The organism is Dethiothermospora halolimnae, from assembly GCF_037577855.1.
GTDB lineage: Bacteria > Bacillota > Clostridia > Tissierellales > VENL01 > Dethiothermospora > Dethiothermospora halolimnae.
The window spans coordinates 1-57,671 of the sequence record NZ_JBAKFX010000014.1; the positions used below are offsets into that span (position 1 = coordinate 1).

57 protein-coding genes (1 of these 57 running past the window's edge) are annotated in these 57,671 nt (G+C 30.1%); 45 read left to right on the forward strand and 12 right to left on the reverse strand.

The window, feature by feature from the left end:
* Positions 1 to 137 precede the first annotated feature (137 nt).
* Positions 138 to 1,598, reverse strand: a complete 1,461-nt coding sequence (locus V6137_RS07600) for a PH domain-containing protein (protein ID WP_425447305.1) — start codon at positions 1,596 to 1,598, stop codon at positions 138 to 140.
* A complete protein-coding gene (locus V6137_RS07605) occupies positions 1,582 to 2,055 on the reverse strand; it encodes a PH domain-containing protein (protein WP_425447306.1) in 474 nt (157 codons plus the stop codon). The genes V6137_RS07600 and V6137_RS07605 overlap by 17 nt, the downstream gene beginning before the upstream one ends.
* 425 nt (positions 2,056 to 2,480) lie before the next feature.
* On the opposite strand from V6137_RS07605, the gene frlB reads away from it, so the two are divergent.
* The 7 genes from frlB (at position 2,481) to rlmD (ending at position 10,625) form a co-directional block, all read left to right on the forward strand.
* Entirely contained in the window at positions 2,481 to 3,506 is a 1,026-nt protein-coding gene (gene frlB / locus V6137_RS07610) for a fructoselysine 6-phosphate deglycase (protein ID WP_425447307.1), read from the forward strand.
* A gap of 26 nt (positions 3,507 to 3,532) precedes the next feature.
* A complete protein-coding gene (frlC, locus tag V6137_RS07615) occupies positions 3,533 to 4,354 on the forward strand; it encodes a fructoselysine 3-epimerase (protein WP_425447308.1) in 822 nt (273 codons plus the stop codon).
* A gap of 62 nt (positions 4,355 to 4,416) precedes the next feature.
* Complete coding sequence (locus V6137_RS07620) at positions 4,417 to 5,778, forward strand: amino acid permease (protein ID WP_425447309.1); 1,362 nt, start codon at positions 4,417 to 4,419, stop codon at positions 5,776 to 5,778.
* A gap of 138 nt (positions 5,779 to 5,916) precedes the next feature.
* Complete coding sequence (locus V6137_RS07625; protein ID WP_425447310.1) at positions 5,917 to 6,642, forward strand: GntR family transcriptional regulator; 726 nt, start codon at positions 5,917 to 5,919, stop codon at positions 6,640 to 6,642.
* Between the two features lie 6 nt (positions 6,643 to 6,648).
* Positions 6,649 to 7,440, forward strand: a complete 792-nt coding sequence (gene frlD / locus V6137_RS07630; RefSeq protein ID WP_425447311.1) for a fructoselysine 6-kinase — start codon at positions 6,649 to 6,651, stop codon at positions 7,438 to 7,440.
* A gap of 37 nt (positions 7,441 to 7,477) precedes the next feature.
* Positions 7,478 to 8,209: a GntR family transcriptional regulator gene (locus tag V6137_RS07635; RefSeq protein ID WP_425447312.1), complete on the forward strand. Its 732-nt coding sequence runs from the start codon at positions 7,478 to 7,480 to the stop codon at positions 8,207 to 8,209.
* A gap of 1,015 nt (positions 8,210 to 9,224) precedes the next feature.
* Positions 9,225 to 10,625, forward strand: coding sequence for a 23S rRNA (uracil(1939)-C(5))-methyltransferase RlmD (gene rlmD, locus V6137_RS07640; RefSeq protein ID WP_425447313.1), 1,401 nt, complete (start codon positions 9,225 to 9,227; stop codon positions 10,623 to 10,625).
* Positions 10,626 to 10,696: 71 nt separating this feature from the next.
* On the opposite strand, the gene V6137_RS07645 is transcribed toward rlmD, so the two are convergent.
* Positions 10,697 to 11,572: a B12-binding domain-containing radical SAM protein gene (locus V6137_RS07645; protein ID WP_425447314.1), complete on the reverse strand. Its 876-nt coding sequence runs from the start codon at positions 11,570 to 11,572 to the stop codon at positions 10,697 to 10,699.
* Positions 11,573 to 11,587: 15 nt separating this feature from the next.
* Positions 11,588 to 12,589 carry a YhdH/YhfP family quinone oxidoreductase gene (locus V6137_RS07650; RefSeq protein WP_425447315.1) on the reverse strand — a complete coding sequence of 334 codons (1,002 nt, stop codon included), beginning with the start codon at positions 12,587 to 12,589 and terminating at the stop codon, positions 11,588 to 11,590.
* A gap of 158 nt (positions 12,590 to 12,747) precedes the next feature.
* Here V6137_RS07650 and V6137_RS07655 point away from each other — a divergent pair, with 158 nt between their 5' ends.
* The 25 genes from V6137_RS07655 (at position 12,748) to V6137_RS07775 (ending at position 36,998) form a co-directional block, all read left to right on the forward strand.
* Positions 12,748 to 13,182, forward strand: a complete 435-nt coding sequence (locus tag V6137_RS07655; RefSeq protein ID WP_425447316.1) for a MarR family winged helix-turn-helix transcriptional regulator — start codon at positions 12,748 to 12,750, stop codon at positions 13,180 to 13,182.
* 256 nt (positions 13,183 to 13,438) lie between these two features.
* Complete coding sequence (locus tag V6137_RS07660) at positions 13,439 to 13,714, forward strand: CD3324 family protein (RefSeq protein ID WP_425447317.1); 276 nt, start codon at positions 13,439 to 13,441, stop codon at positions 13,712 to 13,714.
* Entirely contained in the window at positions 13,695 to 13,820 is a 126-nt protein-coding gene (locus V6137_RS07665; protein WP_425447318.1) for a hypothetical protein, read from the forward strand. The genes V6137_RS07660 and V6137_RS07665 overlap by 20 nt, the downstream gene beginning before the upstream one ends.
* Positions 13,821 to 14,176: 356 nt before the next feature.
* Entirely contained in the window at positions 14,177 to 14,398 is a 222-nt protein-coding gene (locus tag V6137_RS07670; RefSeq protein ID WP_425447319.1) for a hypothetical protein, read from the forward strand.
* Between the two features lie 225 nt (positions 14,399 to 14,623).
* On the forward strand, positions 14,624 to 15,466 hold the full coding sequence (locus V6137_RS07675) for a hypothetical protein (RefSeq protein WP_425447320.1): 843 nt from the start codon (positions 14,624 to 14,626) through the stop codon (positions 15,464 to 15,466).
* Positions 15,467 to 16,178: 712 nt separating this feature from the next.
* Positions 16,179 to 16,304, forward strand: a complete 126-nt coding sequence (locus tag V6137_RS07680; protein ID WP_425447321.1) for a hypothetical protein — start codon at positions 16,179 to 16,181, stop codon at positions 16,302 to 16,304.
* A gap of 220 nt (positions 16,305 to 16,524) precedes the next feature.
* Positions 16,525 to 18,960: a PEP/pyruvate-binding domain-containing protein gene (locus V6137_RS07685; protein ID WP_425447322.1), complete on the forward strand. Its 2,436-nt coding sequence runs from the start codon at positions 16,525 to 16,527 to the stop codon at positions 18,958 to 18,960.
* A gap of 443 nt (positions 18,961 to 19,403) precedes the next feature.
* The gene (locus V6137_RS07690) at positions 19,404 to 20,258 is read left to right on the forward strand and encodes a hypothetical protein (protein ID WP_425447323.1); all 855 of its coding nucleotides are present in this window, start codon (positions 19,404 to 19,406) and stop codon (positions 20,256 to 20,258) included.
* 120 nt (positions 20,259 to 20,378) lie between these two features.
* Complete coding sequence (locus V6137_RS07695; RefSeq protein WP_425447324.1) at positions 20,379 to 20,882, forward strand: VanZ family protein; 504 nt, start codon at positions 20,379 to 20,381, stop codon at positions 20,880 to 20,882.
* Between the two features lie 97 nt (positions 20,883 to 20,979).
* Positions 20,980 to 21,165 (forward strand): hypothetical protein, encoded by a 186-nt coding sequence (locus V6137_RS07700; protein WP_425447325.1) that lies wholly within the window; start codon positions 20,980 to 20,982, stop codon positions 21,163 to 21,165.
* A 29-nt stretch (positions 21,166 to 21,194) separates the two neighbouring features.
* A complete protein-coding gene (locus V6137_RS07705) occupies positions 21,195 to 21,338 on the forward strand; it encodes a hypothetical protein (RefSeq protein WP_425447326.1) in 144 nt (47 codons plus the stop codon).
* A gap of 507 nt (positions 21,339 to 21,845) precedes the next feature.
* Positions 21,846 to 23,948 (forward strand): hypothetical protein, encoded by a 2,103-nt coding sequence (locus tag V6137_RS07710; protein WP_425447327.1) that lies wholly within the window; start codon positions 21,846 to 21,848, stop codon positions 23,946 to 23,948.
* Positions 23,949 to 24,063: 115 nt separating this feature from the next.
* A complete protein-coding gene (locus tag V6137_RS07715) occupies positions 24,064 to 24,930 on the forward strand; it encodes an AraC family transcriptional regulator (protein ID WP_425447328.1) in 867 nt (288 codons plus the stop codon).
* A 139-nt stretch (positions 24,931 to 25,069) separates the two neighbouring features.
* Positions 25,070 to 25,978 carry an alpha/beta fold hydrolase gene (locus V6137_RS07720; protein ID WP_425447329.1) on the forward strand — a complete coding sequence of 303 codons (909 nt, stop codon included), beginning with the start codon at positions 25,070 to 25,072 and terminating at the stop codon, positions 25,976 to 25,978.
* A 95-nt stretch (positions 25,979 to 26,073) separates the two neighbouring features.
* Complete coding sequence (locus V6137_RS07725; RefSeq protein ID WP_425447330.1) at positions 26,074 to 26,805, forward strand: aminoglycoside phosphotransferase family protein; 732 nt, start codon at positions 26,074 to 26,076, stop codon at positions 26,803 to 26,805.
* 11 nt (positions 26,806 to 26,816) lie between these two features.
* Positions 26,817 to 26,975, forward strand: a complete 159-nt coding sequence (locus tag V6137_RS07730; RefSeq protein ID WP_425447331.1) for a hypothetical protein — start codon at positions 26,817 to 26,819, stop codon at positions 26,973 to 26,975.
* A 77-nt stretch (positions 26,976 to 27,052) separates the two neighbouring features.
* Entirely contained in the window at positions 27,053 to 27,913 is an 861-nt protein-coding gene (locus V6137_RS07735; RefSeq protein WP_425447332.1) for a hypothetical protein, read from the forward strand.
* 88 nt (positions 27,914 to 28,001) lie between these two features.
* Positions 28,002 to 28,862, forward strand: a complete 861-nt coding sequence (locus V6137_RS07740; RefSeq protein WP_425447333.1) for an AraC family transcriptional regulator — start codon at positions 28,002 to 28,004, stop codon at positions 28,860 to 28,862.
* Positions 28,863 to 29,070: 208 nt separating this feature from the next.
* Positions 29,071 to 29,964, forward strand: a complete 894-nt coding sequence (locus tag V6137_RS07745; RefSeq protein ID WP_425447334.1) for an ABC transporter ATP-binding protein — start codon at positions 29,071 to 29,073, stop codon at positions 29,962 to 29,964.
* Positions 29,942 to 32,080 carry a M1 family aminopeptidase gene (locus tag V6137_RS07750; RefSeq protein WP_425447335.1) on the forward strand — a complete coding sequence of 713 codons (2,139 nt, stop codon included), beginning with the start codon at positions 29,942 to 29,944 and terminating at the stop codon, positions 32,078 to 32,080. Before V6137_RS07745 ends, V6137_RS07750 begins: the two co-directional genes overlap by 23 nt.
* Positions 32,073 to 32,807, forward strand: a complete 735-nt coding sequence (locus tag V6137_RS07755) for a hypothetical protein (RefSeq protein WP_425447336.1) — start codon at positions 32,073 to 32,075, stop codon at positions 32,805 to 32,807. The genes V6137_RS07750 and V6137_RS07755 overlap by 8 nt, the downstream gene beginning before the upstream one ends.
* A gap of 212 nt (positions 32,808 to 33,019) precedes the next feature.
* Entirely contained in the window at positions 33,020 to 33,616 is a 597-nt protein-coding gene (locus V6137_RS07760) for an ECF transporter S component (protein ID WP_425447337.1), read from the forward strand.
* A gap of 295 nt (positions 33,617 to 33,911) precedes the next feature.
* A complete protein-coding gene (locus V6137_RS07765; protein ID WP_425447338.1) occupies positions 33,912 to 35,417 on the forward strand; it encodes a sodium-dependent transporter in 1,506 nt (501 codons plus the stop codon).
* Complete coding sequence (locus V6137_RS07770; RefSeq protein WP_425447339.1) at positions 35,418 to 35,516, forward strand: MetS family NSS transporter small subunit; 99 nt, start codon at positions 35,418 to 35,420, stop codon at positions 35,514 to 35,516.
* Between the two features lie 276 nt (positions 35,517 to 35,792).
* The gene (locus tag V6137_RS07775) at positions 35,793 to 36,998 is read left to right on the forward strand and encodes an iron-containing alcohol dehydrogenase (RefSeq protein ID WP_425447340.1); all 1,206 of its coding nucleotides are present in this window, start codon (positions 35,793 to 35,795) and stop codon (positions 36,996 to 36,998) included.
* Positions 36,999 to 37,054: 56 nt separating this feature from the next.
* Here V6137_RS07775 and V6137_RS07780 read toward each other — a convergent pair whose 3' ends face one another.
* The 5 genes from V6137_RS07780 to V6137_RS07800 all read right to left on the reverse strand — a co-directional run bounded on the left by V6137_RS07780 (position 37,055) and on the right by V6137_RS07800 (position 43,177).
* Positions 37,055 to 37,987: a DUF5700 domain-containing putative Zn-dependent protease gene (locus V6137_RS07780; protein WP_425447341.1), complete on the reverse strand. Its 933-nt coding sequence runs from the start codon at positions 37,985 to 37,987 to the stop codon at positions 37,055 to 37,057.
* 162 nt (positions 37,988 to 38,149) lie between these two features.
* A complete protein-coding gene (locus V6137_RS07785; RefSeq protein WP_425447342.1) occupies positions 38,150 to 38,923 on the reverse strand; it encodes a hypothetical protein in 774 nt (257 codons plus the stop codon).
* 201 nt (positions 38,924 to 39,124) lie between these two features.
* Positions 39,125 to 39,808 (reverse strand): SAM-dependent methyltransferase, encoded by a 684-nt coding sequence (locus V6137_RS07790; RefSeq protein WP_425447343.1) that lies wholly within the window; start codon positions 39,806 to 39,808, stop codon positions 39,125 to 39,127.
* A 271-nt stretch (positions 39,809 to 40,079) separates the two neighbouring features.
* Entirely contained in the window at positions 40,080 to 42,377 is a 2,298-nt protein-coding gene (helD, locus tag V6137_RS07795; protein ID WP_425447344.1) for an RNA polymerase recycling motor HelD, read from the reverse strand.
* A gap of 350 nt (positions 42,378 to 42,727) precedes the next feature.
* A complete protein-coding gene (locus V6137_RS07800) occupies positions 42,728 to 43,177 on the reverse strand; it encodes a GNAT family N-acetyltransferase (RefSeq protein WP_425447345.1) in 450 nt (149 codons plus the stop codon).
* Positions 43,178 to 43,402: 225 nt separating this feature from the next.
* Between V6137_RS07800 and V6137_RS07805 the strand changes: the two genes are divergently transcribed.
* From V6137_RS07805 to V6137_RS07815, 3 genes are read left to right on the forward strand one after another with little or no spacing between them, the layout of a single operon-like run.
* Positions 43,403 to 43,630 (forward strand): double zinc ribbon domain-containing protein, encoded by a 228-nt coding sequence (locus V6137_RS07805; RefSeq protein WP_425447346.1) that lies wholly within the window; start codon positions 43,403 to 43,405, stop codon positions 43,628 to 43,630.
* A gap of 19 nt (positions 43,631 to 43,649) precedes the next feature.
* Positions 43,650 to 44,207 (forward strand): hypothetical protein, encoded by a 558-nt coding sequence (locus tag V6137_RS07810; protein WP_425447347.1) that lies wholly within the window; start codon positions 43,650 to 43,652, stop codon positions 44,205 to 44,207.
* A gap of 20 nt (positions 44,208 to 44,227) precedes the next feature.
* Positions 44,228 to 45,226 carry a YncE family protein gene (locus V6137_RS07815; RefSeq protein ID WP_425447348.1) on the forward strand — a complete coding sequence of 333 codons (999 nt, stop codon included), beginning with the start codon at positions 44,228 to 44,230 and terminating at the stop codon, positions 45,224 to 45,226.
* 31 nt (positions 45,227 to 45,257) lie between these two features.
* On the opposite strand, the gene V6137_RS07820 is transcribed toward V6137_RS07815, so the two are convergent.
* The gene (locus V6137_RS07820) at positions 45,258 to 45,479 is read right to left on the reverse strand and encodes a hypothetical protein (RefSeq protein WP_425447349.1); all 222 of its coding nucleotides are present in this window, start codon (positions 45,477 to 45,479) and stop codon (positions 45,258 to 45,260) included.
* A 101-nt stretch (positions 45,480 to 45,580) separates the two neighbouring features.
* Between V6137_RS07820 and V6137_RS07825 the strand changes: the two genes are divergently transcribed.
* The 10 genes from V6137_RS07825 to hypE are packed head-to-tail and all read left to right on the forward strand — an operon-like array spanning position 45,581 to position 54,377.
* Positions 45,581 to 46,000 carry a cytochrome b5 domain-containing protein gene (locus V6137_RS07825; protein WP_425447350.1) on the forward strand — a complete coding sequence of 140 codons (420 nt, stop codon included), beginning with the start codon at positions 45,581 to 45,583 and terminating at the stop codon, positions 45,998 to 46,000.
* Positions 46,001 to 46,016: 16 nt separating this feature from the next.
* Positions 46,017 to 46,889 carry a hydrogenase small subunit gene (locus V6137_RS07830; RefSeq protein ID WP_425447351.1) on the forward strand — a complete coding sequence of 291 codons (873 nt, stop codon included), beginning with the start codon at positions 46,017 to 46,019 and terminating at the stop codon, positions 46,887 to 46,889.
* Between the two features lie 11 nt (positions 46,890 to 46,900).
* On the forward strand, positions 46,901 to 48,310 hold the full coding sequence (locus tag V6137_RS07835; RefSeq protein ID WP_425447352.1) for a nickel-dependent hydrogenase large subunit: 1,410 nt from the start codon (positions 46,901 to 46,903) through the stop codon (positions 48,308 to 48,310).
* A gap of 2 nt (positions 48,311 to 48,312) precedes the next feature.
* Entirely contained in the window at positions 48,313 to 48,789 is a 477-nt protein-coding gene (locus V6137_RS07840; protein ID WP_425447353.1) for a hydrogenase maturation protease, read from the forward strand.
* Positions 48,782 to 49,123 carry a hydrogenase maturation nickel metallochaperone HypA gene (gene hypA, locus V6137_RS07845; RefSeq protein WP_425447354.1) on the forward strand — a complete coding sequence of 114 codons (342 nt, stop codon included), beginning with the start codon at positions 48,782 to 48,784 and terminating at the stop codon, positions 49,121 to 49,123. Before V6137_RS07840 ends, hypA begins: the two co-directional genes overlap by 8 nt.
* Before the next feature lies 1 nt (position 49,124).
* On the forward strand, positions 49,125 to 49,796 hold the full coding sequence (hypB, locus tag V6137_RS07850; protein ID WP_425447355.1) for a hydrogenase nickel incorporation protein HypB: 672 nt from the start codon (positions 49,125 to 49,127) through the stop codon (positions 49,794 to 49,796).
* A complete protein-coding gene (gene hypF, locus V6137_RS07855; protein ID WP_425447356.1) occupies positions 49,783 to 52,041 on the forward strand; it encodes a carbamoyltransferase HypF in 2,259 nt (752 codons plus the stop codon). Before hypB ends, hypF begins: the two co-directional genes overlap by 14 nt.
* 4 nt (positions 52,042 to 52,045) lie before the next feature.
* A complete protein-coding gene (locus tag V6137_RS07860) occupies positions 52,046 to 52,273 on the forward strand; it encodes a HypC/HybG/HupF family hydrogenase formation chaperone (protein WP_425447357.1) in 228 nt (75 codons plus the stop codon).
* Positions 52,274 to 52,276: 3 nt separating this feature from the next.
* On the forward strand, positions 52,277 to 53,359 hold the full coding sequence (gene hypD, locus V6137_RS07865) for a hydrogenase formation protein HypD (RefSeq protein ID WP_425447358.1): 1,083 nt from the start codon (positions 52,277 to 52,279) through the stop codon (positions 53,357 to 53,359).
* A gap of 10 nt (positions 53,360 to 53,369) precedes the next feature.
* Positions 53,370 to 54,377 carry a hydrogenase expression/formation protein HypE gene (gene hypE, locus V6137_RS07870; protein WP_425447359.1) on the forward strand — a complete coding sequence of 336 codons (1,008 nt, stop codon included), beginning with the start codon at positions 53,370 to 53,372 and terminating at the stop codon, positions 54,375 to 54,377.
* Positions 54,378 to 54,467: 90 nt separating this feature from the next.
* Here hypE and V6137_RS07875 read toward each other — a convergent pair whose 3' ends face one another.
* Together V6137_RS07875 and V6137_RS07880 are read right to left on the reverse strand one after the other, a co-directional pair.
* Complete coding sequence (locus V6137_RS07875; RefSeq protein WP_425447360.1) at positions 54,468 to 56,174, reverse strand: synaptonemal complex protein 1; 1,707 nt, start codon at positions 56,172 to 56,174, stop codon at positions 54,468 to 54,470.
* 290 nt (positions 56,175 to 56,464) lie between these two features.
* On the reverse strand, positions 56,465 to 57,671 hold the 3' portion of the coding sequence (locus V6137_RS07880) for an efflux RND transporter permease subunit (protein WP_425447361.1). It continues 857 nt past the right edge of the window; the window shows 1,207 of its 2,064 coding nt (coding positions 858–2,064); its start codon lies beyond the right edge, outside the window — the gene reads right to left on this strand; the stop codon is at positions 56,465 to 56,467.

Sequence of the window (57,671 nt, forward strand, 5' to 3'; positions counted from 1 at the left end):
GGCTTTACAAGTTTATCTTCACAGTATGAAAAATTCAGATTGTCTTAGTGAACCGCCGTATACCGAACGGTACGTACGGTGGTGTGAGAGGCCGGTAGATAAATTAATTATCTACCTCCTACTCTATAATATTAGAGCTAAAAAATACCATATCTAAAGGTATCCATTAATTCCCCACTTAAGTTTCGAACCTTTATATTTGTACCTAAATTATTTCCCTGAATAGAAACCATATAGTTAAATAATTGGGCTCTTTTTTGAAAATAATTTTGACTTATTTTGATAGATTGTATTCTTTTAATAGGTATTATAGAAATCTGTTTCTTAAAGCCCTTTGAACTTATGTAAATAAGTGTTTTATTTTTTGCTATACCGGAATTTTTATATTCCTTAAACCCTTTTAATATAAAAATAGGAATTAACAAAAGGCTAAAGTATCCATAGTTGAAATTAATGGTTAAAATTATTGTAGGAATAGCAGAAAAAAGAAGGTTTCTTAGTATAAATCTTTTCAAAGATCTAGTTGGGACCTTAATAATAGTATCTTCAAAATAAAATTCTGGTAAAAACTTTTTTATAATAAATTGCTGTTTTTTTAAGTTGGCTATGGGAAACAATATAGAATTTTCTCCAGCTTCATCTCCATACCCCACACTTTCTATCTTCATTTCTCCAAATCCTGTCAATTGTCTTAATGAATTTTGTTTTATATAAATAGCACTTATCTTGCTAACAGTAATGGAATAATTTTTCTTTTCAAATAAACCATAACTTATAATTATGTTTTTACCTTCCCTTTTAAGAATAAATCCATAAAATTTTATAAAAGTTTTAAGTATGGCTACTACAAAAGAAAAAATTAAGTATAAGAACAATATACTAACTATAAAAAATATGGCCTTTTGTAGTGACATTGTATTTGAATATATTCCTTCAACATACTTTGCAATATTATTAATTATATCCACAATAATATTATTAAAGTAATCATCTAATAGTCTATAGGTGGCAAAAATAATGGCTATTCCTGAAAACCAAGCTCCCTTTGTTAAGGCAGTAGTGATTAATTCTTTATTACTGATTCTTAATTCATTTTCAGAGTTATAACTTAGTTTATTAGTTTTATTTAAGGTATTATCATCCTTTTCTAACTTTGAAATTCTGTCTTTAAATAATTGGGCTTTTGATTTTTCCATAATTATACTTATTTCTGACCCAGTGGTACTACTATTTCCAGTATCTATTTTAATAGAAGCTAGACTAAATAGTCTTTGCTTTATAGTTTGGGAAATATTTATAGTTTGAATTTTATTAAAGGGGATTTCCCTATGTTTAGATATAAAGATACCCTCATCTAAAATGACTTTTTTAGAATCAATAGAATATTTTTTGTTAAACCATTTTATTATAGAAAAAGTGAATGATAAGATGATAAGTCCAATAAAAACACTTGCTTTGATCAAAATATTTTTCAAACTAAAAAAACTTTGGGAGAATTGAGAAATCATAACTAAAATTAATGGCAAAAGACTTTTGAAAAATATAGATAAAGCTTGATCGATTGCTGATAAAAAATGTTCTCTATTGTATGTCTTCATTTTCATTCACCTTTAAAATTAATTTATTTAAATTTTCTGCTATTACTTCTGCCTTACTTATTGGGATATCTTCTATTGTATGGGTCATACCAGCGGTATAGATCTTTACAGAAGAAAACTTAAAGAGTTTCTGTAACGGTCCTTGGCTTAGATCTAAATGCTGAATCCTTGATATAGGTATAATAGATTTTTTCGTATAATAAATGCCGTGATTATACTCTACTTTTTCTTCTGTTATGCAATAACTCCATTGATTATATTCAATAAATGGATGAATTAGTGTGATAAAGAAACTAAAGATACCTGTTATAATTAAAGGCCAATATCCTACATAAGACTTTAAAAAATAGTATATAACATAGGCTATAGCCATTGTTATTATGGAAAATACAGCACCGGATATTATCCAAAGAATTCTAGCTTTAGGATGGGGTTTTTCGTAATGATTTTTTTCCATAGATACACCTCCACTCCCTATTATTATACCACTAGTTGGATATGGTGGTAAATATTAAAGTAGATTTTAATTATACTGGTGTAATATGAAAATAAAGTTATATGCACTTATATAGATTTAACATTAAAGCTATTGGTATAAAATAATTATAAACACATGTAGTTGATTAAAAGGTGTAAGTATTTGAGGTGAGTATAATAATATTGATTTTAAGTTTTATTATACTAGGGAAAAAAGAACATACAACAGATATAAAAACAATGTTGACAAAATATTCCTTGGTTGATATACTGAAATTGGTATAAAAATAGTTTTAACATGTATAACTTATGAAAAAAAAGGAGGGAGCATAGAGAACTAAGGTAATAGATTACATAGAAATGATATCATTAAAAATAATATTAATAATTTGGAGGGATAAAGTTATGTTAGATATTGATAAGAGTACCGTTGATTTTTTAGTAACAGAAAATATGGTTGACGAGGTAAAAGCATTGATGGAGGATGGTTTTCCTCAGTTAGATAAAGTAATCGATAAGATGATTGAAAGGAAAATAGAGAGGGTTTACTTCGTGGCTTGTGGATCACCCTTATGTGCTTGTAAAACTGCAAAAATGCTATTTGACAAATACTCTGATATTCCCAGTGAAGCCTATAGTGGATTTGATTTTTTAGACCATACTCCATATAAGTTAGACAGTAAAACTATGGTGATAGGTGTTTCAGATTCTGGTAAAACTGAAGAAGTGGTAAAGGCCGTTGCCCATGGGAGGAAAGAGGGAGCTTTGACCTTAGGAGTAACTTGTAAACCCAGTGGCTCTGGTTTAACAGAAGCAGCAGAATATGTAATAGGGTATGGTGGAGAAACTATTTGGCATATGCATTTACTTGTTAATTATTATATTGCAGCAAGGTATATCAATTCCCAAAAGGAGCATCCTGAATTAGTAAAGATTTTAGAGGATATGAGTAAGCTACCCAGTATATTAGAAGACCTTGTGGTTTCTTCAGAAGAGAAGTCAAAGGAGTTAGGAATTAAAGCTAGTAAATGGGAGTTTATATATACAGTAGGAGCAGGTCCCCTTTTACCTTTAGCATATAAAGAGGGGATAATCACTATGCTGGAATTTACCCGCACCCATGGTAGTATGTTAAATGCTGCTGAATTTAGACATGGGCCACTGGAGGTTGTAGAAGAAGGGGTATCCTATGTATTTATCCTGGGAAATGATGAATCAAGACATACTGTAGAAAGAAATATCAAGTTTGTAAGGAAGTTTACAGATAATGTTATTGTCTTTGATATTAAGGATTATAATGACCAATTACATCCAATGTTAACACCTATGGTGCTATTTGTGCCCTTAGAGTACTTCTATTATTATCTTTCAATTAGTAAAGATCATAATCCAGATGACAGACGTTATTATGGAGGGTTAGTAGAATACTAATTTTTATAAAGAGGGGGGAATTAGTTATGGAAATTGGGATGTTTACATCAGGCTATCAGCGGAACTCTTTAAAAGAAGTTTTTAAAGATGGGAAACGTTTTGGTTATGATTTTATAGAGCTGTGGGGAGCTAGGCCCCATGGTTATCCATTTGATTTAAAAGATGGTAGTATAGACGAAATAAAAGAGCTGATTCAACGTTATGAAATACCTATAAAAGGATATACACCTGAGATGAATGCGTATCCATACAATATGATGATTGGAACAGAATCAATGAGAAAGGATTCTATAGACTATATAAAATTATCTATGGATATGGCCAAGGAATTAGGAGCAGAATTTACATTGATCTCAGCTGGACACGCAGGTTATAAAGCAACTACTAAAGAGATCTGGGACAGACTTATAAAGTGTATAAAGGAGATAGCTGACTATGCTGAAAAAATTCAGCATACAGTAGTCTTAGAACCTCTGACTCCATATGAGTCAAATGTAGTAACGACGGCCAATGACTTAGCCCAAGTATTTAGAATGGTTTCATCCCCTTATCTAGTAGGAATGTGTGATGTTGTAGCACCATATGTACAATATGAAAGTATCATGACATATTTCGATAAATTAGGAGATAAGATGTATCATATGCACATTGTTGACAGTGATGGCTCAAGTGATAATCATATTATGCCTAAAGAAGGGAAGATGCCTTTAAAGGAGTTGATTATGGAGCTAAAAGAAATTAATTATGATAAGACCATGACCATAGAACTAGTTACAAGTTATATTAATGAGCCTAGCCTTTATAGTCGCAGAGCAATTACTAATTTGAAGTCTCTTTTAACAGATTAAAGCTGTAGGTTTATAAGTATATATTCTACTTAGGGGATTATAAGTATTAAGGGGGAAATATTATGTTAAAAAAAGATGGTGTTAATAGCACCCTTGATTCTACACAGATTGAAATGAAGCGAAAGCTTGGTTTAGTAGCAGCCGTAGCTATAAGTGTAGGTACTACAGTAGGTTCAGGTATTTTCTCATCAGTTGGAGAGGTAGCAGGGGCTGGAGGGAGTGCTCTAGTGGCTATATTTGCATTTTTAATTGGCGGTCTTATTAATGTGCCAGCAAATCTTGTTTATGCAGAGCTTGCCACCGCCTATCCTGAAGATGGAGGACAATATATATACTTTAGAGAGGCTGGTCTAAGGCCTTTAGCATTTTTTTCTGGCTGGATTAGTTTTTGGGCAACAGATCCACCATCTATATCTATTATGGCTTTGGCTATTGCCAACTATCTTGCATTCTTCACAGGATTTTCAGGTATAGTTGTTAAGTTAGTTGCTACTGGATTGGTTATTGTTTTTATGATGATACATCTTCGTTCAGTGGAAGGTGGAGGTAAATTTCAATCATTTATTACTATATTTAAGATTTTACCCTTTGCAATATTAATTGGAATAGGTTTATTTTATATGGATCTTGATTTAATAAGTCAACCGCCAATGGAAAGTGCTCCAGTTGGAATATTAGCTTTATTTGCAGCTATTTCAGCTACAACTTGGTCCTATGATGGTATGGGGGCTGTTTGTTATATGGCAGGGGAAATAAAGGAACCAGAAAAAAACATGCCAAGGGCATTGATTATAAGTGTACTATTGATAACGGTATTATATGTTGCATTAACAGCTGTAATAACAGGCTTACTCCCCATTGGAGAACTGGCGGCTTCCGAGGCTCCAGTGGCTGATGCCGCTGCTCAAATTCCCATTATTGGTAGTGCTGCTGGCAAGGTAATAGCTGTAATGGCCATAATTGTAATAACAGGTTCTCTTTCAAGCTGTATAATGTTTCAACCTCGTATTGAATATGCAATGGCTAGAGATGGACTGTTTTTCAAATCTTTCGGTAAAGTTCATCCCAAATGGGAGACCCCCTATTTCTCCATTTTAGTTCAATGCGCTTTGGCTATAGTATTAATTTTTGCATCCAATATTTCTGATTTATTGGGATATTTTACTTTAGTAGCATTAGTTAAAAATTTCCTAACCTTTGGTACAGTATTTATATTGCGTAAGAAAAAAGGATACAACCCAATATGGAAGATGCCGGCTTGGAGACTCATGGCAATAATAGCTATGTTTATGACATTTATATTAATAGCATCTACTTTTATGTGGGCACCAGTTAAAGGTATTATTGCAGCAATAGTTATTATAGCCACAGGACTACCAGCATATTATTACTGGATAAATAAGAATAACAAGGTTAAAGAATAATACAAAAAGTAAAATCTATGCCCTCTATTAAAAAACTAGAATAAATGGAGGGCCTTTTTCATAAAAAGCTGTCAAAGGCAATCTGAAGAAGTATGGTATAATTAAGATATATTACAAATAAAAGGAGGTACTTTGGCAGTGAACCCTAAAAGACGCTCTAGAGACGAAGCAAAAGAAATGATAGAATATTACATTATAAAAAACAAATTAGAACCCCATAGCAAACTACCATCTGAGAGGGCAATGTGTAATAAATGGGGTTTTAATAGAACTACCTTAAGATTTGCTATAAAAAGGTTAGTTATTGAAGGGAAATTATATCAGATAAAGGGGTCTGGTACTTACATAAAAGAACCTAAGTTGATTAGAAATCTTCAGGATTTAAAGGCATTGTCTGAAATAGCCAAGGATAAAGGACTAAAGTTAACCAGTAAGGTAGTATCCTTTGATATAATTGAAGGTTATAAAGAAGTAGTACAAAAATTGCACCTTGTTCTGGGGCATAAGATATATGTGTTAACCCGTATTCGATACATTGAAAATGAGCCAACGGCTATTGAAATGTCATTTCTTGATTATGAACGGTTTAAAGGTTTGGATAAATATGACTTTTCTAAGGCCTCCCTTTATTCCATAATAGAAGATAAATATAATGTAACTATAGAAAGGGGTAAGGAAAAAGTAGGTATTTCCTATGCTACAGATCATGAATCTCAATTATTAAATATAAAAAAAAATCAAGGAGTATTTTATTTATCGGGAGTTATTTATGATAATTATGATACTCCAGTAGAGTATATAAAGTCTATAATAAGACCAGATAAAATAGGTTTTTCAAGTATATTAAGACGGGAGAAAGGGTGATTAATCGTGAAAATTGCTGCTGTAGGGGATAATTGTATAGATCTATATGAAAATTTAAACCAAGGTTTTCCAGGGGGGAATCCTGTAAATGTGGCTGTATACTTTTCTAGATTGGGAGGTCAAGCTTCATATATAGGAGCAGTGGGAGATGATAAATATGGGGAGCTTATGATAAATTCCCTTAAACAAAAAAATGTGGATACTTCTAGTATTAAAATTTTATCAGGACAAACTGCTATTACCCATGTAGAGTTAATAAATGGTGATAGGGTATTTGGTGAATATGAAGAAGGTGTTATGGGAGATTTTAAACTTAATGACAAAGATATTGAATTTTTAGCACAGCATGATATGATGGTATCGGGTATATGGGGAAAAATAGAAAATGATCTTGAAAAAATCAAAAAAAGGAAAGTTCCCATAGCATTTGATTTTGCTACTAAATTAGATAGTCCTGTTGTTGAAAAAGCAATCCATAATGTAGACTATGCTTTTTTTGCCTATGACAATGATGATGATTTTATAAGGGATTATATGAAAAAAACATATACAAAGGGGCCTAAACTTGTAACTGTAACCCTTGGGGACAAGGGAAGTATCTGTTATGATGGTAATGAGTTTATCAAATATGAAATAATACCTTGTGAGGTAGTAGATACCATGGGTGCAGGAGATTCCTATATAGCTGGATTCTTAATGGGGATTTTAAAGGGCAAAAAAATAAAGGAATGTATGCACATAGGTGCAGAGAATGCTAGCATTACTTTACAATATTATGGAGCATGGAAAATAGATTAATTAATGTTATGCTTTGTAGTTTTAGGAGGTGATTTTTTTGACTTCAGGAAAAATTAGTTATAAGTCTCCTGTATATCTTCAGTTACGGGAAGTCATTAGAAATAAGATAGAAGATGGTGAATATTTACCGGGGACTGCTATTCCATCTGAAAATGAACTGGTAGAAACCTATAGAATAAATCGAATGACAGTACGTAGTGGTATTGATGCTTTAGTAAGTGAGGGTTTATTAAAACGTGTTCAGGGAAAAGGGGTATATGTTTCAGGGCCTAAGGTGGAAAGAGATTTAGAGGTTTTAGGTGGATTTACCCAAACTATGAAAAAAAGAAACATTAATCCTAATACTAAAGTCTTAGAAAAGAGCCTTCGCAAAGCCGGGGAAAAATATTCTTTAATCTTTGATATAGATAAAGGGGACGAAATTTACTATATAAAACGAATTTGTTCGGGAGAAAAAGAACCTATTTCAATAGATGAGATATTTATACCTAAATATGTTATACCTAAATTAAAGGGTATTGATTTAAACGTGTTCTCCATTTATGAAGTCTATGACCTATATAATATCAATCTTGTATGGGCATATCAGACATTAGACATTATTACATTGGACCCTAGAGATGCAAGGATGCTAGGAATAGAGGAAGATTCTCCAGTAATGTTATTTGAATGTACCAGTTATGATGATAATGACAAAGTAATTGAGTTTAGCCGAACCTATACCCGGGGAGACAAGTGTAACTTTAATGTTCAGTTTAATAGAGATTAGGATTTTATAATAAGGTAACCTAATTTTATATGAACTATTTGACTTACATGCTAATGCCAGGGGACTAAAATGTAATGATATAAATGAGGTTCATACTATATTTGCGTTAGAATGTGGTATAACACCGTTTGATGGAGATATAATAGTATCAAAATTTCTATGATTAAAAATAGGAAAAGATAACTGTAAAATATATTTGAAATTTTTACAATATAGCCTTAAAAGCTAGAAGATTATGGGAAGGAGTACTAAGAATGAATAGTATAAAGGGGAAGATGGTGTTTAAGTTTTTTTATTTTTAAAGAAAATTTAAACACTTATAAGATCAGATCTTTACTTTTATCAATATTGGGAGTTTGCGTATTAATAGAGATATAGTAACAAAAGCTATTAAAGTAATACTTTAGAAAGATTTTTATAAACCCTTATGTATTTATACATAGGGGTCAAATTTTGATTTTTAAAATGGGTATTGTAGAATAATTTTCATATATAATATAAAATAGTATATATGATTATGTAAGACGATTATAACTTACATACTAGAAAGTAGTAAAAGTTAGTGGGTAAACTGCAAAGACTGTCGATAGATGTTAAAAGAGAAAATGAAGAAAAGAGATAAAGGGAATTATTTCATTTGGATTTCCAAGTAATATTTCAATTGCAAATGTAATTTGTCCTAATAAAAACGAGTTTGAAGACTTTAAAGAAATACAGAAACCTTACCCAGGAGTAAGAGCTTCTGTTAGAATGGTTCCTAGTAAAAAATTGGCCATTGTATGTTTGACTAATTTAAGTGGAACAGATGTAATGGGGATATGCCAGAAAGCTACAGATATATTATTAGACATATAATGTTATTAAAATGTATTTTTACCAATGGATAGAGAAAACAAATATTTATGAAGATGAAATATTGATGTATACTCGATTTCATTATGAGAAAGTATAGAAATATAAAGAATAACAGTATTATAGACTGCAAGATAAATCAAAAAATTAAGGATGATATTTAATGAAAAATTATAAAGGAAAAAATAAAAAACAATGGAATAATCGTAAAAGGAGATCATCAAACAAAAAGAAGAAGGTAAAAGTTGATTGCATAGCTATAGATAAGCAAGGAAAAGGTGTGGCAAAAATCAATGAAGATAATGTCTCTGTGCCTTATTTAATAGAGGGAGAGAAGGCCGTTGTAGAAGTTTCAAAAAAAAGAAATTATATGACTGGAAAAGTAAAAAATATTGAGAAAAAATCTGAAGATAGAGAAGTACCAAAGTGTCCCCATTATTATCAATGTGGGGGTTGTCAATTACAACATATGAAATACGAAGCACAAGCTAAATTTAAAGAAAAAACCGTAAAAGGGCTATTGGGTAAGTATGGTAAAATAAATGAAGTTATTACTATGGATGAACCTTATGATTACCGTAATAAAATTCACTCTACCTTTAGTGCTGGAAAAAAAGGAAAAGTCATATCTGGAATATATGAGCAATATAGCCATAAAGTTGTGCCTATAGATAGATGTATTATTCAAGATCCTCGTGCTGATAATATTATTGCTACTGTTCGTAAATTAATGGAATCATTTAAATTCAAACCATTTGATGAAGATTCCGGTAGAGGATTTATGAGACATATATTAATAAAAACAGGAAATACTAGCGGTGAAATAATGGTGGTTTTGGTTGTTGCATCTAAAATGTTTCCTTCAAGAAAAAATTTTATTAAGGCATTACTTAAAAAACACCCTGAAATCACAACGATTGTAATGAACATAAATAATCGAAGAACTAGTGCAGTTCTTGGTAATAATGAGAGGGTACTATATGGAAAAGGTTACATTGAAGATACACTGTGTGGTTGTGTTTTTCAGATTTCACCAAAGTCATTTTATCAAGTAAATCCCATTCAAACAGAAAAACTATACAGTAAAGCTATTGAAATGGCAAAACTTGATAAAAGGGATATAGTGCTTGATGCATATTGTGGCATTGGTACTATAGCATTAATATTAAGTAGTAATGTGAAAAAAGTTATTGGAGTAGAACTTAATAATGATGCCGTAAAAGATGCAATAAGAAACTCTAAAAGAAATAATATTAAAAACGCACACTTTTATCAAGGGGATGCAGGAGATTTTATGGTCCAAATGGCAGAAAGAAAAGAACCAGTTGATACAGTTTTTATGGACCCACCTCGAAGTGGAAGCGATGAGAAGTTTCTAAGTTCAATAGTTAAGCTTAGTCCTAAAAAAGTGATATATATATCCTGCAATCCAGTGACACAGGAAAGAGACTTAAAATATTTGACTAAACATGGGTACAATGTTAAAGAAATACAGCCAGTAGATATGTTTCCTCATACATATCATGTGGAAACGGTTGTATCTATGGTTCGTAAAGGTAAATAGAGGCATAAATGAAACCAAGTATGGAGGAGTGCTCCTTTATACTTGGTTTTTTAAGTATATAAACTTAAATTTTAAAGTGTCCCTGCATTTGGGGATCTAAAACTTGATATATCTAAAGAAAGCTTATTGTCTAGCTCTTTTAATATTTTATCTTTATCTTCTGGAAATTTTCCATTAACATTACAGTAGTTTGATGTATGGTCACTTAGAAAATAGCTATCTATATTATCTAAACTTTCAACAAAAAGCTTAGTTTCCTTTAAAGCATCATGGGGATTTAGTAACCTAAACTTATTTTTCGTGTATAGCTTATATAAAGGTGTATTTTTAAATGGTATAAGGGTTCTTAATCTAATAAAATCTGGATTTATTTTACTTATTAACTTCCCACTATTAACTGCATGCTGATTAGATAGGTCATATCCTCCTAATCCAACAATATAATATAAACTTAATTCAATATTAGATTTTTTTATTAAAGTGGCAGCTTTAAGCATTTCATCCTGGGTAAAGCCCTTGTTCATTAATTTTAAAACGTTATCATCACCAGACTCCATGCCACAATGGATTCTGGATAATCCAGCTTTTTTAAGTTTTAAAAATTCCTCTAAGGTTTTTAAGTTTATATATTGAGCCGAACCATACATGGTAACCCTTTTTAAATTTGGAAAAAGCTTATAACAGTGACGGAGAAGTGTCAACAAATTCTTTGTCTTCATTAGAATAGTATTTCCATCACTAAAGAAAATCTTCTCAACATTTTCTCCAAACCTTAACTGTGCCATATCTAGGTCATTAATTATATCTGCTACGGGTCTTATTTTGAACTTACGGTCGCTATACATATTACAAAAACTACATCTATTATGAGGGCAACCTATGGTAGCCTGTATGACTAAACTATCAAATTCACTGGGAGGACGATAAATAACCCCTTCATATCTCATAGAAATACTTCCTAGTTATAATTCAAGATTAACTATGGTTCTACCTTTGTGTTGACCATCTAACATCATATCTATTTTTTTACTTAACTTTTCTAAAGAAACTTCATCTACATTATCATTTAAATTGCTAAGTTTCCAATCGGAAGATAATTTATCCCAAATTTCAAGACGAGTATCCATAGGACACTGTACAGAGTCTATTCCAAATAAAGTTACACCTCTTAATATAAAGGGATATACTGATGTTAAGAATTCATGGGATGCCACATTGCCACAACAAGTTACAGAGCCACCATAGTTAGTGGATTTAATTGCAGTAGCCAACATGTTTCCCCCAACTGTATCTATAGCTCCAGCCCAGTTCCCTTTTAAAAGGGGTTTTCCTGAGTCATCATCTACTTTTCTTCTATCAATAATATCCTTTGCTCCAAGGGCCAATAGCATTTCTTTTTCATTGGATTTTCCCGTTGCAGCTATAACATCATATCCTATTTTACTTAAGATGGAAATAGCAGTACTGCCTACCCCTCCAGTAGCTCCAGTTACTAATATGTCTCCATCATTAGGAGTTACACCAGACTTTACCAGTTTATAAACAGATAATGCAGCAGTAAATCCAGCAGTTCCATAAATCATACTCTCCCTTAAGGAAAGATTTTTAGGAAGCTTGACTACCCACTCCCTAGGCACCCTAATGTATTCCCCATAACCACCTGAAGTATTCATTCCTAAATCGTAACCTGTTATAATAACTTTATTTCCAGCTTTTAAATTACTATCATTACTCTCTACTACAACTCCAGCTGCATCTACTCCTGGAGTATGGGGATAGTTTTTTGTCACTCCTCTATTTCCTATAGAAGAGAGGGCATCTTTATAATTTAGAGAAGAATATTTTACATTTATAAGTACATCTCCTTTGGGAAGATCATTAATTTGTCTTGTTACAATTTCTTTTTTAAACTTTTGTTCTTCTGTTTCTGATACTAACATTGCTTTAAATTTTTTATTGGTCACTGTAAAAACTCCTTTCACGAAAAAAAGTTTGATATAAAACTAATTGTAGCAAAAATATAGTTTTAGGTCAAACTATATCATCACTAATTGATTAATAGTTTGTATAATAATATAATTAATTATGTGAGAAAACTATAAACAAAGACAGGGGTTTTATTATGAATGATAAATATATAGTGTACTTTATAAGCAAAACTAAGAAAAAAATGAATAACTTTATAGAGGGAAAGTTAAAAGAGAAAGCATTGGATGACTTGGTTCCTTCCTATGGGAACATACTTACAGTGTTGTATGACAATGACGGGAAATTGAGTATGAAGGAAATTGGACAATTAATAGGCAAGGATAAATCTACTATTACTGCATTGGTTAATAAATTATCAAAATTAGGATATGTAAAAAAGGAGAAAGGGAAAGAGGATAAAAGAGTAACTTACGTAAAAATAACTGAAAAAGGTAAAGATATAGAAGATAAGTTTAATGATATTTCAAAAGAAGTATACTCAAGGGCATATAAGAATTTCTCAAAAGAAGAAAAAGAGGTATTACTTAGGTTGCTAAAAAAGCTTAATAATAACTTCGACTTAGATTAAAGCTGCATTTTATGTATAAAGAAGGAAAATGAAAAAATATATAGAATATACATTAAAGGTGTATATTAGGAGGTGAAAGAATGTATAACTTAAAGTTTACGTTGAGTTGTCTAAGCTCTAAGCAGAGACTATCTTAATGTTAAGTCTACAACTTTGCTTAGAGGATAGGAAATATATGTAGAGAAAAGGGATTTAACATATAGAAGTCTTTGCCTCTATTCATATTTATATTATGAATTAAAAGGAGCGTATAAAGATGAAATATGTTAAGGCAAAAAATGTTTTACCACAAAATATAATAGAAACTATTCAAAACTATATAGATGGAGAGTATTTATATATCCCTAGGAAAGAAGGTAATGAGAGGGCCTGGGGAGAAAAAAGCGGAGCAAGAAAAAATTTGAAAGCTAGAAACATTGAGATATATAAGAAGTTTACATATGGACTTAGTGTAGATGAGTTATGTAAAGAATATTATCTTTCAGAGAGTAGTATAAGGAGGATAATTAGAAGTGAAAAATCGGTCAGTTAATGATAAAACCAACAGGGCAGTATTCTGTTGGTTTTATTTATATATAGATAAAATTAACTTTTATACAGAACCATTTATGAATGTGAAAAATAAGGTGGACAAATGATATAGTTGTACTGAGTAAGAATAAGAGGGGAAAAATAAAGATAAAAATAATCGATAAAGTTGAGGATGTAATTGACTTTGTATGGGAGCTAAGTAAGAATAATCAAGATGCTAGTTATCTTAGAAGAAAATGAAAAAATCAAAGGTAGAAGATAAAAAAACTATATGCACATCCTTAAAGAGAGGTTGAAAAAACTAATAGATGTGGGAGTTTCATAGTTAACCCTTGATAGAGCTTCTAATACATTGTCAGGGGAGAAGCTCAAAGGATAAGACTTTGCCACTCAACTTGGAAGTGGAATAACAAATAGTCTCTATGTACTTGATGAACCCACAACAGGTCTCCACTTTGAAAATGTGGAAAATTTTATAAAAATACTATATCCTGTAACTAAGGGTGGTAATATAGTACTTGTAATAGAACATAATTTAGATGTAATAAAAAGTACAGACTGGATTATAGATTTAGGTCCAGAAGGGGGAGACGACGGTGGATATATTATGTGTGAAGGAACACCAGAAGAAGTAAAAGAACGTAAGAATTCTGCAACCGGAAAGTTTTTAAAAGAGATTTTATAGGTTTGGTAAGAATATAGAAAAAGGTTTATTATAAAAGCTTCATTATAAAAAATCCTCCTATTGATAGGAGGATTTTTTTATCTTAATATAAACATTAGAATTAATAAAGTGATATGCCAAATGGGACTTTAGTACCATTTTGAAAAGATAACATATTTTTACATAATTTTTATTATTTACAGTGTATTCTATAATAGAAAAATAAAAATATGAGGAGGTTTTTTTATGGAAAAGTTTAAGAACTCAATAATGGCTACAATGTTAGTTTGTTTTTTGTTATTATTCAATGCAATCACTACATTTGCCACCCCTGAGAATGTTAAGGTTATAAAAGGAAGTGGTAACTGGGCAGAGGTTGAGGAAGCAGCTGGAGGACATTATTATGCCTTTTCTGGTTTTGACAGAAGATATTCTAAGATAAGTGCTACTATACAAATTCCTGGACCTGAACACTTAATCCTAGAAGGTAGCCATGGGAAAAGAGCTGCGTATATATCTTTTGGAGTCAAAGGAAATCATGGCATCGATTTTGGATTAACTAGAGCTACAGGAAGTGATGAATATAATAATTGGCATGTATATGCGTATAATACGGTCACCGGTAAGTTTGTAAGGTGGACAGACTATACATACACTGGGTCTGAGGTTATGACATTAGAAACTACCATTGGCGCTGATGGTCAAACAGATGTAGTTCTTACTGTAGGTAATGATAGATTTAATGCTGATGATAAGGGATTACTTACTGATGATTCTTTTATAGAGTGGAGAGGACTTTCTGATAATTTATTTTATAGATTTGTTTCACTTGTTGATGTAAGTGGGTCTGAGAGTATATATGATGGAACAATGCTTAGAGGTGTTGGGTTACAGAATTTATCAATTTACAAACAAAATGTAAATTCTAATGGTTATCCATATGGTTCTCCAATAAAGAAAAGCTGGGGATATAAAGCTTCAACTATCTTAAATGCTTATGAAGTATATCCTGAACAAATAGGTGTTCATAAAGGATCCTTTTCTAGTGAATATATAAACATTAAACATGAAGTAAATCCCGAAGTATAATAATAGTATACTTAGAGGATGAAGATGTCTTGCCTTTTATGGCAAGGCATTTTTACTGTCTAATTAAGTATAACCTATCCAGTCATTATTAAAAAATTACTCTTAGACGGAGGGGATCTTTTAAATAGAAATCAAAAGTGAGAGATTAATATTAAAAAAGTTAAGACATGAAGATTTAGACTTTATTTATAAAATGGTCAGTGAACCGTTAGTGTACCGTTATGAGGCAGATGAAAGACCAAATAAAGAAGACATATATATATAATAGTAAGAAAATATCTTCAATGTAAGAATACTCACATAAATATTTAATTTTTCTTATTCGTATATTTCCTCAAGAAATACCAATAGGGGAAGTATTTAAAGAGAAAACTTCTTTGCATAAATTTAAATAAGGTACATATTAAGAAATTAAAAAATTTTATTATATAATTAATTTTAGCTCAAAATAGAAGACTAAGGGTGAGGGTTATGTAGAATTAACTACAAAGGGTATGAATAGTTAAATTATATTAATACGTCTATATCAATAAAATCTATTAAAGTAATATTTTAGAATAGATTTTTACAAACCTCTATGTATTTATACATAGGGGTTAAACTTTGTCTTTAAAATGGGTTGTTGTGGAAAAATTTTCTTGTATAATATAGAATAGTATATATTATTATATAAAGTGATGATAACTTACATACTAGAAAGGATTGAAAGTTAGTGGGTAAATTGCAAACACTGTTGATAGATGTTGAAGAAGAAAATGGACCGACAGGATATTCTGTTAAATCCAAAGATTGTAAAAAGATTAATGAAGAATTAAAATATAGCTACTCTCTTAATTAGTCAATATATTATATGATAAAAACATGACGTTGTCAACAGCTATTTTAAAAAAGTGTGGAAAATGATAATTATAATAGCTAATACATAGACAACCTATTTCAGAGCTTTTTTTGTTTTTGTAAAGTTCTTAGTGAATCTATATAATAAATGCTATGAATTACCACACTAATAATATAAAGTATTTTTATAGATTTACTAAAGGAAATGGGGGGATTTAACTATGTTATCAATGTTATCAAATTTATGCTTAAGTAATAAAACGGAATATGGTACCAAAGCAAGTGCATTAGGAGAGCTAATGAAAAGAGGAGAAGAAGTTCCAAATGGTTTTGCATTATCTTCAGAGTTTTTTATAGAGTTTCTCCACTATAATAACTTTCAGTATAGTCCTGAAGATTATTTAGCTTATAATGAGGAGATATGTAAAATTATATTAAATGGAGAGTTCTCTTCTGAAATGGAGACAAAACTTCTTAAATTTTTTAAAAATATAAAAAATAAAGAAGTTCAAGGAAAATACGCAGTAAGATCTTCGGCATTACATGAAGATAATGATATGTATAGTATGGCAGGGATGTTTTCATCATTTATAAACTTAAATTCTTTTGAAAAAATTAAAATATCTATAAAGAAGTGTTATGCTTCGTTATTTAGTGACAAAGTTATAGCATATTTGGTAAATAACAATTTAGATTTCAAAGAGTTAAAAATGGGTGTAATAGTACAGCATTTTGTTATAGGTGATTATTCAGGAGTGAATTTTTCAGTAGATACTATTAATATGGATAGAGATATAATGCACATTAATGTTGTAGAGGGATTATGCGATAATTATGTCAGTGGTAGATCAAGTTCAGCTTTTTATAAAATAAATAAAAAAACTGGTGACATATTAGATGAAAGTATTCCAGAAAAGTTTCTTTCTCCATCAAAGGATAGCATAGGTAGGCTATATAAAGTAACTTTAAAAATAGAAAAAATCTTTGGCAAATATCAAGATATAGAATGGACTATTAGAGATAACAAGATTTATATACTTCAAGCTAGACCTATTACAACCTTTAAAACTAAATCTTTTAAAGTAATGTGGGAAAATGAAGACGAGAGTAAGTACACCTGGTATAGGGAATGTGATAAGCCCTACCAATCTTTAATTAATGAACTAAACTTAATACAAGGTGAGGCTTTAAATAAAGGGTTTTATGCTACAGGGTTCCGAGATTTTTATACTGAGTATTGTGTTCAAAATGGCTACTTCTTTTATAGAGATAAAGAAATGATAAATAGTAAGGAGCAAGAACAAAACTTTTTAAAAAAAATAGAAAAATTACACGGTCACTATAAGAATATATTTCAAGATGTTTTATTACCAGAATTATTACTCCTTAAAAAGGATTTAGATAGCTATATATCAAGGGAGTTATCTCCAGAGGAGGTACTAGTATTTTTTGAAAAATCAATAGAATATATGAAATTTTTAGCCTCAAACCATTGTCCAGTTACCCATGGATGTGATTATCTAGATATTTTTATGGAGTACTATAAAAATATAACTGATGATTTCAATGTAGATGATTTTTACGATTTGGTATTTAACATTAGTATACTAAATAAAGAAAGAGAATTATATGCAAAAATGGCTAATGAAATTAACTCAAATCCAATTCTTAATGAAATGTTTAAAGCTTGCCCATATAATGAACTTCTATATGCTAGACTTAAGAAGGTTTTTGAAAGTAAAAAATTACTCCAGTTAATAGAAGAGTATACATCACTATTTGGAATTTGTAATTTAGATAGTGAGGTTAATAGTCCTTATCTAGAGCCTTTATTAATGGAAGCCCCTTTTAAAATAGTAGGACATATACGAGGATTTTTAAATTTTACTAATGAAAATTTTAAAGATTCTATAGATGATTCCATAAAAAATAAGAACAGAATCAAATCTAGTATATTAAGTAAATTAGATAAAGAAAAAGGAAAAGACTTTTTAAAGAAACTTAATTTAGCCCAAAAAGCATATTTAGCAAGGGATAATCATCATTATTACTTTGAACGTATGACAAAATCATATTTACGTCTAGCATTAGTAGAGGTTCAAAAGATATTAATGAAAAATGACAAAATAAGACATAAAGAAGATATATATTTTCTTACTGTCAATGAAATTAAAGATACATTATTAAATGATAGTAATTTTAAAGATATTGTAAATGAAAGAAAAGAGATTTTTAATTATCAAAATAAATTATTTGCACCACCTACTATTGGAAAAGAATATGTTAAAAAAATTAACTCTATAGATGAAAAACAGTTCAAAAGTGGTATAAGGGAACAGACCGTACTTTTAAAGGGGCTTTCGGGATTAAGAAAAAAGATTAAATCAAAGGTTAAATTGGGCATGCCTACCTATTTAGAAGAAGAGTGTATATTAGTAGTACCCTTTACACGCTGTGGAGAACTTGAGCCCATAGTTAACAATGTAAAAGGCATTATTGTAGAGGTGGGTTCTCCCTTTGAACATCTAGGAATTCTTGCTAGAGAAATGAATATACCAGTTATATATAATGTTAAAAATGCAATGAGTATTCTTAAAGAAGGAGATGAAGTGGAGTTAGATGGATTTGTAGGGGAAGTTAAAATAATAAAAAAGTAAATTAAACATTATAAAAAGTTTACATATGGATTTAGTGTAGATGAGCTATGTAAAGAATATTATCTTTCCGAGAGTAGTATAAGGAGGATAATTAGAAGTGAAAAATCGGTCAGTTAATGATAAAACCAACAGGGCAGTATTCTGTTGGTTTTATTTATATACTATACTACTACTATACTAAAGGGGACAGTTCATTTAAAAACACTTAATATGTAAATTAAAATGTTGGGCATAATATCATCTATTTCTAGATTATTAAATTAAGAGAGAAAATTAAATTCCATTAAGAATCATTTATGCAGATGAAGAAATATGTAAATGATGGTATAATTTAATAGAGGTATATTTTCTTCCGAATACCTAATGTTGTTTATAAGTTACATGTATAATAAAAATAAGCTAAATAGAAATTTAAAATATTAATGATAAGTGAGGTGTAAACAATGATAAAAAGAGTTAATAAACTTGAGGAAGTACTTGATTTTGCATGGAAATTAAGTCAAGATAATTTGCATGCTAGTTATCCAAGAAGAAAATCAATGAAAAAGATTAAGGAAGATATTAAGAAAGCTATCAGTGGAGATAATGAGAATATAGTAGCTTGCTATCATGAAGATGTATTATATGGAGTTTGTATTTATGTTTGGGAAAGTGATAAAAAATATGCACAAACGATGCAATTTTTAATAAGGGAAGATTATGAACAAACTGCAGATGAATTGATTGATTACATAAGTAAGCAATTAGCTGGTTATGAACTATTTATAGGGGTGCCTTTTACAAATAAAAGTGCAAACAAATATTTTAAGAAAAAGAATATTGAATGTATCGAATCTAGTATTGATACCAGACTTTATAATTTAGAAATCCCTATAAATGGAAAACATGATTGTATAGAAAAAATTACTGAAAGTAATTTTGAAGAATATGCTATATTCCATGACAAACATGCTATTTCTTGGGGAATATATTATAATAGTAAAAACTTGCAAGAGGATATAGATCATTTTCGAGTATTTGCTTTTAGGAAAGATAAGGAGATTCATGCAAGTATTTTTGTTAAGACTGGAAAAGATGGTGCAACAGTGTTTGGATTATTTATTGATAAAAAATATGAGAATAATGGTATTGGAAATATGTTGATTAATAAAATGTTAATGGAATTATATAATGAATTTGGCCCAATAAAGGAAATAGTATATTTTATTGAAGAGGATTGTACTAAAGAATTAAAAGCAGCTTTGACAGCAGGTTTTGAGATTAAGGATAAATATAGGTGTTATAAATATATATTATAGGTTTTGAATAGGACGATTATTTAATATAGAATATGAAGAAAGAGTTTATAATCCAGGTATAATTTTATATTAATTTTTGTTAGTAATGGATAAAAATTAATGAATTGGGAGTGTAAGAGTATGGAAAGTAAAAAGCAGTATAACATGACTATAATTCTGTTTGCGGTATATTTTTCAATCTTAATATGGATTCTTTTATTTAAAATGAAATTTTCAATTAATGAAATTTATAAAAATAGGAATATTAATTTAATTCCTTTTTCTGGATCAGTAATTATAAATGGAAAAATATATATTAACGAAATAATAAGTAACATACTTATATTTATTCCTATTGGTATCTATACATGTATGTTAAAGGCAAGCTGGTCTTTTATTAAAAAAATTGCACTATCCTTTTTTATTAGTTTAGCAATTGAAGTTTTACAATTTATTTTTGCTTTAGGTACGACAGATATAACAGACCTTTTAGGTAATACTTTAGGTGGAATAGTGGGGATTGGAACATTCTTGTTATTATCTAAATTGCTTAAAAATAAAACTGTTAAAGTAATAAATATACTTGCTTTAATTGCTACAGTTGGATTAGTTGGCCTTTTATCAATGCTAATATTATTAAACTAAAACAATTTCACTTTATCAGGGTAATTACAAATATAATTTTGTACTGAACAATTAGTTGTTTTTTTGATTAATACAATGTGAAGATGGAAAAGAAACAATGTATTTATATGTTGTAATGCCAAAGGCAGAAGAATATCTCTGGGTAGAAGAAAGGATGGATATTCCTAAAGGAAATATAGAGGAATATAAGTTTCATAGCGAGAAGTTAGAAGAAAACCGCAGAATTAGAATGTATACACCGCAGGGGTATAAAAAAATGGTGAACCATATGAATTTTACTTAAATACAGGAATTCTTGAATCAAAAGATACTATGATTGATGTTAATATAAAACTAAGAGGCATGCTAAAATCAAAGGTATATGAAGTTAAATATGAAGATTTTAAAGGTGGACATGATTATTTATGTTGGGGAGAGACACTGGCAAATGGTTTAATTTCGTTGATGAGTTACTAAAAGATAGGTAAGGGACAGTTCATTTAGAAGTAAAGTTTTGTTTTATGTATAAGAAATATTATCTTTCGGAGAGTAGTATAAAGAGGATAATTAGAAGTAATTTGGTGAAATAAAAGAAATTGCATATTTTATTGATGAGAGCTGTACTAATGAATTAAATCCAGATTTCACTATAGGTTTTAAGATTGAGCATAAATATAGATGCCATAAATATATTTTTTAATAGGATAAATCATTAGTTAATAAAAGTCTACAATTCTTTTGTATTATAAACATATTAAAGTTATATAACTAAAAAATCACCTACAAATTAATTTGTAGGTGATTTTTTAGTTCACAAAAGATATATATATTAAAGCTGTAAGATAAAAAACAATAAATACAATTACAACTTATTGTAATAAAATCATTTATTTGTGAATATGTCATTTTAATAATATAATTATTATATCACTAAAAGTAAATATTAAAAGTTCATATTGTATTAAGTATAAATGGAGGTTAGATATGAAATTTAGAATAGCTATTATAATATTATTAATACCGTTATTAACAGGATGTTCCGGGGATGAAAAAGACGTTGAAAATACGAATGTTATAGTAAGTGAAGCTAGTAAAGAAATAAACAACGAAAGTATAAATGAGGATTTGAACAATAAAAAGAATCGAGATAATAAGGTAATGGAAAATAAAGGAGATCATGAATCTTCAACTAAATCTACTGAAGATGATTGGTTTGTTGGTGCCATAAACGATAATCTGAAAATACATATGAAACTAGATATGAAGGGTAATAAAATAAGTGGAAAATATTATTATGATAAATATAAAAAAGATATTATTATATCAGGTTATAGAGACGGAAATATCTTTTCAGTAGGGACTAAGGACTCTAAAGAGACAATTGAAGGTATGTTTATATCTGATAATCTTATTGAAGGTATCTGGACTGATGGAGATGTGACATATCCAATATATTTAATGAACGATAAAGACAGTAGTTTAATACCTAAAAAACCCAATAATACTTTGATGGAGTGGAAAGGCAATTGGCAAGGAGGAAACTCAGGATATTATAGAGGTTCTAGATTAATCATAGAACCTATTTTTAATAATTTAATAAAATTTGATTTATCAGCCTTTAATGGAACTCGCTTAGGAGGACTATCTTCTTTTGCAGTTGTTGAGAATAATATTGCCACATTTATAGGGGAAGAGGGGATAAAATACATATTTACATTAAACAATGAAGGGAATATAAAGTTAAATAGTGATGATTATAGCTATTACTGTGGTGCAGGTGTTTCCTTTGATTCTATTTATACTAAAAAAGATTTTACAATAGCCCCACCTACAGCAAAAGAAGTTGGTTTAGTTTATTCCAAAGAACAGGAAGATATTTTCAAAAACCTTACTGGGGAATATTATCGCAATTTCATAGAGGTTGCACAGTTTTTTTCAGAAGAAGAAGATTTAGATGGGATAGGAGCAAATGTAAGAACCTTTGGCTTACTTAGTTATCCCGATGCAGCAATAGTAATGATAAATCAACAGGAAAATTTAATTAAGGCTGCAGTACATGGTTTAGACGGGATATATTATTTTTCCAATAGTGAAGACTATGGGGAGCCACCAGAAACTATAAAAGAATGGGCTAAAGGTCAAGAGATTATAATATGTGAAAATAAATATAAACAAAACAAGAGTAATATTAGCATTAATCCACCTAAGAAATATATAGATTTTATGAAGAAAAGGGATAAAAGCAATGATATAGCTCTCTATGCTAAGGAAGATATAAATGGAGATGGAGATTATGAAGTGATTTTAGCATCAGGAATTAATAGTGACAAAGAAGAACTAGGATATATAGAACATATTTATATATTGAAGGAAGATAGTCAGGGGAATCTTAAACAGCTAGGGGATAACTTAGCAAGGTCAGGATATTCCATTTACCAAGTGAGACTTATAGAACTTAATAACTCTTCTAAGAAATATATATACTGTGGCTTAACAAATGGAGTTAGTTTAAGAGGATTTAGTATATTTGAGTTATCAGAGGACAAACCTAAAATGATAGCCTATAGTGCCTCTGCTACTGGATCAGGCTTTGATGAGCTAAAAGATTTTAATGGTGATGGTAAATTTGATGGATATGTACAGAATAGATCAAGTTATGATGTCCTATATTATGAAATTAAGAACACATATATACTTAAAAATGATGAATTTGTACTTGATAAAACATGGGTGGATGTACCCGAATATCCAGAAAATATTAAAGATATTATAATACAGTATATGTCTCTTAGGGTTTTAAATAATGGTAAATCACCGGAGATTGACAAAAGGTTATCACAAATGTGTACATACGATAAGGCTGAGGATATTGATATACCAGAAAGTTCAACATATACAGTACTTTATAACACAATAATGGGAAATGATAAGGGAATCGAAATTAATATTGAAGAAGAGGATAATATAGCAAAGACAGTAGCTACATTTAGTGATAATGATATTAAGTATAAATATATATTTAGGCTAATAAAAATAGAAAATAGATGGGTTATTGATGATATTAAGAATCTTAGTGAAAATTTATAAGTTGCTGTATGATACTATATGGAACAAATGAGTTAAGAAAAGGGATGATAAAAAAAGTCAATTTATCTTTTTACCAATAAAGTATAATATTATTAAAGTTATGGAGGGATAAATTATGGATTATTTTTTAAGAGTGCAAAGGGCCATTGATTTTATTGAAGAAAATTTAAAAGAAGATATTAGTTTAGAAGAAATATCAAACCAAGCATACTCTTCAGTATCTCATTTTTATAGGATGTTTCAAATCACCACAGGAAGTTCTATTAAAGGTTATGTTCAAAATAGGAGGTTAAGTCAAGCAGCCTATGAATTATTGACAACTGAAAAAAGAGTTATAGATATAGGTCTTGATTATCAATTTAATGGGGAAGAAACTTTTATAAGAGCCTTTACTAAAGTATTTGGCATTACTCCTGGGAAATATCGCAAATCAGGAAATGTAGATGATTTATTAACTAAAATAACTTTAAATAAACATGATATTATATTAAAAAAAGGAGACGTTGATATGGAACCGAAGTTTATAAAGAAGGAATTTAAACTTATTGGAGTCGAAGGTGAAGTGAATTTTAGTGGTAATTTTGTTAAAACTATAGACTCGTTACAAAAAGAACTCTTTGATAAGCTTGATAGTATAAGAGATATAAACAATACAAATGCTTTTATAGCCTATTGGTATTATAAAAGTAACGGAACCAATAAAGAACCTTTATGTTATTACTTTGCAGCAGTTGAAGTAGATAATATGGAAAGCATACCGAAGGGTTTGGTCTCTAAAATAATACCAGAAAGTAACTATGCTGTTTTTAATGAAAAAAGACGGGGAGAAATTGCAGGGCCCAATGGATATGCTTACAAAGTATGGCTTCCTACTTCTGATAAAGAATTAAATGAACATATACCAGGGGATTTTGAAGTTTATTCAGATATAAATAATATAGGAGCTGATACTCCATGTGAAATATATATACCTATAAAATGATAACAAATTTAACTTGCTTAGGGATAAATAGATAAAAGTGCGGATATAACCCATTAAAATAATAATAAAAATCAACCTAGTTTTTGATATAATAAAAATAGAAATATTTAAATTAATTTACAAAAGAGGGGATATAATTATGGAAAGATTAAAGAATCAAAGTAAGTTAAATAATGGGGAGTATTATGTAAAAGTAAATGGAATAAAGCACTGGTATAAAATTGCTGGAGCAGAAAAGGAGACAACTCCTATTGTTATAATTCATGGAGGTCCCGGTGGACATAATTATGTCTTCGAAAGAACTCCTGGACCTAAAATAGAAGAATTTTCTACAGTTATTTACTACGAACAAAGAGGATGTGGCCGTTCAGACGCCCCTAAAAATCAAGGGGAATATTCTATACCTATACTTATATCAGATTTGGCAGAATTTTGTAAAAAACTAAATATAGATAAGATTATTCCCTTAGGATTTTCCTTTGGTGGAGAATTGGCATTGGAGTTTGCTTTATCACATCCAGAACTTGTAGAAAGGGTTATAGCTCAGGCACCTTCTATGTTTAGTTACAATCAACGGGTTTCATCTACTCAGGTCTATGGATTTCAACAGGTATCAGAGGGAGATATAAAGAAAAAAATAAATGATATAGTTAAGCTAGATATTAATATAGACGAAAAGTGTTCTAAGATTTGGGAAATTGTAGATTTGAAAACGGTGGACAGGCTTCTTTTCCATAATGGAAAGTATGGAGAGTTTATGAGAAATTTATGGCAAGAAAGTAAACTTGTAAATACGGGATTAATGATGGAGGCATTACTAAAGCAACAGTATAAAGGGTTATTAACAGATAGACTTCCAAAGATAAAAGCTCCTGTGCTTATTATGACTGGACTTTATGACAGGAATGTGGGACTTAACTTAAATAGGGATATGGCAAGCAAGATATCTGATTGCAAATTTGTGATATTTGATAAAAGTGCCCATTTTCCAGATATAGAGGAAAGTGAAAAGTATGCTAACGAGGTTAAAAAATTTATTTTAGAATGAAAGTACTTCGACAATAATATTAAGTTATAAATCAAAGGTTGTTTCTACAATGGTAACAAAGATTGATAACTAATAAAAAATAGGGAGAAAGACAAATGAAGTATGGAAAGGTAATAGGAATAGGGAACACAGCAACTATATATGAATTGGAAAAAGATAGAGTACTTAAGCTTTTCGATAAAGGATATCCTAAAGAAGCTATAGAGAAAGAATTTCATAATGCGATGGTAATACGGAAAATGAATTTTGCAAAACCAAAGGCATATGAGATAATCACTTCTGAAGAAAAAATTGGAATTATATATGATAGAGTAGAAGGGGAATCACTGCTAGATTGGGTTATGAAAACTAATGATGTGGAGAAATGTGTAACATATATGGCTAAGTTACATAAGAAAATCCTTCAAAACAGTACTAGGAATGTACCGGATTACAAGAAATTTTTAAAGTTTCATACACGAAATGCATTATCGGTTAGTTTAAACAAACGAAAAGAAGTATTAGAAATGATAAATAAATTGCCCGATGGAAATGTACTTTGTCATGGAGATTTTCACCCAGGAAATATAATAATATCAAATGGGCATGGGACTGTTATAGATTTTATGAATGTGTGTCATGGAGATTTTCTGTATGATATTGCAAGAACTGTGTTTTTAATAGAGTATACACCTGTTCCAGCGGAATCAGATAACAGAGAAGTGCTTTTAAAGTTTAAAAAAGCATTGGCAGATATATACCTTGTACAAATGAATGTTACAAGAGAAATGATACAGGATTATTTATCAGTTATTATCATGGCTAGAAAGGGAGAATGTCCTAAATAGTTTTATTATAAGTGGATGACAAATATATTGGAGGGATTCATGGGAGTGTTACTGAAGATTCAATGTATATAGATTGGCTTGTGGCTGATGAAGATGGACTATGTAAAGGAACGGGCATATATGGGTGGAGGTTTAACCTGTGGATTTATATTGAGAGTTTAAGAATCTAAAGATAGGGCAAAACCAACAGTAATTTCTAAAGGATAGTTATTAAGAGAAATTGAAAGTATTAAAAGGATGAGGATTTATGAAAAGACGTTTAATCATTATTAGCACCTATATTATTATAGGAATACTACTGTTTTATAAAGGAACAGGGAAGGAAATTGAAGCAAAAAAAGAACAAGGGGTAAAGATATCACAGACTAAAGATGCTAAGAAAAAGGAAAGAGTACTGGATAAATTAGTTCTAGATAATGGGGGCAGATTACAAATAATATATAATGGGGATGTGGTAATAAGTTTTAAGAATGAAAGGATAATGTTGGATTCCAATATAACAGAAGAGAAGTTATTTAATAATGGGAAAATGCCAAATGTAGAATTTAGATTACATAAGATTACTGGGAGTAGCTATATTGGGGTCACAGAGTATAGTCCTAGCATGAAGACTATGGATGTTACTGAAAGAATCTTCAAAATTAATAATGACCAGCTTATTAGTTTTTGGTCATCTGATGAAATAGTATTAAATCTATTAAAAGTAGATAAAAATTATGTGGAAATTGGTTCTTCCGTTAGCCCAAAACCAATTATTTTAAAGCTAACAGAGAAGGAGGGACAAGCAGTAGTTAATAAGCTGGAAGATATAAGGATAAATTTAAAAAAAGATAATCTAAATACAGATAAATCATTTTGGAAAGATATACAAGATAATCTCATAGGAACAATAACAGGATGTAATTGGTTAGATACAGATAAAGATGGAGACAATGAGATGATCTTATCCATATATTGTTATACAGTTGGAGCGAAAACACCAGTTCATCTTAGAGAAAACGGAATAATGATATTTGAAGTTGGGGAATATGTTGAACTTAAGAAAGTTATATTTGAAAGAGATAATGAAGATAACAGATTTAAAGAATATTTTATTGGAGAAGTATAAAAATAACAATCTGTCATGTTAAAGCATTTAAAGACAGGATTATATTTTAAACTGTTGCTATAATTGTTATTGAAAGGATGTTGGGGATATGAGTTGGATTAAGAATATGAACAATGCATTGGATTATATTGAAGAAAACATAAAGAAAGATATTAAATCTGAAGATGTAGCTAAAGTTGCTTATGCATCTAAGTATCACTTTTTAAGAATATTTAATGCATTAACGGGTATAACCTTAGGAGAATATATAAGACAGAGAAGGTTGTCCCTTGCAGCTAAAGAAGTGGTTGATAATAATAAAAAAATAATAGACATCGCATATGATTACGGATATGAAACACCAGAGGCCTTTTCTAAGGCTTTTAAAAGACTACATAAGATTACTCCATCCCAGGCAAGAAAAATGGGAAAGAAGCTAAAAGCTATTCCTCCAATGTCTTTTCAAATAACAGTTAAAGGAGAGAGTAGAATGGATTATAAAATTGTTAAAAAGGAAGGTTTCAAAGTTGTAGGGGTTTCGAGACATTATACTACTAAAAATGGTGAAAATTTTAGGGAGATACCGAAGTTTTGGTGCGAGATGCATGAAAATGGAATAGTAGAAAAATTGGAAAAAGAAGTTTCAGACTTAGGAATTTTAGGAGTTTGTTATAATTACAATGAAGAACAAGAAGAATTTGACTATATGATTGCTAGAGAAGGGGATAAAATAGAGGATTTAGAAGATTATGACGTTGTAGATGTACCAAGTTGTACTTTTGCTATATTTGAAAGTATAGGACCAATTCCAGAAGCTATTCAAAAGATAACAAAGAAAATATATGCAGAGTGGTTTCCTGCAACAGGGTACGAACATGCAAAAGGACCAGAGCTTGAAGTATATTTACCCGGGAATATGGATGCAGAAGATTATAAATGTGAGGTTTGGATACCGATAGTAGATAAGTAGAAGAAAGAATTTTTAAATAGAGGTATGGTGGATAAAAGAATATCCACCATACCTCTATTTTATTCGCAATACTAAGAAAAAGTAATAATTATGTAAAGGAAAAATTAAACTTAATTATTATAATTATATTAATATGAATAATAAAAATTTTAAAGCAAGTGTAACTTTTTTCTTAGTATTACGAATAAAGGGTGAAGGAGTGATAGCGATGGAGATTAAAATTGAAAATATCAGCAAAAATTATAAGGATGTAAAAGCTTTAGAAAATATTAATTTAAACATCAAAACCCCTGCTATGATTGGTTTAGTAGGTCCTAATGGAGCCGGTAAGACCACTCTTATGAAAATTTTAGTTGGTCAAATTTTACCTACATCAGGAAAAATAACTGTGGACGGTAAGGTGTTAAATAAAGATTTTAGTTATTTAAAAGAAAGACTGGGTTATTTACCTCAAGATTTTGGGTTATATGATGAACTATCTGTAGAACAATTTTTAGATTATATAGCATGTTTTAAAGGAATAGAGAAAAAAAGAAAGGAGATAGTTAGAAAGTCTATAGAAGAAACAAACTTACTTGAAAAGAGAAAGGCAAAAATTAAAACCCTTTCAGGAGGCCAAAAACAAAGAGTAGGTATAGCCCAGGCTTTGTTAAATAATCCTGAACTTTTTATTGTTGATGAGCCCACTGTTGGACTAGATCCAGAGGAGAGGATAAAATTTAGAAATATCTTTTCAAAGGGTTCAAGTAAAAAGGTAGTTATATTGTCTACCCATATAATAGAGGATGTTCAGTCGGTATGTAATTATATTGTGGTATTAAATAAAGGAAAGACATTATTTAGTGGACCTCCAAATGAATTGATCAAAAGAACCATGGGGCATGTGGGAACTGTTGAAGTGAAAAGTGGTGAAGAGGATATTATAGAAAAAGATTTTAAAATAACCTCAAGTGTAGTAACTCCTAAGGGGGTACGTTATAGAATAGTTGGGGAAAAGCTTCCAAAGTTTTGTGAGGAAATTATACCATCATTGGAAGATGCATATGTGTATTGCATGTTGAAGGAAGGAGATTCTTTAAATGAAGAGTTTCAAACTATTTAAAAATGAAATAAAACTTTTTTCAAAGTCCAAATTAATTATATTGATGCTAATATTAAATATTCTAATTACTATATTGGGTATAAATTCTATTAATAATTCAAATATGATGTTTTTGCATAATGTAAAAAGAACTTCTTTAACTATAGGTTTAGGAACTGCTAGATACGGAGCCCTTGGCGGATCATTAATATTTTCCATCTTATTAGTCTTTATATTAAGTAAAGATTCAAGGAAAAAAAGTATGGGGATTATTAATTCCACAATAGAATACTCTAAATTAATTCTTATTAGAGTACTCACATTAATTTTTTACGAAGTTATTTTCGTAGTATTTTCAATGATTATTGTTATGGTTATACAAGGCCTGATACTGAAAATACCTCTAGATTTTTCAGTGTATATATATTGTTACAGTATAGTCTTGTTTCCCGCCATATTATTCTCAATATTAATAACCGGAGGACTATATATGCTTAGTGGTAGCATGGATATAACTTTTTTAACCATAACTGTTTTATTTTTTATGAGCTTGTTATCTCCAGACTATTTACTCTCATGGGTTCAAACTTCAGTAGCAGTATTTTCAGATTTTGCCGGTATAAGACCTGTGGGAAGGTTCATTTTATATAATAGATTGTTGTGGATATTTATTTCAATTTCAGTTTTTTTAGTAGGATATTTAAGTAGAAGGAGATATGAGAGAGGAATATTTGCTTCTTTAAAAATAAATATTAAAACCGGAGGAACAGTTATTTTAGCTATTTTGTGTATAGTTGCTATATCATTAGTGTGGGTTAAAGAGCCTTATGTGCAAGCCCAATATACAATAGTTATTAATGATAATGATATAGATAAAGATATGTATCTTAAAAAAATAGTTTCAGATGTAGACATAAATAGTAAAGATGAAAGTATGAAGGCCTATGTATCCTATTGCTTTGAAAATAAAGGCAATTTAGACTATATTTCCTTTGATACTAACAAAGGACTTAAGATAAATAGTATAAAAGTAAACGGTAAAGATACGAATTATAAAAAAATAAAGGGTACTAGTTTTATACAAATACCTATTCTACAAAATGAGGATGTAAATATAGAAATAAATTATGATGGAAAAATTAAAAATTACGGACAAAATACCAGTATGGTTGGTTATATTGGTGAAGATAGTGTGTACTTACTGGAAAATTCCCAATGGATTTTTAGACCACTAACTGGACAGAAAGACCTAGTGGAGATTTCAGGTTCAATTACTGCTCCAAAGGATTTAACCGTTGTTACCCCAGGGAAATTAATAGATGTAAAAAGTGAGGATGGAAAAACTAGGTGGAAATATGAAATGAAGTCTTTTAATACTGATATAGCTATATTTGCAGGTAGATACAGCAAATCTAAGTTTGATGTGTCAGGTATTAATGTAGAGTTCTACTATAGTCCAAGGCATGAAGAATACGTAAAAAATAAAAAAATGGGAAAGCATATAAAAAATATTATTAAGTTTTATAGTAATAAATTTGGCCCCTATTATAGCGATAGAATTCCTTTAAAGATAGTAGAAACATCAATTTACAAGCCAGGGGGACATTCGTCGTCTAATATAATTACCTTTGCAGAATATATGATAAATAGGGATCCAGAGGTAGAAGAATATACATTTGTTCATGATATAGAAATAATAGCCCACGAAATAGCCCATCAATGGTGGGGAAGTGCCGTAGAATGCGTTGGGGAACCACCATGGAGTAGTGAAGGGATGGCTAATTATGCAGCTTATAAATATATAGAAGGTGAATTTAATAAATGGATATCAAGATCAAACTTACATTCATGGCAAAATGCTTATGAGAGGTCAAACAAAGGATATTATATGAGAAATCCTGAGAAAATAAAAAATTTAAAAGCAAGCTATAGGGAGTCTTTGGAAATGGAAAAACTTAATGGACGTTTATATTATGAAATGCCCCTTAAATTATTAAAGGGAGAAGAAAAGTTAGGAGAAAAGAAATTTTTACAAAATATATCCAAAGTATATAAGAAATATTCCCTAGAGGAACTTACATACCATGACTTTCTTAAGGAAATGGGCTTAGATAAGGAGATGATATCCATTGAATAATTTTGATTTATTAAAATATGAAATTCGTAGGTTAATGTTTAATAAAAAATACTTTTATATGTTATTAATACTTTGTCTAATTACTCTAGATACTCTTATGAGGAATATAATTAGGGGAGTTTATGGTACTGCACCCTTTTCAAGATGGAGCTATTCTGAATTTATTGCTGTCACTACTCCTTTTTTATTAATTATATTAATATTCTTATGTATATCTATTTTTAATGAAAGGGAGAATGCCGTGAAAAAGATAATATTCTCTACAGCCTTTCCCCAAAAGAAGTATTATTTTTTAAAGGCCTTTTCCATTGGAATTGTGTTTATAATTACAGCTTTAATACCGATAATAATTAGCTTTATATATTATAAGGTTATGTTTGGATATACTCAATTTACTAAGTTTATTTATCCTATAATATTGTTTTTACTACCACCGTTTATACTTGTATTAGGCCTATCAATGTTTCTAGGGAAAATAAATGTAAAGTTGTTGTATTTTTTAATGCCAATACTATTTTTCACCTGTGTCTTTAATTTTATGTTTCCAGTTTGGGTTGATCTATGCGGAAATAATTTCATATTAGATCATGGATTAAGCTTATCTTTTAGCGATGGAGTAATGCCCTATGATATAACAACGAATATGATTTATAGTAGATTAATATTTGTTTTCATAGGAATAATATTACTTTTATACTCTGCTATAAAGTCAGATACTATGGATTGAGATTTACATATAACTGAGATATGTCTAAACTAGATTTATATAATAGTTAAATAAAATGATTTAGATTAAATATACTTTGTCGATAACATAAATATATATGTTATAATTAGGTAAATAGTCGATATCCATTGGGAATCGAACTACAGTAGTATTACTTTTCAAAATCAAAATACGTCTTGTATTCGCAAGAAACGAGAACGGAGGGAGTAAAAATGAAAAAAATTTCGACTAGAGAGTTTGTATTAATGGGACTTTTGATAGCCATATCGGTCTTACTGGATGTTTTACCCATAGGAACCTTAAGGTTACCTGTTATTAATGCTACAATTGCCCATATACCTACTATAATAGGAGGCATAGTCTTAGGACCATATGTGGGAGGTATAGTTGGATTATTTTTTGGATTATCTAGTTTACTTAGAAATCTAACCCAGCCTACAAGTGTACTGGCATTTGCATTTATAAATCCTTTAGTTTCTGTAGTACCTAGAGTTTTGGTTGGCATTATATCCTATTATGTATATGTGGCTATAAAGAGGTTGCTAAATGAAAATTTAGGTATTATTATTGGAGCAGCACTAGGAAGTATTACCAATACTATAGGGGTAATGGGTATGATATACATACTCTATGCACAAGATATTGTAGAGAAAATGGATTCCTCACAAACTGCAAAGGGAATAGTCTTAGGTATTATAACTGCCCACGGGATACCTGAGATGATAGTAGCTGGGGTTATAACAGTAATTATAGTGAAGGCATTAAAAAAAGTCTATAAATTTAATGGGGCTAATACTTATAATAACTAATAAGTGAATAGCAACATAAAAATACTGCTTTATGATTTCATAAAGCAGTATTTTTATGTTGTTGATGAAGTATAAAAATGTGTTAAAAAAATAACTATTATTGAAAATGAAGTCGAAAATTGCTATAATGTGAACATATTTTAATAAAATGATAGAAATATTAAGATAATATAATGAATTTTTATTATAAAAGGGAGTAATGTAATAAAAATTATAGATTTGGTTAAAATTATTATATTGGTGAGAAAGGTTGAATTATCTTAATATTCTAAAATTTTTGAAAAGGAGTGGTAAAATGGAAGAAAAAAGAGAACAGTGGGGGTCAAAGATTGGTTTTATACTTGCAGTTGTTGGCTCTGCGGTGGGACTTGGTAATATTTGGAGATATCCCTACTTGCTTTATTCCAATGGCGGAGGTGCCTTTTTAGTACCCTATTTTGTAGCATTATTTACAGCGGGAATACCTTTAGTATTACTGGAGTATGGATTTGGTCACAAATTTAGAGGATCAGGAGCATTATCTTTTGCAAGGGCTAATAGGAAATTTGAGTGGTTAGGTTGGTGGCCAAGCTTTTCATCTTTTATAATTTTAACTTATTATACTATGATATTGAGTTGGGCTATGAACTTTTTAATATTTTCTTTTGGTAAAACTTGGGGAGCAGATCCAAATAATTTTTTCTTTAATGATTTTTTACAGGTTTCAAGTGGGCCATTTGATATAGCAGGCATGAGATGGCCAATATTTATAGGCATCACAATAATTTGGGCTTTTAATTGGTTTATATCCTATAAAGGTGTATCCGGTGGAATAGAAAAATTAAATAAAATTTTATTACCAACTCTTTTAGGAATTATGATTATTATTGTTATAAAAGGTGTTACATTACCGGGAGCCTATGTTGGATTAAATAAACTATTTACCCCCGATTGGTCTAAGGTTATGGAATTAGATGTATGGATAGATGCCTATGGTCAGGTGTTTTTCTCACTAAGTTTAGCAATGGGAATCTTGATAACTTATTCTAGTTACTTACCTAAAAAATCTGACTTGAATAATAGTGCATTTATGACTGCCTTTGCCAACAGTGGTTTTGAATTTTTATGTGCCATAGGTGTGTTTGGAATATTAGGATTTATGGCAACTAGTCAAGGTGTACCTATTGAAGATGTGGCAACAGAAAGTATAGGATTGGCATTTGTAGTGTTTCCTAAAGTCTTTTCAATAATGGGATCTATGGGTACATTATTTGGAGTATTATTCTTTATATCTTTAGTGTTTGCAGGACTTACATCCAGTATATCATTAATGGAGGCCTTTATAGGAGCAGTTAAGGACAAAACTGGAGCTTCAAGGAAGAAATTAGTTACTATTACAGCAATAGTAGGATATTTAATAAGTATCTTATATGCCACCGGGGCAGGATTATATTTCTTAGATATAATCGATGCCTTTATAAACTCATTTAGTATTGTTGTAGTGGGATTATTAGAAGCCATTATTATTGGATGGGTAGTTGGTGCAGATAAGATAAGAAAACATACTAACTCAGTATCCATTTATCCTATAGGTAAATGGTGGGAGGTTATGATTAAGTTTGTGACTCCTGCTATATTAATCTATATGGTAGTAAGTAATATTATAACGGAAATAAAGTCTCCCTATGGAGGGGGAGATTATACAATGTCAGCCCTAATGTTACTAGGATGGGGTATTGTTGGAGCTATAATAATAACTGCTATTGTAACATCTAAAACTAGGTGGAGAAAAGGTGCTTTAGATAATAGGGAGGTGGAGTAGGTGAATACTTCAGCTATTATATTTTTCTTATTTGGAGCCATTGTATTATGGGGAGGATTGGCAGTTACGTTAAGAAAAGCTTTTAAAAATAATGATTAGTATAATAAAGCCATCGGGATATATTCCGATGGCTTTATTATAAGAAAATATATTGACACAAGAAGCTAATTGTTATATTATATCAAATAATAAAAAAATTAACTTTTAGCTTATGGACACTTCAACTACATGATTTAACACAAGCATCTAAGTTAAAATGTTTTTAAGTAGTGTTAATGGGTAAAAGTTAATAATGTAACATAAATATTTTATCTAAATTTATGTTACAATCAAATGCGTTAAAAAAATAACAATAAAAATTGGGAGGGATTATTAATGTGGGAAAGTACTATGCCTATTAATGAAGTAAGGGAGATTAGAGGTAAAACCAGTGTTTTTCTAGGTGCCGGTGCTATTAAAAAGATATTTGATATAACAAAGGAAGTAAAGGAAAAGGGAATGGATAAGGTTCTTATTGTAACAGGAAAATCTAGTTATAAAAAATGTGGAGCCTGGGACCATGTTGAAAAAGCATTAAAGGAAAATGATATAAAATATGTTTTATATAATGGAGTTACTCCAAATCCACTAAATACCCAAGTTGATGAGGCAGCAAAAATGGGAACAGAATTAGGAGCAAAGTTTGTTATAGCAATAGGGGGAGGAAGTGTAATAGACACAGCTAAAAGTGCTGCTATAATGATTAATTATCCTAATGAAACAACTGCTAGATTATATGAAGGAGAGTTTACGCCAACAGAAGCTTTACCCGTTGTAGCGATAAATACTACCCATGGTACAGGTTCCGAGGGAAATAGATTTGCTGTTACAAGTATATTAGAAGATGGCAAAGAATTTAAACCTGCTATAGCCTATGATTTAAGTTATCCAATGTATTCTATTGATGATCCAGAGTTAATGATTTCACTTCCTAAGTCTCAAACACTATATACATCAATAGATGCGGTAAATCATGTATTTGAAGCATGTACAACTGTAGTAACAAGTCCATATTCAGTATTACTAGCGAAGGAAACTGTTAGACTAGTACACAAGTACCTACCAAAAGCCGTAGAAAATGGAGAGGATTTAGAAGCAAGGTATTACTTAGCTTATTCAGCTTTAATGGGAGGAATATGTTTTGATAATGGTATGATCCATTTAACCCATGCATTGGAACATCCATTAAGTGCAATGAAACCTAATTTAAGTCATGGGCTTGGCTTAGCAGTATTGTTACCTTCTATTGCAAAGCACACATATAGAGTTAAGCCTGAAGTTTTAGCAGATGTATTATCTCCGATAGTTCCAGGGCTAGAGGGTAAGAAAGAAGAGGCCGAGAAAGTATCTAGTGGTATAAGGGAATGGCTAAATGGCTTAGGAGTAACTGAGAATCTTAGAGACTTAGGATTTAATGAAGGGGATATAGAGAGGTTAGTTGAACTTACATTTAATACACCAAGTTTAGATTTATTATTGGGATGTTCTCCTATTGGGTCAACAGAGGAACTGGTTTCTACTATATATAAAGAGTCATTATAAGGCATAAAAATAAAGGTAGAGGGATAAATTTCTCTGCCTTTATTTTTATATTGATTTTAACAGCAGTGTTTTAAAAGATAATCTTCCACTTCCTTTGAAAAACCCGACTTGATTTTTCCTTTTCTGCTTTCTTCAATAAATATTTTTAAACACTTTTTATAGTCATATTCCAGTGTCCAGTAATTTAATGTTTCTTTACCTCCGTGGTTATAAAGTGTGTGGGCTAACCAATAGCCAACTACATACATATGATCAAAATTATTAAAGAAGTTAGCCATAGATTTTTCGGGAGGTTCATTTTTACTATAGATATCTTCGATACTATCACTTAATATCTTCATATACTCATAATTATTATTAAATTTTTCTCCCCTTTTACGATATTCCAATTGAATTAAAGTAGCTATACCTTCTTCAAATATAAAGTTGAAAGTAGTTTTTAAATAATTATCTTCGGAAAAATCAAAAACAAAAAAATCACTTATCTCAAAGGGATGTTTTCTAGCATGATAAAATTCATGGACCAAAATACCTTCTAGTTCATCTGGAGAACGTAGGAGATTATGTATATTTATGTAGATCTCTCCTGATTTTTCGCTAAAACCACCGTCGATGCCCCCTGCATAGAAGTAATATGTACAGTCTTGGAAAGGTTCCTTTGGTGCATAGGGTTCTATTTCAGTAAATATATTATTAGTAAGTATCTTTTTCTGATTGTTAATCCTTTGTATAATCTTTTCTAGTTCGTCTAAATTCTTTCTAACATCATTAAACATATAACATTGGTCATCGTCATTATTACCATTAATAGCATTAATTAAAGAGTTTTTTAAAGAGTCTACTGATGTTTTTCTATTAAGTATCTTATCATGATTAATTAAGTCCTTTACTTGTTTTAAATTAGAAAACTGATAAAATAATTTTTCATCAAAGCTATCTTTTCTTAGCAAAGCAATTAAGATTTCCATCATTTCATTATTTAATCTCATAAATATCCCCCTTTATAGTGTCGTATATTTATAAAATATTACACAAAATTAACATTAACATATTATAACATACAATAAAATTATTAGCAAACATTAAATGGGAGATATTCCTAGTATATAGCATAGTAAAATTTATAATCAGTATTAACCATAATAAAAAAATTATTGAAATAATAATTTAGCCACAGTTTCTTGCTCACTATAATTAATCTTTCCATCGGGTATTATATGAAATAAGGCTTCATCTTTTTTCCATGGGCCTCCAATAGAAGCCGACATATGTTTAGAACACTTTTTTAGCATTTCAAACTGCACATCTAGGTTATTTTCAGTATACATCCTAGTTATAATAGAGAATAATTCTTTATCATTTTCCTTTATATAGTTAATATGAGCTTTGGGTTTACCTAGTTCTAGGTTCATTATTCTAGCATAACAGGATAGGAACCAGTCAAAGGAAGAAAATATAAAATATTTAGAATATAATTCGTTTTTATGTAACCTATGTTCCAATTTATCTAATATGTGTTGGAAGGAAAATCTAAAGTTAGTTTTTTCAAAATCAGATAATTTCTCTGGTACTTTCCAAGCTTTTTTTATTTTATCTAAAATATTTTTCATTGTATCGTCCCTATCAAAAAGTATAGTACAGTTTAAATGGCATAATAGAAACTCATCAGATGGAGTATCAGTTAAAAAGTCGTCAATAGATAGAAGCATACAGTCTATTGGAATATCATTAATATGGAAATGTACCCCTGTAAAGTTAGTAGATATAGGTTTATCAAATATAACCGTGAGGTCATAATCCCCTCCGATGTCCATGTTACTGTGGGTCCTTCCTCCATACTCTACTATACCTACTACATTTTCTTTCTTCTTTAAATGTTCTATAAAACTATCAATAGTATCAAATGAGTTAATGTCTTTTAACATGTTATAGCCCCCTTATATTTTTTATAAATATTATATATAGTTAGTACCATAAAAATATATATTACCATAGAATACATAAATTTTGTGACATTGTCAATAAAAACAATTGAAGACTTGTTGAAAATATTATCTCACCAAATAAAGAGACCTAACCTAAGATATATCTTAGGTTAGGTCTCTTTATTTATTACATGGTAAACTCTAAGAGTCTTTATTTACATTTTTAATTACATAAAGTGCAGAACCAAAGTGATGTTGCCACATATATTTTGCACTTACCTTTTGAAGATCTCCTCTAAAACTTGATCTATATCTATCATAATCATCTACATTTGCCCTTTTAATAAACATAAGTTCAAAGCCTTCTTCATGGATTATATCAAGAATCTCATTTTCTGTGTGAAAGTCGCCCTCTGATTCACGTAATTCCGATGGTATATCATGGGTAGTATAGTATGGCTCACCTATAATTATGGCTCCATTAGGTTTTATAGCTGTTTTAAGTTTTTGTATTGCACCTTTAAATCCTCCAAATATAAATGAAGCATTTATACAACTTGCTACATCAAAGGTTCCTTTATCAAACTCATAGGCTGAAGCATCCATATTTACAATATCGATATTATCATTAAGATTATACTTCATAAGTTTGTTGTTTGCAACATTACAAAAGTTAGAATCCAGTTCTATACCTATTCCTTTTATACCAAAATACTTACCCCATAAACTTAGGGCTCCACCACGACCACATCCAAAATCAATAGCTTTTGTGTTATTATTAAAGCCTAAAATCTTCCCAGTTGCTACAAGGTTAATTGGAGACGCATAGGTTATTGTATCAATATTATCTAATTCCAATAATTCAACTAATTCTAAAAGATCCATTTATTTATCCACCTTTCAATTATTTAAACTTGATATTAGGTAAAGGTGGAGACAAGTTTACTAACCTTTTAGTACCCCACCTATATGTAAATTGCTCACGAAAACATCATTCCTTTCATATTAGATTTTTTCTAAGATTTAAGATATCTTATTATTTAGCTTTATCGGTAAAAATATTTTTAAAATTTAAAATAATAAGATAACTATCACAATAATATCAATTTGTATGGATAAAGGCAAGTGTTTCATAGGGACTTTTAATCTAAAATCCCTATACATTGTTGAATTTATCACCAGCAATATCTTCAATTAATATAGAAGATTTATTTTTATAATAAATATATAACTCATGCATGGCCCTTGTTATACAGACATATAAAAGTTTTATATCCAATTCATTTTTATTATATATACCATGGGAACAGTCATAAATTATTACAGTATCAAACTCTAACCCTTTTGATAAGTAGGAGGGGATAATAGTTATTTTACCTTGATAAACGGTATCATTGTCGGTAATAAGTTGTAGGTTTAAATCCCTATCTTTTAGTTTGTTGTATAATTTGATACTATCTTTTTCAGTCTTACAAATTATTGCTATTGACTCATATCCCTTATTTTTTAATTTTACTAATCGATTTTTTATATCATCTATTAAATTAGTTTCTTCTTTCTTGTTTATAATAAAGGGTTTTTCTCCTGTTCTAAGAACTGGTTCTGCAAGGGTGATATCTTTATTGGAAGATTTTTTTATAACTTCATTGGCAAAACTTATTATTTCCATAGTTGAACGGTAACATTTTTTTATGGTCAGATATTCTATATTTTGTTTGTTGAACACATGGTCTTTTAAATCACTCCATGACTCTATACCACTATGGGAATATATACCTTGGGATAGGTCCCCAACAATGGTAAAGGAACTATTTAAACTAAGGAGATTCAATATATACATTTCAAAGGGACTATGGTCTTGAGCCTCATCTACTACAATATGACTAAAGTGTCCCTTCATATCTAAGCCTATTAACTTTGATTTTAGGTATAATAAGGGAGATAAATCTTCCTTTTCAAAGGAGTTATTCCTAATTATTTCTTTAGAATAATCGGTAATTATATTAATATCACTTTCATTTAACTTATTATAGCTGTATTTTTTTAATATGGAAGGATTAGTTATTAAAGCTTTATACAAAGATTCAATATCAGGCTGATCCCATTGACTAAAATATTTTTTAAAAGATGGGTTCTTTTTCTTATCTAGATTTTTTATCATTAAGTCCCGTTCATCATAGATTTTAATTAATTTCTTTTGTAATGTTTCTTCACAGCTTATGCTGTCTTTTAAATTAGAGATTTTTAAATAATACTTATCATTAATTTCATCCTTTATTTCTTTTAACCTATTTTTTAAGTTTCCTTTTATATACCTTTTTATTTGATCTATTCTAGGGACTATGGGTAAATAACTATAATCTTTTTCAAACATATATTTAATTTCATCATAAGAATATATAGTATGACCATCTATATTAAAATTAAGTTTAGGTACTATGGTGTCAGTGATATGGTTTACTATATTATCTATTATATCCTTTATATATAATGATCCCTTAAAAGATGAAACAAAATTGATTTTTTTTTTGCTATCTTTTGAATTGACTCCGTTATCTAGAAGGGTAGAAAAACTTTTTTCCATATCAATAATTTTATAATTTTCATTTAATAGGGTTAGGGCCAAGTCAGTAAATGTAAACTGTTTAATATCATTAACCCCTAGATCGGGAAGAACGTCACTTATATAATTTAGAAAGAGTTTATTGGGGACAACAATCAGTATTTTATCGGGCTTCAAAATGTCCTTATAATTATATAAAAGATAGGCCACACGGTGAAGAATTATTGTTGTCTTACCACTTCCTGCAACTCCTTGTACTATTAAAACTTGATCTTTTTCTCCTCGAATTATATCGTTTTGTTCTCCTTGTATTGTTGAAACTATATCCTTTAACTTATTATCCTTTTTTTGCCATAGTGCATTTTGGAGGAATTCATCCATGGGGGTAAGTCCTTTATCAAAAATATTTATTAATATTTTATCTTCTATTTCATATTGTCTTTTTAGGACCAAATCTCCCATCATTAATCCTTCGGGAGCAGTATACATAACATCTCCTAATTCCCCGCCGTAATATAAACTTGCTATAGGTGCTCTCCAATCTACCATAAGTCTTTCTTGAGTATCTCTTTTTTCTAGACCTGTTTTGCCTATATAAAATGTTTCGACGTCATCTTTTCCCATTTGCTTGAAATCAATTCTCCCGAAATAGGGTTTATCCTGGGCTTTTTTTAGTTCTTCTAATTTTTTAGTATTAAGTTCGTATAAATTAGATTCTACTTGTAGTTTATCCGAATAATTACCTCCCGAGGATTTTTTTAATGACGTTAGATTTTCTAAAAAAATATTTATCTCATTTTCAAGATAAGAAATTTCATCATTAATACAACCGTAGGTTCTTTCTAAGTAACCTTTCTCATTGTTATAATCTTGATGTTTATTAGCTAACATACTATCCCTCCAGACTTTTTAGAAAGTAGTAATATTATACATAAACCGAGGGATAAATGAAAATTCCCAATGGGACTATAGTAAAGAACTCAATACTTAGTTGCATTAATAAATTATTTATGGTGGCAAATTCATAGAAATACTAAAAATATCTTGCCTATATGGTGTTTTTATTATAAAATGATAGTGTGAATAGTAGCTAAAAATAATTTACATAATATGGAAAATATTGAGCCGGAAAAGGCTCTTTTTTATTGTTATTATTGAAGGATTACAAAATAAATAATTTTTAGTTGAAGGATTACAAAATAAATAATTTTTAGTTGTTGGGGGATTCGTAATCCCCCAACTTATTTAATACATTCATTAGAGTACTTCATTTCATAATGGGTACTTGTTTTATTAACAACTTCAAACCCTAATCTTTCATATAAACTTTTTCCTCGGATATTATTAATAAAACAACCAATTGTAATGGTTTTACTTTTGGCAAGGGCTTCATCAATAATATTATTTATTATATCCCTCCCAATTCCATAACCATGATATTTTGAAGTTATATGAATCTCTGTTATGTTTACATTTGAATCAGTCTTGTGTATCTGTATAAATCCAATATCTTTATCATTAACTACAATTATTTTGAAATCTTTTAAATTAAAATCAGATTCAAAATCTTTTTTCTGATATTCTTCATCCCAGCCCCAAATTTTTTTAACATAATTATAAATAGATGATTTTTTAACATTATAAATAAAGTTTTTATCTTTTTTTCTAATACTCCTTAAATTATATTTCATAAAAAGCCCCCTTAAAGTTTTTATCTAATATTAAAAAAATATTTTATAACATTATATAGAATATAGATATCCATTTCAAATAGTGTGCTATAGTCCCCAATGATAAGGAGTGATAGTGGCATCTGCCACGACACACAATCTAAAACTTTAAAAAATAGGACTTAGAAAATTGGCATATAGTTTGCAATATAAATAACTATATGAATAAAAGGAAGTGTTATTAAGATGATTATTATATATATTATGCTATTTATCATCTTATACTATTTTTTTGAAGGGGGTGAAGATGGTAATAAAAATGAAGAGCTATGTATCTATTGTAAAAAGAAAATAAATAAAGATAGTATACATTGTACTAACTGCAATAAAAAGTTAAAGCGAGTATGTAAAAATTGTGGCAAATTAATTGATATTAGTTGGAGAGACTGTCCCTTTTGTGATGAAACTAAATAAAACTATTTGGAGGTAAGCTATGAAAAAGATATTTATAATAGTAGCAGCTATTATTTTAGCAGGAGGTTTATATTTTGCATTTGATAATAGTACAGGGCTAGATGAGGTCGATTTAGACAAATCAGCTATAAAAGATAAAAATGTAGAAGATGAAAATAAAGAACTTAAGGAAGAACAGGAAGAGGAAAAAAAGATTACAGAAGAAGATCTAGTAAGACAGGACAGTCAAGGGCCTATAGATGTAGCCATGGTTTTAAATAATATATTAGAAGTAAATGATGAGTTTGTAATATTTAACATATATTTAAATACCCATTCAGTAGACTTAGAAGCAATTGATTATGCCAGTGCTGCTGTATTAAAAATAGATAAGGAAATTGAAATAAAGGAAAACTTTAAATGGGAGCAAAAAGGTGGAGGAGGACATCATATAAATGGTTATCTTAAACTGCCTAATGAATATAATGGTAAGAAGGTATTTGATAAATATACAAAGCACGTTGAATTACAGTTACTAGATATAGGTGGAGCAGAGAAGAGAACATTCAAATGGGATATTGAAAAGATAAACAACTAGATATAGGAGGTTTTTTTATAATGAAAAAAAGAAATAAGTATAAATATGGTGTGGCTATTATAGGACTGTTAACATTGGGGTTATCAATGTTATATCTAACAAAAGAACAGGGTAATGCTACTGCATTTATACCAAATGCAAAAAGTGGTGATATATCAATAGTAAATACAGAGGAAAATAGGGTAATAGAAACAATCGAAGTAGGAGATTCAACTTCCCATGGTATTGCGATAACTCCCGATAAAAAGAAACTATACACAGGAAACCTAGAAAAGGGAGAAGTTTATATATACGATATGGAGACTAAAGGACTAATAAAAAAAATAAATACAGGAAGAAATCTACATGGTATAGATATAACTCCTGATGGTCAATATCTGTATGTAACCAGTGGGTGGACTGACAAGAAAGAAGAATATAATTATATAAATATAATAGATACAGAAAAAGATAAAATAGTAAAGACTATCAAGTCCGATGAAAGTAGTCCGGCCCATATAGATTTTTCAAAGAATAGTAAATATGCTTATGTGGTCAATGTTATGGGAAATAGTGTTTCAATAGTTGATGTTGATAAAAAAACCATAGATAAGGTGATAGACGTTGGAGTTATGCCCAATGAGGCTGAATTATCTCCAGACAACAAGTACCTATATGTAGCGAATGTCCAAAGTGGAACAATATCTGTTATAGATCTAGATAAGAAGAAGTTAATAGATACCATAGAGGCAGGGGAAGGAACCCATGGTGTAGCGGTATCTAATGATGGGAAACAAGTTTGGACAACCAATATGTATTCCAATGATGTTAGTGTAATTGATATAGAAAAAAGAGAGGTTATTAAAAGTATAAAAACAAATGGTATAGCAAATCATATTTCTATTGTACCTAAGAAGAATAGAGTCTACGTAACAAATAAGGAGACTAATAACATTACAGTAATAGATACAAAAACCTATGAAATCATTTCAGAAATCAAAGTGGGAGACGAACCCCATGAAATAGATTTTATGTTATAAAACCTGAGACAAAGGGACAGTCCCCCTTGTCTCAGGTTTTTGCAAAAATAAAAGCCTCATCTTCAAAATCAAATTTTATTTTTTCCCAACAGTGAATATAACACCAATGTTTATCCTTAGTTATTTCAGACTCTGTTAACAATTCATCATTGGCTTTTTCAGTGATTATCTTAATATCGTGCTTTTCCTCTGTTAATGAAAAGTAATAATATTGACTATGGTCATTTTTGTTGAAGTGGTAATAAAATACCAAATGTTAGAATAATTATTAAGTGATGTAATAATATCGGCTAAAACCTGGGACAAAGGGACTGTCCCTTTGTCTAAGGTTTTAATTGGGGGATGGAGGATAATGTGGAAAAAAGTTATAATATAAAGTCTGAAATTAGAAAATGCCACGAAAAAATAAACTATCTACAAAGGATGCTTAACCTTAGTTATTGCTATTATCAAAGGGTTTATTATAATGAACTATTAAAATATGAAACTGATAAATTAAAAAATCTTATTAATTATAAAAACTTAAAATTAAATAATTTAGATGAAAGAGAATTTACTTTAGAAGAATTAGCAAAGTACGATGGTTCCAATGGAGATCCTGCTTATGTGGCAGTGGATGGCATTGTCTATGATGTAAGTTTGGATGCCACCTGGGGTGGAGGAACCCATTTTGGACTATATGCGGGGAAGGATTTAACTAATCAGTTTAATGGATGCCATGGGAATAAAGAAATATTAGAAAATCTCCCTAAGGTGGGAGTTTTAAAGGAATAATTAAGGGGGACTTAATTTGTATTATAATAAATGTCCTGTATTAGACAATAAAAAAATAATTCCAAAGCATATTATTGATTTAGCTATAGAAGAGATAGAATTAAATAAAACAGAAAAAATAAATCTTATTTGGCTTGAAGCCTGTGGTTGTTCTGGAAACATTATATCCCTATTAAATGGAGAAAATCCTGATGTAGTATTTTTCCTTAATAGTATGGTAAATATGACATATAATAATAGTCTTATGGCAGATGAAGGAGAAGTAGCTTTTAAAAGATTTTTAGATACATTAGAGACTGAGTTTATCCTTGTGGTAGAAGGGGCAGTTTCAACAAAGGACAATGGTCTATATAATGTTATAGCCAAGTACAATGATAAATATATAACAGGGATGGAAGCCGTAACTATGGCAGGGGAAAAGGCTAAATATGTTTTAGCAGTGGGATCATGTGCGTCCTATGGAGGTCCCTCAGCTGGAAGACCAAATCCATCGGGGAGTAAAAGTGTATATGACTTTTTAGATAGGGAAGTAATAAGGGTTCCAGGATGCCCATCCCATCCCCAATGGATAATGGGAACCATAGCCCATATTATATCCTTTGGAAAACCAACCCTAGATAGGGAAAATAGGCCTATAATTTTCTATGGAGTAACAATCCATGATAGATGCACCAGAAGATCCTACTTTGAAAAGGGAATGTTTGCAGAAAAACTAGGTGATAAAGAGTGTATGTTTAAACTAGGCTGTAGGGGTCCAATAACAAGAACAGATTGTCCAATAAGGAGATGGAATACCAGTATAAATTGGCCAATAGGGGATAACACCCCTTGTATAGGCTGTGCTAGAAATGGATTTCCCGATTCTATGGAACCATTTGTAAGGTATTAGGGGGGATATTTATGGGAGAAAAGATAGTGATTAATCCATTAACAAGGATAAGTGGATTTCTAGAAATAGAAGTTTATATAGAAAATAATATTATAAAGGATGCAAAAAGTAGTGGTATGCTTTTTAGGGGATTTGAAAAAATGTTAGAGGGGAGACCACCCCTAGATTCCATATATTATACCCAAAGAATATGTGGCATATGTTCCACAGCCCACTCTATATCATCGGCATCAGCCCTTGAGGATGCCCTTAAAGTTACTGCTAATAAAAATGATTCGATGATAAGGGATATAATCCATGGGTGTGAGTTTTTACAAAATCATCTAAGACATTTTTATCAATACACATTTCCTGACTATGTAAAGGGTCCCCAAATAAGTCCTATTTATAAAGGTTCTGGTGGGGACTATAGGTTGCCAGATAAATTAAATAAAAGATTAAGTAATCACTATATAGATTCAATAAAATATAGTAGACTTGCCCATAAAATGTTGGCTATCCTAGCAGGAAAGGCTCCCCATAATCATGGTGTATTTGTTGGTGGAGTAACTGTAAATATGGATGCATCAATATTTATAGAAGTAAAATCAATATTATCATCAATTAAGGATTTTATAGAAAATGTTATGATAGATGACGTTTATATTATATCTAGATATTATAATGATTATTTTAATAATGGTAAGGGTTATGGAAACTTTATGAGTTATGGAGTATTTGATAGCTATTATAATGAGCCTTTAGTATACGTTAAGCCTGGAGTTTTAATAGATAATAATAGGTATAGTTTTGATAGAGATAAAATTACAGAAAATATATATCATGCATGGTATAGGGGAGATAAAGTAAACATAGAACCAAAGGAGGGGTATGTGGAATCAGATGTACATAAAGAAGAGGGATATAGTTTTGTTAAGGCTCCTAGATATGATGGGCTTCCAATGGAAGTAGGTCCTTTAGCTAGACTATGGTTAAATGGGGAATATAATAGGGGAGTCTCAACAATGGATAGAACCATAGCTAGGGCATTGGAAGCTAAGAAAATATGCTATATAATAGAAGATCTTTTACAGAAAATAGAACTAAAACCCACTAATCAAAAACGGTATGAAATCCCTGATAATGCATATGGTATAGGACTTAAAGATACCACAAGGGGAGCATTGGGTCATTGGTTATCTATAAAGGATAAAAAAATAGAAAAATACACCATTATAACCCCCACATCATGGAATGTTTCCCCGACAGATTCAAATGGTCTTAAGGGAACCATAGAAAAGACTTTAATGGGAACTTATATTGAAGATGTAAAAAATCCTGTGGAAATTGGAAGGGTAGTTAGATCCTTCGATCCATGTATATCCTGTGCAACCCATATTATAAGTAAAAAACATCCTAGTGTAAGAATAAGGGTAGTATAAAAATGATAAAAGTTATAGGAATAGGAAATAGACTTATGGGCGACGATGCCATAGGACTAAAGGTTCTTGAAAAAATTCAATATGATATTAAAGAAATAGATGAAAAAATAGATATAATCTTTGGGGAAACAGACTTTTTATATTGTTTAGATAATATTAGTAATAATGATATTGTTATTATACTAGATAGTACATATTTGGGATTAGATGCTGGTAATATAACTTTATTTACATTTGAAGAATACATAAAATATATAGATAAGCCAAAGGGTCAACATGATATTAATCTTATTGACATGATAATTAAAAATAATAAAAATATAGTTGGATATATTATAGGAATTGAAGTTTTTGATATTTCTTTTAACTTAGATATCTCATATCACCTAGAAACCAAATTTGATTATATATGTGATAATGTTTTAAATAAAATAAAGCTAATATTAAAGATGATTGAGTTAGGTGAATATAATGCATGAAGTATCGGTTATGACAGAGGTATTTCAAATAATAAATGAAAATATAAAAATACATAATCTAAAAAGGATAGATAAAGTGGTTTTAAAAATAGGTTCCTTTACATGTATAGAGGAGAGTTCCCTTAGATTTGTCTTTAAATCAATGGCTAAAGAAACGATTTGTAAAGATGCAGAATTAATAATAGTAAAGGTAAAGGCGAGGGCCTATTGTGACTACTGCAAACATGAATTTAACATTGAATATACAAATAAAATCTGTCCCAAATGTAATAGGTTCAGTTCTAATATAATAGATGGATACGAATTATTATTAGAAAGTATAGAAGGTGAGTAGATTGAAACAAATATTAGTAAAGAAAAATATATTAAAGAATAATGATAATATTGCTATGAAAAATAAAAAGTTTTTAGATTCTAAAGGGATATATACCATAAATCTATTGGGTTCCCCTGGCTCTGGAAAAACATCTTTATTGGAAGAGATGATAGAGGAGACAGATAAAGAAATAAATATGGCTGTTATAGAAGGGGACTTATATACCGATAAGGATGCTAAGAGAATAGAAAGCCATAATATAGATGTTGTTCAAGTAAATACAGGGGGAGCTTGTCATTTAGAGGCTTCTATGATTACTGATGCCTTAAAACATATAAATATAGATAATTTAGACTTTTTAGTGATAGAAAACGTGGGAAACCTAGTGTGTCCTGCATCCTATGACTTAAGTGAAGATATAAAGATTACAGTTATGAGTGTAACAGAGGGAAATGACAAACCCCTTAAATATCCAGCTATGTTTCAGAAATCCAGTGTAGTGGTGTTAAATAAAATGGATATGATAGAGCTTACAGACTTTGATTTAGATCAATTTTATAAAAATATAAGCTTATTAAATGGAGATACAGAGATATTTGAAGTGTCCTGTAGAACTAAGGAAGGTGTAAATGAACTATGTAAATATCTAAAAGAAGAAATAAAAAGGAAGAAAGATAATGGGGTTGGTTAGAAAATATATAAAAGTTAAGGGAGTAGTACAAGGGGTTGGGTTTAGGCCCTTTGTGTATAAACTAGCCTTAGACAATGACCTAAAGGGATGGGTGAAAAATACTTCAATGGGAGTATATATAGATATAGAAGGGAAAAAGTCCAATATAGATAAATTTATATATACACTAGAAAATGACCCTCCTTCATTATCTAATATAGAAAGTATAAGTATAGAGGATAAAAATATAATAAGATATAAAAACTTTAGTATAAAGAATAGTGCCAAAGAAGATGAATCTATAACATTGATATCTCCAGATATGGGTATATGTGATAAATGTTTAGAGGATATCAAAGATATAAAAAATACAAGATATAGATATCCCTTTACAAACTGTACCAATTGTGGACCTAGATTTTCAATAATAAGGGAATTACCCTATGATAGGGTATCAACTACTATGGAAGAATTTAAAATGTGTGATAATTGTAACAAAGAGTACAACAATCCTTTAGATAGAAGATTCCATGCCCAGCCCAATGGATGTCCTAAATGTGGTCCAAAGGTTCAGCTTATGGACAATCAGGGAAAAGAAATACCATCTTATGACCCAATGAAAAGGGCTATTAAACTTATAAAAGAAGGGAATATAGTTGCAGTAAAGGGGTTAGGGGGATTTCATTTAGCCTGTGATGGGAAAAATCAATATGTTATAGATAAATTAAGAAATAGAAAATATAGACCAACAAAACCCTTTGCCCTTATGATGAAAGATATAAGAACAGTAAAAAAGTATTCTAACTTAAACAACATAGAAGAAGAAATAATATCAAGTAATAAAAAGCCTATATTGTTACTTAATAAAGGAAAAGAAAAACTACCCCATAATATAGCATATAATAGTAATAAATTGGGGGTTATGCTTCCCTATACTCCTCTACACTATTTATTATTTGAGGATAATATAGAAGTACTGGTTTTAACCAGTGGAAATATTAACGGTATGCCAATATGTTATGAAAATAAAGAGGCACTGAAAAGCTTAAAGAATATCGCAGATTACTTTCTTATTCACAATAGAAAAATCCATATTCCCGTGGATGATTCCGTGGTTAAAGTTGTATTAAATAAAGAAAGAGTAATAAGAAATGCCAGAGGATATGCGCCCTTGTCCATGACATACAAAAACACAACGGATATATTGGCCTGTGGTTCCCATCTTAAAAATACCTTTGCCCTATCAAAGAATGATAATATATTTATAAGCCAATATATGGGGGACATAGAAAGTGTAGAAAGCTATAAGAACTTTAAAAGTAATCTGGCCCACTTTAAAAAAATATATAATATCATTCCAAAAGTTATAGCCTATGACTATCACCCTAATTACTTTTCAACGGAATATATAAAGAATCAAGATACTCAAAAAATGCCTGTACAACATCATCATAGCCATATAGTTAGTTGTATGTTTGAAAATAAAGTAAAGGATAGGGTTATTGGTATAGCCTTTGATGGTATAGGCTATGGAACTGATAAAAGCCTATGGGGAGGGGAATTTTTAATATGTAACTATAAAAACTTTAATAGGGTTGGACACATAAATTATATAAAGATGCCCGGGGGAGATAAAGCCACTAAAGAGCCTTGGAAAATGGCAATAAGTTATATGGATAGATTATATGGAAGTAACATATATCGAAATATTCCTAAACACTTTAAAGATAAAGATACAGATCCATTATTGGCTATGATAAAAAATAATATAAATTCTCCAAAGTGTTCCAGTATAGGAAGATTATTTGATGGAGTATCAGCTATTGTTGGGTATGGGAATAGAGTGACCTATGAAGGTGAAGGAGCCATATATTTAGAGAATATAGCAGATAAAAATGAAACCAGAAGGTATGGTTATGACATAGAAACTATAGATGAAAAACATATTGTAAATACAGATAATATTATAAAGGGAGTAGTGGAGGATATAAATAAAGGGGTAAGTCCTAGCATTATATCTAAAAAGTTTCATAATACAATAATAGATTTTTCCTTTAAAGTATGTGGTCTTATAAGGGATAGATTTAATATAGATAAAGTTGCATTAAGTGGAGGAGTATTTCAAAATGAAATATTATTAATAGGTATATATAAAAAGTTAGTATCTAAGGGTTTTAAGGTCTACACCCATAAGAAAATACCATGTAATGATAGCGGTATATCATTAGGACAGTTAATTATTGCAAATGAGAATTATAGGAAGTGAAAATATGTGTATAGCAGTGCCGGCTAAGGTTATAAAAATTTATAAATATGAGGCTTTAGTAGATTTTAAAGGAGTTAAAATGAAGGCTAATATTGGACTTGTGAATAATCTAAGTATAGGGGACTACATCTTATTACATGGAGGATGTGCCATAGAAAGGATAGATGAAGTGGAGGCTAATAAGACATTGGAACTATTTGAGAATATTTTAACTAATGGACAGGAAATATAGCCTATGGAATATATAAAAAAATTAAACAACCCTAAACTGGTAGAAGGATTATTAAAAGAAATTTCATATAATAAAAGACCAATAAAGATAATGGAGGTATGTGGAACCCATACCATGAGTATATGGAAAAATGGAATAAAGGAGTTACTACCTCAAAATATAGAGTTAATATCTGGCCCCGGTTGCCCAGTATGTGTAACCCCTAAAAGCTATATAGATAAAGCAATAGAGCTTTCTAAAAAGGATAATATTATTATAACTACCTTTGGAGATATGATAAAGGTACCTGGTAGTAATAGTTCCCTAAAAAGGGAAAAAGCCTTTGGGAGGGATATCCGTATAGTCCTTTCACCCCTTGATTCTATTAAAATCGCAAAGAAAAATCCTAAAAAAGAAGTGATATTTTTAGGGGTAGGTTTTGAAACAACAGCACCTATTATAGCCCTTAGCATAGATATTGCAGAAAAAGAAAATATAAAAAATTATAGTATATTACAGGGTCTAAAAACTATGCCCAATGCCATAAAAACTATAATAATTGACCCAGAAATAAATATAGATGGATTTATATATCCAGGTCACGTAAGTACTATTATTGGGGTTAAACCCTTTTATGATTTATCTAAGGAAATAAAAATACCTGGAGTTGTAGCAGGCTTTCAATATATGGATATAATTGTAGCCATATATTTTTTAGTTAAAATGATAAACAAAAAGGAAGGGAAAGTTAAAAATATTTATAATAGAGTTGTGAAATATGAAGGGAATAAAAGGGCATTATCTATGATAGATAAAATATTCACCCCATCATCTAGTATATGGAGGGGGCTTGGCAATATAGAGAATACAGGACTTATATTAAAGAAGAAATATAATAGTTATAATATAGAGTCTAAGTTGGATATAAAAGAGATGAAATCTAAGGTAAATAAAGATTGTCTATGTGGCGAAATTTTAAAGGGAAAAAGGAAGCCCATAGAGTGTAAACTATTTGTTAAAATATGCAATCCATCAAATCCCATTGGTCCTTGTATGATTTCGAGGGAAGGAAGTTGTGGTGCATATTATACATATGGGAAAATATAGGGGTGTTATTATGGATATAATCACAATGGATCATGGTAGTGGAGGAAAAAAGACTTATGATCTAATAAATAATATATTTTATAAGTATTTTAACAATGATATATTATTGCAACAGGGAGATTCTAGTATATTAAAAAATATAAATGAAAGGTTAGCGGTGACCACTGATTCCTTCATTATAAAACCAATATTTTTTCCAGGGGGAGATATTGGGAAACTTTCAATATGTGGTACAGTAAATGATCTGGCAGTAGTAGGGGCAAAACCAAAGTATATTACAGTGGGATTTATTATAGAAGAGGGGTTAAATATAAAAACTTTAAAAACAATAGTAAAATCAATGGCAAAAGAAGCAGGAGAGATCGGTGTAAAAATAATTGCAGGGGACACTAAAGTTGTTGAAAGGGGAAGTGGTGATAAGATATTTATTAACACAACAGGTATAGGGATAATAGAAGAAAATCATAGATTACTAGGTTGTAATAATATAATAAAAGGGGATAAAGTAATAATAAATGGTACTGTAGGAGATCATGGAATGTGTATATTTAATGAAAGGGAAGCACTGGGTTTTGATGTGGATATAAGAAGTGATTGTAGTTCGTTAAATGAACTTATGAAAGATATACTAGATGTAAGTGACAATATAAAAGTAATGAGGGATCCAACTAGAGGTGGCTTAGGAACAACATTAAATGAGATTACACAGACTAGTAATAAGAGTATAGTTTTAAATGAAAGGGATATACCAATTAAAGATGAAGTAAATAGTATGGGGGAAATGTTAGGATTTGATCCTCTATATATGGCAAATGAAGGTAAGGTTATAGTTATAGTATCAGATGATGATGCTAAAAAAGTTCTTGAAGAAATGAGGAAGAATCCTTTAGGAAAGGATTCTAAGATAATAGGGGAAGTTATAGATGATAATAGAAGCAGAGTATATTTAAAAACCAAAATAGCTGGAACTAGAATATTAAATATGTTAGAAGGGGAATTAGTGCCTAGGATATGTTAAAAGCTGGTACAAAGGGACTGTCTTTTTCAGTCCCTTTGTACCAGCTTTATTTAGTTGTTGAGGGATTGGGAATCCCCCAACCCATTAATTCTAAAATAAATCAATAAGTTTCTCAAAAAAGTTTTTCTTCTCTTTTTCCTCTGTATTAATTTTTACTTCTTTTTCTGCTATAGTGATATTAGGAGTTCTTAAGATAAATTGTACAGAATTAATATTTTTATTATTAGGGGATACAAAGGAAACTATCTTTTTATCATTTTCTTTCTTCCCCATCATTTCCGATATGGAACGATTTGCTTCATCAATACCATTTTTTATTTTCTTTTCTCCATCTATTAATTTTTCCACACTATCAGGTAAAACTTTAGCCTGTTGATTTAATTTAACCATTCCATTGAGTATATCAGATAATCCGGTTACAAATTGTTGATTCCCCTGTAATATAGAGTCATAGTTATTGTATAGTTCATTTGTTCCTGTAGATAACTTAGCTATACCACCATGAATATTTTTATATTCATTTGCCATGTTTGATATTCCACCGTTATACTTTGTAAGTCCTTCATTTAATGTATTAAGGGAATTATAAAGTTTTTCAGTGCCCTCTATTTGCTTAAGCATTGATGTTGCCATTTTACCTAATTGTACTTCTTGAGGGTTTGAACTATTTGTATATTTAACTAGGGCTTTTAGGTTAGACTTTTCTTCTTCAGATGGTAATTGAGATTTAATGGAATCTGCCATTTTTTTATACCCGGTCACTAAATTATTACCTTCATTTGATATCTGAGAAAGTCCCTTATTAAACTCTGTAGATCCACCTTCAAGTTGAGTTACTGAGGAATTTAATTTTTCAATACCATTACCATATTCCTTCATGCCATTAATTATTGAAGAACTGTTATTCACTAGCTTTTGTTGACCTTGGGTTAATTCATCTATTCCATTGGTAAGTTGCGATGTACCATTTTTTAACTTTGATGTACCATTTATTAATTCTTCCATACCATTACTAAGAGAATTAAATCCTTTAGTAAACTCCGAGGTATCGGCCATAGAAGAGATGTCCATAGGGGTTATGCTAATATTTATCCCATCCATTTCAAAGTTTTTTGACTCCAAAGTAGCCTTATATGTCCCAGAGGTTCCCGGTAAAACTGTATAGGCAAGGGTAGCAGTTTTTCCAGTTATAACCTTAGTAGATCCTTCTTCGCTGATTATTTTACTATTATTTAGGTTTATTGGAACCTGGACTTGAATACCATAATTATTGTTAAAATAATCTATACTATTCTTATTTTGAGCTACTGAGATAATAATGTCTATGGTACCGGATTTTCCTGCTAAGTATTCTGGAGAAATTTCTTTACCGTCTAATATATAGGTGATATTAAAGTCCCAAGGTAGTTTTTTAGATTTAAGATTTCCTTTATAATAAAATCCATTAAAGGATTCTTTTAAATTCCATTTTATAGTGTTATCAGAAACTGTGGGATCAGTATCATTGGTAAGACTTGTTATATTACTATAATCTCCATAATCGGTGTAGACTCCATCCTTTGGAACATAAAGATGATTTACAGCATAAATAGAATCCACATCTCCATTACTGCTTAAAATACCATAGATAGTTTCATCCTTTAAAGTATTTTGTTCTTTAATTTCATTTTCTAAGTTTCCTTTTGTGAGTGAATAGGCCATATACTTATTATTATTTGTTGTAAGAGTTATAGTTACAATAGAAAAAATAGCAACTATAACTATGGCTGAAATCTTATAAAAGTTTCTTTTCTTCATAAATATGTCTCCTTTCTTTGTTTTGTATATTTTAAATGTATTGAAATCTTCCGATAAATTTGAAACTACTTAACTATTCCTCTGTTGTTGGAGGATTCGCAACTATTCCCCCTATCGTTGGGGGATTCGCAACTATTCCCCCTGTTGTTGGGGGATTCGCAACTATTCCCTCTGTTGTTGGGGGATTCGCAACTATTCCCCCTATTGTTGGGGGATTCGCAACTATTCCCCCTGTTGTTGGGGGATTCGCAACTACTCCCCTGTTGTTGGGGGATTCGCAATCCCCCAACTTAATCACTAACCCTTTTCAGTGTAGTCTTTTTTATAACTTTATCAAATGTAACAAGCAACTGGGGAAGAAGGACCAATACCATTATTCCACTTAGAGCTGCTCCACGACCTATAAGTAGGCCCATTTCTGAAACCCCATTTATAGATGATATAAAATAAACTCCTAAACCTGCTACACATAATATAAGGGCCGATGTTATAACAGACCATCCAGAGTCCTTAACTGCACTTATTGCAGCGGATTTTTTATCCATAGTTTTTCTATTATCCATATATCTGTTGGTTAATAGTATGGCATAATCTATAGTTGCCCCTAACTGTATTGCACTAACTATCATATATCCAATAAAGGAAAGGGGAATATCCATAAAGTATGGTACCGACATATTAATCCAAATAGCTGATTTTATAACTAAAACCAATAATATAGGTAATGATAGGGACTTAAATGTAAACATCATAATTATGGCCACAGCTATTATTGAAATAACATTTACTACTGTAAAATCTTTATCCACAACTTCCTTTATATCAGAAACACTGGCTGAGGAACCAAGTAAATAATAATCGTCCCCATAATATTTCTCTAATACATTATGAATATCGTCAACCGACCTAAAGGTCACATTACTTTCAACTGGAACCTTTAAAGTTAAAATTATTCTGCTATAATTTTCAGATAAAAAGTTATCCACAACTTTATTAGGTAATATCTCCTTAGGTATAGTAGGATCGGTTATAGTAACTAATCCTTGAACAGAAGAAATATAAGATTTATTATTAAGTTCCTTAGTAAGGTCAACTTCAGTATTAATATTTCCCTTTGGTACTAAGACTACCATGGGATTATAAACTCCAAATTTATCTTGAATCTTTTTTTGCTCTTTACCAACTTCAGTTTCTTCACTGGAAGTAACCGCAGTTTCCCCATATATAAATGAGTTTGAATCCTGAGCTAAATATGCTGGTATAATTAATATAGCCACTATTAATATTACAATAAAACGGGATTTAACTATCCCTTTACCTACTTTTTCTAAAGACGGTAACAATGACCCATGGTGGGTTTTTTCTATTAACTTATGGAAAAGTATAGTTACTCCTGGTAGTAAAAATATAACACTTATTAAACTTAGTATTATACCCTTACCTAAAACTAAACTCATATCCATTCCTATTCTATATCTCATAAACATAAGGGCTGCA

What these genes read in the sequence shown, in the direction of transcription:
- V6137_RS07690 (WP_425447323.1), top strand. Translation starts at nt 19,404, where the DNA reads ATGATAAAAAGAGTTAATAAACTTGAGGAAGTACTTGATTTTGCATGG.
- V6137_RS07740 (WP_425447333.1), top strand. Translation starts at nt 28,002, where the DNA reads ATGAGTTGGATTAAGAATATGAACAATGCATTGGATTATATTGAAGAA.
- V6137_RS07805 (WP_425447346.1), top strand. Translation starts at nt 43,403, where the DNA reads ATGATTATTATATATATTATGCTATTTATCATCTTATACTATTTTTTT.
- V6137_RS07685 (WP_425447322.1), top strand. Translation starts at nt 16,525, where the DNA reads ATGTTATCAATGTTATCAAATTTATGCTTAAGTAATAAAACGGAATAT.
- V6137_RS07675 (WP_425447320.1), top strand. Translation starts at nt 14,624, where the DNA reads ATGGAAAAGTTTAAGAACTCAATAATGGCTACAATGTTAGTTTGTTTT.
- V6137_RS07835 (WP_425447352.1), top strand. Translation starts at nt 46,901, where the DNA reads ATGGGAGAAAAGATAGTGATTAATCCATTAACAAGGATAAGTGGATTT.
- helD (WP_425447344.1), bottom strand. Translation starts at nt 42,377, where the DNA reads ATGTTAGCTAATAAACATCAAGATTATAACAATGAGAAAGGTTACTTA.
- hypA (WP_425447354.1), top strand. Translation starts at nt 48,782, where the DNA reads ATGCATGAAGTATCGGTTATGACAGAGGTATTTCAAATAATAAATGAA.
- V6137_RS07780 (WP_425447341.1), bottom strand. Translation starts at nt 37,987, where the DNA reads ATGAGATTAAATAATGAAATGATGGAAATCTTAATTGCTTTGCTAAGA.
- V6137_RS07705 (WP_425447326.1), top strand. Translation starts at nt 21,195, where the DNA reads ATGATTGATGTTAATATAAAACTAAGAGGCATGCTAAAATCAAAGGTA.
- V6137_RS07700 (WP_425447325.1), top strand. Translation starts at nt 20,980, where the DNA reads ATGTATTTATATGTTGTAATGCCAAAGGCAGAAGAATATCTCTGGGTA.
- V6137_RS07605 (WP_425447306.1), bottom strand. Translation starts at nt 2,055, where the DNA reads ATGGAAAAAAATCATTACGAAAAACCCCATCCTAAAGCTAGAATTCTT.
- V6137_RS07720 (WP_425447329.1), top strand. Translation starts at nt 25,070, where the DNA reads ATGGAAAGATTAAAGAATCAAAGTAAGTTAAATAATGGGGAGTATTAT.
- V6137_RS07710 (WP_425447327.1), top strand. Translation starts at nt 21,846, where the DNA reads ATGAAATTTAGAATAGCTATTATAATATTATTAATACCGTTATTAACA.
- V6137_RS07815 (WP_425447348.1), top strand. Translation starts at nt 44,228, where the DNA reads ATGAAAAAAAGAAATAAGTATAAATATGGTGTGGCTATTATAGGACTG.
- V6137_RS07765 (WP_425447338.1), top strand. Translation starts at nt 33,912, where the DNA reads ATGGAAGAAAAAAGAGAACAGTGGGGGTCAAAGATTGGTTTTATACTT.
- V6137_RS07810 (WP_425447347.1), top strand. Translation starts at nt 43,650, where the DNA reads ATGAAAAAGATATTTATAATAGTAGCAGCTATTATTTTAGCAGGAGGT.
- V6137_RS07725 (WP_425447330.1), top strand. Translation starts at nt 26,074, where the DNA reads ATGAAGTATGGAAAGGTAATAGGAATAGGGAACACAGCAACTATATAT.
- frlB (WP_425447307.1), top strand. Translation starts at nt 2,481, where the DNA reads ATGTTAGATATTGATAAGAGTACCGTTGATTTTTTAGTAACAGAAAAT.
- V6137_RS07760 (WP_425447337.1), top strand. Translation starts at nt 33,020, where the DNA reads ATGAAAAAAATTTCGACTAGAGAGTTTGTATTAATGGGACTTTTGATA.
- V6137_RS07875 (WP_425447360.1), bottom strand. Translation starts at nt 56,174, where the DNA reads ATGAAGAAAAGAAACTTTTATAAGATTTCAGCCATAGTTATAGTTGCT.
- V6137_RS07785 (WP_425447342.1), bottom strand. Translation starts at nt 38,923, where the DNA reads ATGTTAAAAGACATTAACTCATTTGATACTATTGATAGTTTTATAGAA.
- V6137_RS07840 (WP_425447353.1), top strand. Translation starts at nt 48,313, where the DNA reads ATGATAAAAGTTATAGGAATAGGAAATAGACTTATGGGCGACGATGCC.
- V6137_RS07735 (WP_425447332.1), top strand. Translation starts at nt 27,053, where the DNA reads ATGAAAAGACGTTTAATCATTATTAGCACCTATATTATTATAGGAATA.
- hypD (WP_425447358.1), top strand. Translation starts at nt 52,277, where the DNA reads ATGGAATATATAAAAAAATTAAACAACCCTAAACTGGTAGAAGGATTA.
- rlmD (WP_425447313.1), top strand. Translation starts at nt 9,225, where the DNA reads ATGAAAAATTATAAAGGAAAAAATAAAAAACAATGGAATAATCGTAAA.
- V6137_RS07655 (WP_425447316.1), top strand. Translation starts at nt 12,748, where the DNA reads ATGAATGATAAATATATAGTGTACTTTATAAGCAAAACTAAGAAAAAA.
- V6137_RS07620 (WP_425447309.1), top strand. Translation starts at nt 4,417, where the DNA reads ATGTTAAAAAAAGATGGTGTTAATAGCACCCTTGATTCTACACAGATT.
- V6137_RS07715 (WP_425447328.1), top strand. Translation starts at nt 24,064, where the DNA reads ATGGATTATTTTTTAAGAGTGCAAAGGGCCATTGATTTTATTGAAGAA.
- V6137_RS07695 (WP_425447324.1), top strand. Translation starts at nt 20,379, where the DNA reads ATGGAAAGTAAAAAGCAGTATAACATGACTATAATTCTGTTTGCGGTA.
- V6137_RS07750 (WP_425447335.1), top strand. Translation starts at nt 29,942, where the DNA reads ATGAAGAGTTTCAAACTATTTAAAAATGAAATAAAACTTTTTTCAAAG.
- V6137_RS07645 (WP_425447314.1), bottom strand. Translation starts at nt 11,572, where the DNA reads ATGAGATATGAAGGGGTTATTTATCGTCCTCCCAGTGAATTTGATAGT.
- V6137_RS07860 (WP_425447357.1), top strand. Translation starts at nt 52,046, where the DNA reads ATGTGTATAGCAGTGCCGGCTAAGGTTATAAAAATTTATAAATATGAG.
- frlC (WP_425447308.1), top strand. Translation starts at nt 3,533, where the DNA reads ATGGAAATTGGGATGTTTACATCAGGCTATCAGCGGAACTCTTTAAAA.
- V6137_RS07660 (WP_425447317.1), top strand. Translation starts at nt 13,439, where the DNA reads ATGAAATATGTTAAGGCAAAAAATGTTTTACCACAAAATATAATAGAA.
- hypF (WP_425447356.1), top strand. Translation starts at nt 49,783, where the DNA reads ATGGGGTTGGTTAGAAAATATATAAAAGTTAAGGGAGTAGTACAAGGG.
- V6137_RS07745 (WP_425447334.1), top strand. Translation starts at nt 29,071, where the DNA reads ATGGAGATTAAAATTGAAAATATCAGCAAAAATTATAAGGATGTAAAA.
- V6137_RS07800 (WP_425447345.1), bottom strand. Translation starts at nt 43,177, where the DNA reads ATGAAATATAATTTAAGGAGTATTAGAAAAAAAGATAAAAACTTTATT.
- V6137_RS07790 (WP_425447343.1), bottom strand. Translation starts at nt 39,808, where the DNA reads ATGGATCTTTTAGAATTAGTTGAATTATTGGAATTAGATAATATTGAT.
- hypE (WP_425447359.1), top strand. Translation starts at nt 53,370, where the DNA reads ATGGATATAATCACAATGGATCATGGTAGTGGAGGAAAAAAGACTTAT.
- V6137_RS07600 (WP_425447305.1), bottom strand. Translation starts at nt 1,598, where the DNA reads ATGAAGACATACAATAGAGAACATTTTTTATCAGCAATCGATCAAGCT.
- V6137_RS07775 (WP_425447340.1), top strand. Translation starts at nt 35,793, where the DNA reads ATGTGGGAAAGTACTATGCCTATTAATGAAGTAAGGGAGATTAGAGGT.